This window comes from Phytohabitans maris (assembly GCF_031085175.1).
Classification (GTDB): domain Bacteria; phylum Actinomycetota; class Actinomycetes; order Mycobacteriales; family Micromonosporaceae; genus Phytohabitans; species Phytohabitans maris.
The window spans coordinates 57,672-113,706 of record NZ_JAVHUY010000031.1; the positions used below are offsets into that span (position 1 = coordinate 57,672).

Below are 56,035 nucleotides of genomic sequence, written 5' to 3' on the forward strand. Positions count from 1 at the left end.
CGGCACCGGCAGGGGCACGGGATCGGGCTCGGCTTCCACGAGCCGCCCTGGGTGGCCGACGGCGACGAGACCGTGCTCGCGCCCGGCATGGTGCTCTCCAGCGAGCCCGGCCTGTACGTCCCGGGACACGCCGGATACCGCATCTCGGACACCGTGCTGGTGACCGCGGGCGGGCCGCGGCGGCTGACCGGGTACCCGCGCGACCTGTCCGACATCGTGATCGGAGCCTGAGATGGACGTCGAGATCAACGGAAACCGGCTCAACGTGGAGGTGCTCGGCGACGCCCCGGGCAAGCCCACGATGATCGTCCACCATGGAGCTCCGGGCCTGGGCTCGATGGCGGAGCCGCGCGCCTCGTTCGGGCCGTTCGCGGACGCCTACCGGGTGGTGGTCTTCGACGCCCGCGGCAGCGGCGCCAGCGAGGGCCGGGGTCCGTTCACGCACGAGCAGTGGGCCTGCGACGTGGACGGGCTGCGCGCCTGGCTCGGCGCCGAACGGATCGTCATGGCCGGCGGGTCGTACGGCGGCTTCGTCGCGATGGAGTACGCGATCCGCTACCCGCGGCGGGTGGCCGCGCTCGTGCTGCGGGACACCGCCGCCGACAGCTCCAACCAGGACGCCGCGCTGCGCAACGCGCTCTCCTCGGCGCGGGTGCGGGTCGACCGGGACAAGCTCGACCGCATCATGTCCGGTACCGTCCGGGACGACGCCGACCTGCGCGACTGCTGGGCCGAGATCCTCCCGCTCTACGACCACGACCTCGACTGGGACAAGGTCCGCGAGCGTGTGGCGTCCACACCGTACCGGTACGAGACACACAACTACGCGTTCGCGGTCAACCAGCCGGGCTACGACATCAAGGCCGACCTGCCCCGCATCACCTGCCCCACGCTGGTGACCGTCGGCCGGCACGACTGGATCACGCCGGTGGAGTGCGGCGAGGCGATCGCGTCGCTGATCCCCGGCGCCCAGCTCGTCGTGTTCGAGAAGTCCGGACACTCCCCGCAGCTGGAGGAGGCGGAGCTGTTCCAGTCGACGGTCCGGCGGTTCCTCGCGAACGTGGGGCCTGTTACGGCATGATGCCGGTGGACATGTACGCGCACCTCGACTCGACCGACCGGCGCATCGTCGCCGCGCTCCAGGTCAACGGACGGGCCAGCTGGACCGACATCGCCCAGCTCGCCGGCGTCTCGGTCAACACCGTGGCGCGCCGGGGCCAGCAGCTGTTCGCCGCCGGCCTCATCCGGGTCGCCGCCGTGCCCCTGCCCGGCGCCACCGACGTGCTGATCACCCGGATCCAGTGCGCGGCGGGCACCCAGCTCAGCACCGCGCAGGCCCTCGCCGCGATGCCCGAGGTGCGGTTCGTCGCGCTGGTGACCGGCGCCTACGACCTGGTCGCCGAGCTCGTCGTGCCCAAGGGCGCCGGCCTGCACCCCATCCTGCTCGACGGCGTGCAGGCGATCGCGGGGGTGCGCAGCAGCGTGGCCGACCTGGAGCTGCACCTGTACAAGTCCACTCACGAGTGGAGCCGCCACCTGCTGCCGGACGCCAGCCAGCTCGGCCCGCCGCCGGCGGTGCACGACTGCGCGCCGGACCACATCGACGCGATGGGCGAGCAGATCGTCGACGTCCTGCGGGAGGACGGGCGGGCCAGCTTCCAGGCCGTCTCCTCGCGGCTCGGGGTCAGCGAGAGCACCGTCCGGCGCCGCTTCGAGGCCCTGCACGGCACCGGCTGCGTACAGGTGATCACCCTGGTACCGGCGGCGGCGCTCGGCTTCGAGGCGGAGGTCCTCTTCTGGCTGTCGGTGGCACCGGCCCGCCTGGACGCGGTCGCCCGCGAGCTCGCCGAGCTCCCCGGCGTACGGTTCGTGGCCGCCACCCTGGGCCAGCAGTCGCTGATGTGCGAGGTCATCCTCCCCACCCACCAGGACCTCTTCCAGTTCACCACCCACACCCTGGCCGGCATCGACGGCATCCAGTCCTGGACCGCCAACGTCGAGCTGCTGACCGTCAAGCGCGGCTTCGTCGTCACTCCGTGGGCCGCCCGCCAGCTGGCCCCGCAGCCGTCCTGACCCCGCGCCGCGGGTCGGCCGGCGGGCCGCTGACTCATCGCGACGGCCGGCGTTCCCGCTCGCGGAGCGCGTCGCGCCAGCGGGTCAGGCCGTGGAAGTGCGGGCTCAGCACGGCGTCGTACGCCTCCGAGCGGGCCGCCTCGCGGAGCGTGACGTGGCCGGCCAGGACGTCGGCGGCGAACCGGCGCAGCTGCGGGTCCGGCGCCTCCTGCGCCATCCGGCGCAGGCCGTCCAGCAGCTTCCGGGCGGCCTCCCGGTCGCCGCCGGTCATCGACACGAGCTCCTCGTACGCGGTCATGTGACTCCCGGGTGGTCGTACGGGTGGTCGGGCATCGGCAGGGACTTGAGGCCGCCCAGGTCGGTCATCCCCAGCACCACGCCGGCGATGGCCGAGAGCGCGCTGCCCGCGTTCTGGATGATGCCGGTCGCCTCGTGGATGAGGCGGGTGATGCGGACCACCTGGCTGCCGGCCAGGGTGCCGCCGGCCCAGGCGCCGATCCCGGTCCAGCCGAACAGGGTGCCGAGGCCGGCGCCGATCCCGCCGAGCATCGCCGCGTCGGTGATCCCGGTGATCACGCCGGCGGCCTGGTTGGCGAAGAGCCAGTTGCCCCGGGCCGCCTCCTTGTACTGCCCGGACAGCTCCCGCAGCGCCGCCTGCGCCGCCGCGCACGCGGCCGCGACCTCGGTGAAGTAGGCCAGGGCGCTGCTGGCCGCGTTGCCGCTCCAGTGCCGGGCCACCTCGTCCCGGGCGTACCGGAGGTTGTCGCCCACGGCGCCGATGCAGTCGCCCAGCTTCCCCGCCGCGATGCCGAACCGGGCCAGGGCCCGCCAGTCCCCGGTGAACTGCTTGGTGATCCAGCCGATCACGTCGAAGCCGAAGGTCTCCTTGAGCAGCCAGTTCAGCCAGGACGCCGGGCTGACCAGCTCGAAGACCTGGAGCGGGTCGACGTACCCGTCGCCGATGCTGGCCTCCGGCTCGCCCGGGTCGGTCAGGTGTACCCGCGGTTCGCTCCACGCCGACGCCGGCGAGTACGGGTCCGGCGCCTCCGGCCGCAGCGGTGTGTACAGCTGCGGCGCCCCGTCGAAGGTGCCGTCCATCGCGATCGCCGACTCGACGTCGGTGTGGACGTAGTAGTGCTCGGCGAAGCGCAGCTCGAAGGCGGACTTGTCGAGCAGGTACTCCAGGTGCCGCAGCGCGTCGTCGACCTCGGCGGCCGCGTTCTCGTGGGCGGAGCGGAGCAGGCCGATCAGCCCGTCCTCCAGCCAGCTGAAGTCCGCGTAGTCGCGGATGTACCGCCGGCCCGCCGCCACGTCCAGCCCGAGGCCGTGGACACGCGACGCGAACGTGGCGAGCGCGGCGGCGTCGACCTGCATCGGATCTCCTCGCCTGCGGGGACACGGCCTCCGCGACGGTATCGGCGGCGCCGCGGGCGTGGTGTCAGGCGAACACCCCACACTCCGTTCACGTCCGCGACGGCATCCGGGGTTAGGGTGCAGCCAACCGGGTCCGGTGGGCGGAGGGCGGTGGAGCGGGCGTGAGCGGCGCGGGCGGCGAGTCCGTGGCGTTGCTGTCCCGGTACGGGCGCCACCTGGCCGCCGGGGTCCGGATCGCGGTCTTCGGCCCGGTCGCGGTCGTCGGGCTGGTCCGGGCGACCGGCGAGCACGCGGCACCGACCGCGGTCGTGGTCGCCGGGGTCGGCGCCTGGAGCGCGGTGTACGTGTGGTGGCTGCTGCGCCGCACCGGCCTCTGGGCGACCGCCGTCGACGTCGCCGTGCTGGTGCTGGTCTGCCTGAGCATCTTCTGGACCGACGCCGCCGCGCAGAGCAACGTGGGGTGGATCCGGCTGCTGGTGAGCTTCGCCTGTCTGGCGTACCAGTGGTATACGCCGCTGGCCTACGGCGTGACGGCCACCGGGGTGGCCGCCGGGACGCTGCTGGCCGTCGTGGTGGTCACCGAGCCGGCCAGCGACGTGGTCAACGCGGCGGTCTGGGTGCTCGCCATCGCGGCGCTGTCCCGCACCGCGTGGACGCTCGTCATGCGCGGCGCCCGGAGCGCGGACCGGCTGGCCGTGGAGGCGGAGCGGGCGCGTACGGCGCGGCGGGTCGCCGAGGCGGTCCGGGCCGACGAGCGCGACCTGGTCAACGCGCTGCACGACACGGCCGCCACCACGCTGCTGATGGTCGGCAGCGGCCAGGTCCGGCCCGGGGACGGCTGGCTGCCGACGCGGGCCCGGCGCGACCTGGACATGCTGCGCGCGTACGGCCAGCAGGCACCGGCCGAGGCCGACCTGGTACGGCTGCTGCGGGCGGAGGTGGAGGCGGTCAGCCAGCTCCCGGTGCGGTTCGCCGGGCCGCCGGACCTGCCGGTGCCGTACCGGGTGGCGCGGGCGGTCGCGGACGCCGCGCGGGAGGCGCTGAACAACGTCGTCCGGCACGCCGGCGCCGGCCAGATCCAGGTGCGGCTGAGCGGTGACCCGGGCGACCTGCGGGTGGAGGTCGTCGACGACGGCCGGGGCTTCGCGCCGGACCGGGTACCGGCGACGCGGCGGGGGCTGCGCGACTGCGTCCACGGCCGGCTGGCGGCGGTCGGCGGCGCCGCGCGGGTGGCCTCCCGGCCGGGCGCGGGCACCACCGTTTCCCTGGAGTGGCGCGATGGCTGACGACCCCCGGATCGCCATCGAGCGGGCCACCCGGGCCCAGCTGACGTCCCGGCTGCGGGTGGGGATCCTGGCCACGGCGTCCGCGGGGCTGACGCTGCTGTGCCTGCCCAACATCGTCCGCGGCTGGGAGCACTACCAACCCGCCTGGGTACAGCTGGTGTCGTTCACGATGCTCGCCGGCGTGCTCGGCGTCGAGGCCGCCCTGGTCGTGCGCGGCCGGCTCTGGCCGGCCGCGTGGCGGTGGCCGGCGGTGGGCGTCGTGGTCCTCGCCGCGGTCCTCTCCTACTCGGCGCTCCCCCACGGCCACGCCGCGTCCGCCGGCGACTGGGTCTTCGGCGAGGCGACCTGGGTCGGGCTGGTGGTGCTGCTGAGCCGCCCGCTCCGGGTCCACCTGGCCTTCCTCGGCCTGCACTGGGGCGTCGCGCTGGCCAACATGCTGCTCACCACCGACGTCGACCGGACGACGGTGCTGCGGTTCGCGACCGGGTCGATCGGCGTCATCGGGTACCCACTGTGCATGGCGGTGACCGCCGCCGCCTTCCGCGGGATCGCCCGGTCGGCGGCGGCCGCGAAGTGGGAGACCGAGCAGGTCGCCGCCGCCGAGGCGGCCGCGGCCGAGTCGCACCGGCGCCGGCAGCAACGCTTCGCGGACCTGGACCTGAGCACGATGCCGCTGCTGGAGGGGCTGGCCAGCGGGCGGCTGGACCCGGCCGACCCGGCCGTACGGCGGGAGTGCGCCGTCGAGGCGGCCCGGATGCGGCGGCTCTTCGCCGAGGTCGACGTCGTGCCCAACCGGCTGCTGCACGAGCTGCGGCACTGCGCGGAGGTCGCCGACCGCAAGGGCGTACTCGTGGAGCTGGACGCCCGCGGCCAGTGGCCGGACCTGCCGCTGCCGGTCCGGCGCGACCTCACCGAGGCCCCGCTGACCGTGCTGGCCACGGCCGCCTCGTGGGCCCGGGTGACCGTGGTCGGCGGCCCCGACCTGGTCAGCGTCAACGTGCTGGCCGACTGCGGCCCGCTGGACCTGCCGCGACCGGCCGCGCCCGGCGTGCGGCTGGAGGCGTTCGGTACCGGGGAGCGGCTGTGGGTGGAGGTGCGGTGGCAGGCGACCACATCACCGCGGTGATCGTCGACGACCACGCGGCGATCGCGGCGGGCGTGCGGTACTGGTGCGAGCGGGCGGAGCCGCCGATCGAGCTGATCGACGCGCGGGCCAGGATGGCGAACGTCTGGACCGGGCCGGGCGCGCTCGCCGACGTGGTGATCTTCGACCTGGAGCTGGTGCCCGGCAACCCGGCCTTCGGCGAGCTGCGGCGGCTGGTCGACGAGGGGCGGCGGGTGGTCGTCTACTCCCAGCACGCGGAGAGCGGCACGGTGCTGAAGTGCGTCAACCTCGGCGCGCTGGCGTACCTGACGAAGACCGAGGGGCCCGAGCATCTGGTACCGGCGATCCAGGCGGCCGCGGCCGGCCGGGCGTACACCGGGCCGTCGCTCGGCGGTGTGCTGGTCGCCGACGACGATCCCAACCGCCCCCGGCTCTCCCAGCGCGAGGTGGAGGTGCTCCGCGCCTGGTTCGCGTCCTCCTCGAAGGAGCTGGTCGCCGCCAAGCTCAAGATCAGCGTGAAGACGGTCGACACGCACATCGAACGGGTCCGGGTGAAGTACGCCAACGTCGGCCGGGCCGCCCGTACCAAGAGCGAGCTGGTCACCCGCGCCCTCCACGACGGGCTGATCACCCTCGCCGACCTCGGCGACTCGGCGTCCTGAGCCGGGTCACCGGCGGCCGCTGTCGACCGCCTCCCCGGTCTCGTCCGGGGCGGCGGGCAGCGGCCGGAGCCGGACCCGGGTGATGGCGCGGCCGCTGATCTCGACCACCTCGGCCGTGTACCCGCTCAGCGCGACGACCTCGCCGGGGGCGGTGGGGATGTGGCCGAGCCGGCTGAGCACCAGGCCGGCGACGGTCGTGTAGTCGCCGCTGTCCTCGCCCTCGGGCCGGTCGACGCCGATGTCGGGCAGGTCGTGGATCGGGTAGCCGCCGGCCAGCAGCAGCGAGCCGTCCTGCTCGCGGACGACCGCCTGCACGTCCCGGTCGGTCTCGTCGTAGATCTCGCCGACGATCTCCTCGACCAGGTCCTCCATGGTCACGATCCCGTCGGTCGCGCCGCGCTCGTTGACCACCAGCGCGAACTGCTGCCGCTGCTGGCGCATCTGCCGGATCGCGTCGGTCACCCGCAGGCTGTCCGGCATGAACAGCGCGGGGTGGGCCTGCTCGGCCACCGTCCCGGACGGGCCCAGCAGGTCGCGCAGGTGTACCACGCCGACCACGTCGTCCAGGCCGGCGAACCCGACCACCGGCGCCCGGGAGTGCCCCGAGGCGGTCAGCTCCCGCACGGCCCGCTGCACCGGCGTGCCGGCCGGCAGCGTGAACACGTCCCGGCGCGGTACCAGCACCTCGCGCAGGATCCGCTCCGCCACCTCGAACGCGCCACTGATGATCAACCGCTGGTCCGGGGAGATGCCGCGCTGCGCGGCGACCATGTCCCGCAGCTCCTCGGTGGTGACCTCCTCGCGGCCCGCCTCCGGGTCGGCCCCGGCCAGCCGCACGACGAGGTTGGTGGCCCGGCCCAGCAGCCACACCACCGGCCGGGAGAGCGCGGACAGGGCGTCCAGCGGGCGGGCGGCCAGCAGCGCCCACCCCTCGGCGCGCTGCATCGCGATCCGCTTCGGCGCCAGCTCACCCAGGACCAGGGTGATGAAGCTCAGCACGACCGTGACCAGCACGATCGCCACCGGCCGGGCGGCCGAGCCGAGGAAGCCCAGCGGGCCGAGCAGCGGCTGCGCCAGCGACACCGCCGCGGCGGCCGAGGCGAGGAACCCGGCGAGCGTGATGCCGATCTGGATGGTGGCCAGGAACCGGTTGGGGTCGCGGGCCAGGCGGGCCAGCACCCGGCCGCCGCGGGAGGTGCGCTCCAGCCGCCGGATCTGCGACTCGCGCAGCGACACCAGCGCCATCTCGCTGCCGGCGAAGGCCGCGTTGACCAGTACCAGGACAAGGACGAGCGCCACCTGTAGCCAGTAGCCGTCCACGACGCCCGCATCCTCTCGCCCGGCGGACCGGGGGGAACCTTCACGGTAGCCAGTTACCCGCCCGGTCACCAGCGCGGCGCGTCCCCACGGCGGGTGTGCGGGTTCACTACTGTGCGACCAGCGGCAGACTGCCGCCACGCCATCGCGGAGGTGACCCCAGGGTGTCCGAGCAGGTCCCGACGATCGCACCCGATCCCGACCAGACCCGGGCCGCGGAGCCGGTCCCCGCGCCCCGGCCGGCCGAGCCCGACCCGCCACCCGCGGCGGACGCCGAAAGCGAAAACGAGAGTCGCTTCGGCAAGCCCGGTGCGCCGCTGTCCCGTTCCCCGTTCGTGATCGGTTTCACCGCCGGCCTGGGCCTGTTGCTGGCCTACGTCCTGTTTCTGCTCGTCCAGGACGCCGCCTCCATCCTCATCCTGATCTTCATCGCGCTGTTCCTCGCCGTCGGCCTCAACCCCGCGGTGGTACGGCTGCAACGCTGGGGGCTGCCGCGCGGCCTGGCGGTGGCCGGCGTCGGCCTAGGCGTGCTGATCCTGCTCGCCGCGGGGCTGCTCGCCCTGGTACCGCCCATCGTCACGCAAACCGGCGCATTGGTCGAAAACCTCCCGGACTACATCGACGAGATGCGGCGCAGCGAGACCTTGCGCGACCTCAACGACCAGTACCAGATCATCGACCGGCTCCAGTCCGCCGCCACCGCGTCGAACATGACCAAGGCCGCGGGCGGGGTGCTCGGCGGCGCCCAGGTCGTCTTCGGCGCGCTCTTCAACGTCCTCACCGTCGTCGTGCTGACCATCTACTTCCTGGCCGCCTTCGACCGGCTCCGGCTCGGCGCGTACAAGCTCGTCCCCGCCTCCCGCCGCGTCCGGGTGCAGGCGATCGGCGACGAGATCCTGGCCAAGGTCGGCGCGTTCATGGCCGGAGCCCTCGCCATCGCGCTCATCGCCGGCGTGTCGACCTGGGTGTTCCTCATGATCGTCGGCGTCACGTACCCGTTCGCGCTCGCCGTCGTGGTCGCGGTCTGCGACCTGATCCCCCAGGTCGGCGCCACCCTGGGCGCCGTCGTGGTCAGCGCGGTCGGCTTCGCCACCAGCGGGGTGAGCGTCGGCATCGCCTGCGTCGTCTTCTTCGTCGTGTACCAGCAGGTGGAGAACTTCGTCATCTACCCCAAGGTGATGCGCCGCGCGGTCAAGGTCAGCGACCTCGCCGCGATCCTCGCCGCCCTGCTCGGCATCGCCCTGCTCGGCGTCGTCGGCGCCCTCATCGCGATCCCCGCGGTCGCGGCCGTCCAGCTCGTCGTCCGCGAGGTGGTGCTGCCCCGCCAGGAACGCGGCTGACCGGCGGACCCCGCCCGTCGCGGCGGCGGCCGCTCGACCGGCTGCGGTACCGTGACCGTCTGGTGTGCCGGGAAGCCTGGTCGGCGATGTCGCCGCACATCGAGCCGGGGAGCCCGCCTTGCCTGTTCAGATCCTGCTCGCCGTCGCCGGCCTGGCGTTGCTCACCGTCGCCGCCGACCACCTCGTGCTGGGCTCGTCCCGGCTGGCGCGACGGCTGCGGATCAGCCCGGTCGTGGTCGGGGTGGTCGTCATCGGCTTCGGCACCTCGGCGCCGGAGCTTCTCGTGTCCGGTGTGGCGGCGGCGCGCGGCGACACCGGGATCGCGGTGGGCAACATCGTCGGCTCCAACATCCTCAACCTCACCCTGATCCTCGGCGTGGCGGCGCTGATCGCCCCGGTGGCGGTCACCTCCGAGGTACTCCGCCGCGAGGTGCCGCTCGCCGTCGGCGCGGTGGCCGCCTTCGCGTTGCTGGCCTGGGCCGGGCTCGGCTGGGTCACCGGCACCGTGCTCGCCGCCGCGACGCTCGGCGCGCTGGCGCTGCTGGTGCGCTGGGCCCGCCAGACCCCCGGCAACCAGGAGCTCGCCGCGGACGTGGCCGAGTTCACCGAGGCACCGGCCGCCCTGGACGTACCGACGCCGCCCCGGCGCCTGCCCGAGTGGTTCGAACCCGTCCGCGCGGTGGTCGGCCTGGCCGGCGTACTGGCGGGGGCCCAGCTGCTGGTCGCCAACGCCTCCGCGATCGCCGCCGACCTCGGCGTCTCGCAGGTGCTCATCGGCTTCACGGTCGTCGCGGTCGGCACCTCCCTGCCGGAGCTCGTCACCGCCGTACAGGCCCAGCGGCACGACGAGTCGGAGCTGCTGGTCGGAAACCTCTTCGGCAGCAACCTGTTCAACAGCCTCGCCGCCGGCTCGGTCGTCGGGTTCGCCTCCGGCGCGGCCGAGTCGGCCACGGTCGGCGTCTCCCTGCTCGTGGCGATGCTCCTCATTGGAGGGTTCGCCTGGGCCCTGCTGCGCCGCGGCCTGACCCTGACCCGCGTCGAAGGCGCCGTGCTGCTGGGCGCCTACGCCCTGACGCTGCCGATGCTGCTCTCCGGCTGAGCCCGGCGTCTCACGACCGATGCCGACGAGGTGATCGCCGAGGCCCACCGCGCGGAGTGGAGCCGGGTGGTCGCGAGCGGGTGGCCGCCGTCGTCGACGACGCGTTGGCCTGGTGGGTCGGACCGGCGTCCTGGCGGTTTGTCATGGGACTGTCACACGACTGCGGAGCTACCGCCATACCGCGAAAAGAGGCTGGACGCGCTCCAGATCGTGACGTCCAGCCCGCGGAGGTTCCACGTGAGTACCCCAGCCCTGGCCGAAACGCCGCCACGGCTGGCGCGATGACGATGGCGCCCTCGAGCCCTCACCCCGCCCCTTCCCATCCCCCACCGGGCGGGGTGAGGCAGGCGCCGCGACCGTCCACCGCCGCCCGGGGCCGCGCCCGGCTGGGCTGGGCCGGACGCGCCAGCGCGTCGACGGCCCCGTCCGCGCATCCCGCCGCGCCCGCGCGGACGGCAGCACCCGAACCGACAGAAAGGCAAGGAGTTCCGCACGAATGCTCACCCTCACCGACAACGCGATCGGCCTCATCCGCCGGCTCACCGACCGGCCCGGGGTACCCAACCAGGCCGGCCTGCGCATAGCGTCCGGATCAGCCGCGGGCGCGCTCACCGTCGGGGTCGTCAGCGGCCCACTCGACGGCGACCACGTGCTCGACTCCTTCGGCGCGCGGCTGTTTCTCGACGCGGAGGCCGTCCGCGCCTTGGACGACAAGGCGCTCGACGCGGCCGTCCGGGACGGCACGGTCACCTTCACCGTGACCGACCAGCCCGAGTGACGACTCGTACGGCACCATCCGCCGGTCACGCGCCCGCGCGTGACCGGCGGCACCAATGACCGGCTGACAGGACGATCGCCGGCGGCTTGTCGCGGACCGGTGTCGTCACGGCGCGCTCCTGATCGGCTCCGTCGTCACCCCGGGGCTCGGCACCTCCTCGGGCACCACGTGCAGCACCTGCTCCACCCGAGCGATCCGCAGGATCCGCCGCAGCCGCGCAGAGGGCGCCCGCAGCGTGAGGTCCGCGCCGGCCCGCAGCAGCTGGCGGTGCACGTCGAGGAGAAGAGCGACGCCGGCCGCGTCGATCCCGACGCAGCGGGCCATGTCCACCACCAGCCGGTCCGGGCTCAGCCGCACCGCCGTGTCCAGCGCCGCCCGCACCGGGGCCAGGCAGGTGAGGTCCAGGGGGCCGGCCACGTAGATCTCCACGACCGGCACCGACACCGGTCCGGCACCCGGTCGCGCAACCGCACTCACCCCGCGCCCCCTCCACCTCGGCCGTACCGGACCAGCCTGGTCGGGCCGTGTGGAGCTGCCTTCGCGGAACCATGACAGTCCCGTGACAACCAGCTACGACGCCGTCCCGTCCGGCGCGGCCGACCCGGCCGTTGGCCTCCGCGGGGAGCCGGTAGCCGTCCAGTGGTCCGTGCGCCCGGGAACCCTTCACCACCGCGCCGCCGGCGGGCGGACGGATGTGTGTGCGGGAAGCTCTCGAGCTGCCCCGTCTGCGCTCCCCTCGGGTGGGCTTGCGTCGCGGAGCCGGCAGCGGAGGCCGGGGAACTCGGCGAGCGCCAGCTCGCCGACGGCCGCAGCGGTGCCCGCGGGAAAGCACCCCACGAAACGCTCCGCTGCGCTCCACGTTTCCCCGGGGACCCCGCGCATGCGGCCCACAGCTGAGGCGGACCGGGGCAAATCGCGTCTGAAGAAACGCTGCGACGCGCCCGACGCTGGTTTCGAAGCGGATCTAGAACGTTTATGGCTCCATATCCGCCCTAAACGTTCTAGATCGTTGGCCGATATTTCTGCGCTGGTCGGCGTGGGTGGTGTATCGATCCCGGCACATCAGCCACGCCGGCGGGGGCTCAGGACGACCGCCGGTGGTGTCCGATGCCGAGTTGGTCTGTTTGGCGGTGGCCCAGGTTTTGCCGCGTTTGCATGACGAGCGGCACTGGCTGCGGGCCGCGGCCGGGCGGGTGGGGCATCTGTTCCCGCGTCTGCTGTCGGGACCTGTATCTGCTCCGGCCGGCCTACCGCAACGAACGCCGGACCTGGCCGTTTCCTGGCTGGCTACGCCAACACGTCGAGGCGATCTTCTGGACGTTGAGAGGTCAACTCGGCCTGCAGGCCCGACCCGGCCGGGTCCCGGCCAGCCTCTGGACCCGCATCGTGCAACGCCTCCTGGACCTCAACGCGCTCATCTGGCACAACTGGACCATCGGCACACCGATCAAACGCTCATTGATCGCCTACGATCCCTGACCCACGCCGACCAGCACCGAAATACCGGCCAACGATCTAGAGCCGAGGCGGGCCGGGGCAAATCCGTCTTGACGAAACGCTGAACCCCTTGCGAGGCCCCAGCCCGACACGCGAACCGGCCGGCACGGGTGCGCCGTGTCCCACGTCTGTGATCGAAGCTCCTTTCAAGTCGTTCTAACGACTTGAAAGGAGCTTCGATCACCAGCCCAAGCTCAATGTGCGGCGGGCGCTACGACGAGGCGCTGGACGGCGTGCCGGAAGTGGCTTGAGCGTGCGGAAAGCGGCTCGTGCCGGGCGCCGGCCGCACCTAACGTCGCCATCATGCCGCCTGCCCGCCGGCCGCGAGGAGAGACAGATGACGGTGACAGCTTCGGACCAGGCGGGCGCCGGCCTGGTGTCGGCGGCGGCGGAGTTGATCCCCCTGCTGCGCGCCAACGCCCGGCGGTGCGAGCAGGAGCGCCGGCTCGTGGAGGAGAACCTCGCCGCGCTGGCCGGCGCCGGAGTGTTCCGGATGACCGCGCCCCGGCGGTACGGCGGCCTGGAGCTCATGCTCACCATCGGCAAGCCGAGGCTGGAGCGGTACCTGCGCAACCTGCTGAACGAGCCGCTGAGCCGCCCGCTGCACTTCGAGGCCGGCGTCGACCTGGACGGCGGCGGTCAGGGCATCGTCGCCGCGGTGCTGACGCTGCGCCGCGCGCTGGAGCGCTGCGGCAAGGGCGGGCCGCCGCCGGTGCTCGCCGCCGAGATCGAGCACGGCATCCTCACCGCGCTGCTGCTCGGCCACCGGCACACCTACACCGACGCCGTCTTCTCGGCGCAGGCGCGCCCCTCGCCGCGGGTGGTCCGCCGGGTCGTCGAGCTGATCGACTCGGCCCCGGACACGGCGTACACGGTGGCCGACCTGGCCACGGTCGCCGGGGTGAGTGAGCGGTCGCTGCACGCCGCGTTCCGCCGGCAGGTGGGCATGGCGCCGATGTCCTACGTACGGCGCCGGCGGCTCGAACTGGCGCACGAGGAGCTGCTCCGGCTCGACCCGTCCGCGGGCGTCAAGGTCACCGACGTGGCGCTGCGCTACGGGTTCCTGCACACCGGCCGGTTCGCCGCCGCCTACCGCAAGCGTTTCGGCGAGGCACCCTCGGCCACCCTGCGCCGCTGACGGCTCCGCCGCCGTGCGCCACCGGCCGCACGGTCACGCCCGGGCGTAGCGCGGCACGTACTCCTGGCCGCTGAGCGACTGGATGGTGGCCATCAGGGTGTCGGTGAGCCGGCGGATGTCCGCCGGCCTGTCGATGTCGGCGAAGACGGCCGCGCCGAACTCCACGCTGATCGGCTGCCGTCGGGGGAAGCGGGCGCCGGGCGGGCGGAGCCGGTCCGTGCCGCGGATGCCGACCGGGATGATCGGGACGCCGGCCTTGTGGGCGAGGCGGACCACGCCGGTGCGGCCACGGTACAGGCGGCCGTCGGGCGAGCGGGTGCCCTCGGGGAAGACGGCGACCAGGCCGCCGGAGCGAAGGACCGGCGCGGCGGCGTCGAACGCCGTGAGGGCGGCCCGGCCACCGCCACGCTCGACCGGGATGGCGCCCAGGGCCGTGACGACGTGCCGGGTGAGGTGACCGCGTGTGCCCCGGGAGCGGAAGTACTCGGCTTTGGCCCAGAAGGCGATGTGGCGGGGCGTCAGGATCCCGAGGAACAACTGGTCGGCGACCGACAGGTGGTTGGCGGCCAGGATCGCGCCGCCGCTGGCCGGCAGTTGGTCGAGGCCGGTGACGCTGGGCCGCCAGGCATGCCGGAGGTACCGGCCGACGGTGTGCTGGGCGAGCGCGTACAGCGGCGGGGTGCGCGTCATGCGGGCGGTCCGAGGTGGGCGGCGAGGGCGGCGTCGAGCAGCGGGGCCGGATCGGAGATGCCGGTCGCGAGGGTCAGGCTGCGCCAGGTCCAGAGCTGGGCGATGCCGTGCAGGTTGGCCCAGAGCGCCGCGGCGACGACCGGCGCCGGCGGCTCGGGCTCGGGCCGGGCCCGCGCGACCAGGTCGGCGAGGAGCCGGAAGAGCGGCAGGCTGGCCTCGCGCAGCCCCAGGTGGCCGCTCTCCAGCAGGTCGTGGCGGAACATCAGCTCGAACCGGCCGCGGCGGCTGACGGCGAAGTCCAGGTAGACCCGGGCGAGCACCGCGAGCCGGGCACGCGGATCGCCGGGCGCCTCGGCCAGGGCCGCGCCCGCCCGCTCGCTGAGATCCGCGAAACCCTCGCGGGCGATGGCGGACAGCAGCTCCAGGTGCGTGGGGAAGTAGCGGCGCGGCGCCCCGTGCGAGACGCCGGCGCACCGGGCGATCTCACGCAGCGAGACCGCGGACGGGCCGTCCCGGTCGAGCAGCTCGCCGCCGACCCGGACGAGGCGAGCGCGCAAGCCTTCGTCGGCTTCCATAGACACTGTCTACCACCCGGCCGTAGACAACGTCTACGGCCGGCGCGCCGGCGTTGCCCTCTACCGCTGTCCGGCCGCGGGCGGTGGCGGGACCGGCCGGTAGATCGTCGCGACGTCGCTGGTGTCCGCGGTGAGCGTGCCGCGGGCGACGAGCAGGTCGAGGTGCGCCTTGGACTCGAGCGTGGCGAGCCCCGCGTTGAACCCGTCCAGCTCGTCGAAGTGCCGCTCGCGCCGGGTCCAGGTCACGGCCCGGGCGACGTCCAGAGCGGTCGCTCCGGAGGGTGAGACCGCCGCCAGGCAGAGCGCCAAGCGGTGGTCGTGGTGCGCGAGCAGCTCGTCCACCCGCTCGTGCGAGCGGCGGTCGGCGGCGCCGTGGGCGGGCGCGAGCCGCAGGTCCGGCAGGTCGCGGACGCGCAGCAGCGAGCTCAGGAAGTCGCCGAGCGGCAGCATCCCCTGGACCGGCTCGAATCCGATGGACGGCGTGATGGTGGGCAGCACGTGGTCGCCGGCGAAGAGCACCCCGGCCGCACGGTCGACGAAGACGAAGTGCCCGCGGGTGTGTCCCGGTGTCGCCACCGCCTCGAGCGTGCGCGTGCCGACCTGGATCCGCTGGTCGTCGTCGAGCCACTGGTCCGGCAGCGTCCAATGGGTAAGGTCGCGCTCGGCCCCTTCGCTCGCGGCGCGCCACCGGTCGGCCAGCTCGTCGGCACCGGCCCGGCGCAGCTGCGACTCCGTGGAACGCTCGGCGCGGTCCGGGTCTCGGATGAGCTCGAGCGCGGGCCGCTCACCGCGGCCGAGGCTCACCGCCGCCGTACCGAACTCCGAGCGGATGGCGGCGGCCTGCGTGTAGTGGTCCCGGTGGACGTGAGTGACGAGGAACGACGTGATGTCGCGCGGATGGTGGCCGATCTTGCGCAGTGAGTCTTCGAGCTGCTTGCGCGACGCCTCGACGGCCCAACCGCCGTCGACGAGCGTCAGGCCGTCCTCGGTCTCGATCACATAGACGTTGACCGCCTTGAGCCCATCCATGGGAAGCGGCAGCGGAATCCGGTGTACCCCTTCAGCCAGGGCATATGCCCCTGGCTCGGTCCAATCCCGATGATCGCCCATCTTTAGGATCATGCCGTGCGCCGCACGGTCCCGTCCAAGTGAATCGCACCACTGGGTGATGGCCCGCCCGGCGTCCCTTCAGCGAAGGCGACGTTCCCTCGCCCTCGGCGAAGCCAGCGTTCCCCCGGCGGAGGCGGGGTCCCTTTGAGCGGAGCCGGCGTTTCCCCGGCGGAGGCGGCGTGCCCTCAGCGGAGCCGGCGTGCCCTCAGCGGAGGCGGAGGTAGGCGCGCTCGGCGGGCAGCAGCGGCAGCACCGCGAGCGCCGCGCCGGTGCCGCCGTAGACCACATGCAGCAAGGACCATCCCGGCAGGTAGATCAGCTCCAGCGCGATCCACGCCACCTGGCCGAGCCCCAGCGCGATCGTGGCGGACCACGACCAGTGCCGCCCGGTCCATCGAACCGCCCGGTCCAGCCACGGCCAGCCCCGCCCGGTCGCCATGCCGTACGCGGTGACGAGCGAGCCCACGCCGAAGCCGATCCCGAGGACCAGACCGGGTATCAGCCAACTGTCGATCAACGGCAGGCGGTCGAGCCAGTCGGCGGGGAAGGAACCCGCGATCCACCCGCCCAGCGTCAGGTCGACGCCGCTCGGCAGCGCGCTGATCCCGAGGAACACCAGCAAGACGACCGTCGCCAGCACGGACCTTGGTCTGTGCCCCGCCACCCCGATAACCGTCGCCCTGCCGCTCACGCTCTCAGCATCCGTGCCAGCGGGCCGCGCGGCCAGGGCACTCATGCCCGCCGGCCAGGGACCATCAGGCCGAATGTCGCCCTGGAGAGCCTTCGGAGTCGGGGTGATGGACAGTGATCGAAGCTCCCCTCAAGTCGCTAGAACGACTTCAGGGGAGCTTCGATCACAGACGTGGGGAAGGTGGCGCCCCAAAACGGGTCGGCGCGCGGCGATCGTGGTATTCCAGTGCCCCTCCCAGGGCACCTGGATACCACGATCTCGACCACCCCGTCCGGTGATATCGCGGCCCAGAGGCCGGGCGGCCTCGAAGGCGAAAGCAGCCTGCCGCCGACCGGGTGAATGGGTAATGTCCGGGACGTCGCCCATCGAGGCCGACCTCCACCCGCCGGAGTTGGACTGGTGCCGCTGCCGGCGGGTGCCGGTGCGGAGCTGGACGCCGCGGCCCTAGCGGCCGTGGTCGGATCACCACCGTGCGGTGGGACTCCGACCGACCACCGGCACTGCTCGGTTTCAACGACACCGGTCATCTGTAGCGGTAAGGGACCGATGAGATCGCGGCCGGGGTCCGGTCTGACCGAACGACGACGCGAGCGCGAAAGGGCCGGCGACCATGAAACTGACGACCGTCACGAACGTCTCTCTCGACGGAGTGACGCAGGGGCATCGACGGATCGAAGCCGAGACACAGGCCGAAGCCGATGCGGGCGGCGCGGGATTCGAGCGCTTCGGATGGGCGCCGCCGCTACTCGACGACGAGGCATCCACGTTTATCGGCCAGGCCTTCCAGCGCGCCGACGCGTTCCTTTTCGGCCGGCGCACCTACGAGATCTTCGCCGGCTCCTGGGGAGCGGGCATGGATCCGGCGAACCCCGTGGCGCAGGCATTGAACACGCGACCCAAGTACGTCGCCTCGACCTCGCTCACCGATCCGCGATGGGCGAACACGACCGTCCTTTCGGGAGACGTCGCCGCCGCGATCGGCGAACTGCGCGCCGAGCCGGGCGGTGAGCTCCAGGTGTGGGGCAGCGGCACGTTGATCCGCTGGCTGCTGCACCACCGGATGGTCGACCGGATCGTCCTGCTCACGTATCCCGTGGTCGTCGGCCAGGGCACACGCCTCTTCCCCACCACCGGCCCGGACATCGGACTGGAGCTGGTCGACCTGCGCTCCACGCCGAAGGGGATAACGATCCAGACGTACCGCACCACGGGTCGCCCGCGGTACCGGACGGCCACGACCTGAAGCACCCGGCCGTGTCTGCTGACCCCCAGAGGGAGACTGGGTGGGCGTGTACGGCGCACGCCCACCCAGGTAGCCGGTGGTGCTAGGAGGCGGGTGGGTAGGAGCCGGTGACCACCGTGGTCTGGCCCGGCGTGAGGGTGACCGTCTGCGAGGGCGGAGTGGTGCGACCCGGCACCGCGCCGAAGCTCACCTGCACCTCGCCCGCCGGCAGGTACGTCCAGACGCCCCAGCCGTCGTACGCGACGCCGTTCACGAAGATCTGCGCCGGGCCCGGCGCGTCGGTGCTCACCTGGAGCACCGCGGCCGGGGTGAACGCCACCTCGACGGTCGTGGTGAGCGCACCGGTGACCGTGACCGTCCGGCAGGCCGGCGTGATGTACCCCGGCACGTCGGTGAAGCAGACCTCGTGCTGGCCGGGTGCGATCCGCATCCAGTCCAGGCCCCAGGTGGCGCGCGGCTTGCCGTCGACCACCACGGTCGTGGCGACCGGGTTGGCGGTCTGCGCGACCCGGAGCATGCCGGTCGGTCCACTGTAGGCGGACGCGTCCGGGTTGGCGGTGTAGCTGCCGGTGACGGCGTACGTGACGCCGGGGTCGAAGGTCCGGGTCTGGCAGGCCGGCGGGTTGAACCCGGCCACCGCGCTCCAGCAGATGACCCGCTGCCCGGGGGCGACCCGGGCGTTGACCGTGCCGGTGGTGCCGTCGTTGACCGGTACGCCGTCGACCGTGACCGTCACCGGCGCGTTGCCGATCGTGCCGCTGTTCCAGCGCGCGCTGATGCCGGACGTCGGGGTGAGCGCCATGTCGAGCGTCGCGCCGGCGGTCTGGCTGATCGTGACGTTCTGGCAGGCCGGGGCGGTGTACCCGCTCGGTGCCTGGACGCAGACCCGGTGCTGGCCGTCGGGGAGCGCCAGCCCGTCGAGGCCGCCGGTGTCCCGGGCCACGCCGTCGACGGTGACGGTCGCCCCGGCGCCGGCCGGCTGCGTGTACACCACCAGGTGCCCGGGTCGCGGGCCGCCGGTGAGGGTGAACATCTTGCCGAACGAGCGGCCGCGGCCGTCCGCGTCGCCGGCGTCGGTGAGCAGCTCGATCTGGGCACCGGCGACCATCGGGCTGGGCACCGACGGGACGGTCTCCCAGGTGCCGTCGACGTTCTCGTCCGGCAGCAACTGGTCGAGCACCGGCTTGCTGTTGGGCCGGCCGTTCCAGGTGTAGAGGGCCCACGACGTGTTGCCGTTGCCGGGGCCGGCGGAGATGACGTAGTCGTCGTCCGCGTTCTTGCGGATGTCGCGGATCGACCGGCCGCCCAGGTCCAGGAAGATCGGGGCGCCGAACTCGGCCTGCGCGTCCTCGCCGGTCATGTACGTGTCGATGTTGGTCACCGGCACGATCACCGCGTGCGGCTTGCCGTTCTTCACGTACGTGGGTGCGCGGAACGCGAGGTACAGGGTGGACGTCGAGCTCGGCCCGGCCTCCACGCCCTCGATGTTGAACCCGTCGGGCGGGTTGGGGATCACGCCGACCCGGGAGCCGGCGACGAAGCCGAGCGCGTCGGCGCCGAGGCCGTGGCCGTTGCCGGCGTCCCAGGCGAGCAGCTGCGCCTTCAGCGTCTCGGTGCCGCCGACGCGGGTGAGCTGGATGTTCGCGCCGGTGCCGGTCACCCGTACCACGTCGAAGCGGGCCCGCTCGGGCTCCGAGCCGCCGCCCTTGTCGTTGCCGTGCGAGGCGAACAGGTAGATGAGGTCACCGACCTTGGCGAGACCCTCGTAGTCGTACTCGCCGCCGCCGATGCCGGGAATGTCGATCGTGCGGTACGCCGAGCCGGGCCCGGTGACGTCCGCCGGCTTCTGCCGCTTCCAGAGCCGCGGCGCGTTCTCCTCGTCGGTGACGCCGAGCAGGTACCCGTCGCCGACGTCCACCGCGGAGGAGACGTCGTCCACGCCGTAGTAGAAGAAGATCGACGTGTCGGCCACGGCCGGCTCGGCCGTGTACGTGGCCGTGGTCGTGGTCGTGTTCCCCTGCGGGTCGCTGACCCGGATCGTCAGCTGCGAGCCGCCCGCGACCAGCGGGGCGAAGAAGAGCCGCCGGTACGCGCCGGTGCCGTCGACCGTGATGCCCGCGTCCGGCAGCACCGCCTGGTTCGACGAGGTCACCGTGAGGGTCAGCTGGGTGGCCGGCGTGTCCCGGTCGTTCAGCGAGATGCCCAGCGTGGGGTTGCGCGGGTTGAGCGCGGTGCCGACCACCTGCGTCGAGGAGGCCAGGATCGACGGCCGCGCGCTCGGCTGCCCGCTCGCCGCGGGCCAGCCGCCGACCGGCGGGAACGACACGCCGCGCAGCACCGTGCCCGGCGTCGCGGTGGCCATCGTGACCGGGGCCGCGATGGCCGGGGCCGCGGTGCGATCGGCGGTGTCGACGAGCTTCACCAGGCGGGAACCGTCGGCCGGGGTGGCGTAGAGCTCGACGCCGCCGAGCACGGTCTGGGCGGCGAGGTGCGCGTAGGCGGTGCCGGCCGGGAACGAGCCGACGCTCGTCCAGGCGCCGTCCACCAGCGCGTACTTGGCCAGCGTGCCCTGCGGGTTGGAGAAGTAGAGGAGGTCCGGGCCGGCGACCTCGTCGTCCGCGTCGAGCAGCGCGAAGTCGTTCTGGTACGTGATGTTCGGCACCACCGCCGTGCGGGTGTCGGCGGCGGTCGGCAGCCCGGAGTCGTACCGGTAGACCGCCGTGCTGCCGCCGAACTGGTTGCCGCCGGCGTAGAGCACACCGTCCACGATGGCCATCGAGGTCGGGGCGAAGCCCTCCACCTGGGTCGAGGTGGAGGCGCCGTGCGGAGCGTAGCGGAGGCTGGTGGCCGTGCCGGAGGTCCAGTACGCCGAGCCGTCCGCGGTCACCACCTCGTAGGGGACGCCGCTCGCGGCCGCGTACGCGTCGGGGAGCACGGTGTTGGCGACCTGCGCCTGGCCGTCGATCCGGACGACCACGGTGGGCGCCGCGGCCTTGGGCCCGACCGGGTTGCCGTTGCCGGCGAGCGTGACGTACCGGCCGTCGGCCGAGCGCCGCAGGCCGCCCGCCGTGTTGTTGTTGGAGGGCAGCGTGAACGCCGGACCCGACTCGCCGGCGGTACCCGGCAGCTGGATCTGGCCGCGGTAGGCGTTGTTGCCGGTGGCGTACCGCTGGATCGCGACGGACGCGGACTGGTTCGCGGTGCTGGCGCCGTTCACCTCGACGACGGCGACCTCGGTCGACGGCGCGGGGCGGGCGGGCTTGGGGTTCCAGCCGTCCGGCGCGAAGTCGACGCCGCGGAACGTCCTGGTCCCCTCGGCGGTCTTGAGCACCTGCTCCTCGTACACGGGGAGCGCCCCGGAGGCGGCGTTGTCGACCACCCGGACCAGCTGGTTGCCGGCGCCGGAGCCGCGGACCACGAAGAGCTCGGCCTTCCCGTCGACGACCCGGGCGGTGAACGAGTCGATGTCGCCGAGCTGGCGGGTCTGGCCCTGGCCGGTCCAGCGGGTGCCGTCGAAGCTCAGCTTCATGATGCCGCCGTCGGTGACGTAGGCGGTGTCCAGGCCGGGCACGTCGGGGTTGACGTCGAGGAGCGTGAAGTCGCCCATCCCCGAGCCGAAGTACCCCGGGATCTCGCTGCCGAAGACCGCGGTGTACGGCGCCGGGGCGGCCGGGATGCCGTCGCCGACCTTCGCGATGCCGTACGGGCTGACCCAGGTCGTCGCGACGTACAGGTCGCCGTCGAGGATCCTGGCCGTGGTGCCGGTCCGCATCAGCGAGCTGGTCCACGCCTCGGGGTCGTTGCCGCCGAGCCGCACCCGGACGATGGCGGAGTTGTCCTGGCTGTCCTTGCCCTGGCCGCTGGCGAAGAACGTCTGGCCGTCCGGGCTGACCACCGAGTTCGGGAACTCGCGGTTGAACGAGTCGCCGAGCGTCGTGGTGGTGTCGATGCCGCCGCGCGCGTCGACCCGGGCCACCGAGTGGTTGCCGGGGTCGGAGCCGGTGCCCGGCTCGCGGTTCCAGCCGGCGACCGTGAGGTAGCGGCCGTCCGCGCTGCGGTTCAGGTGCCCCGCGTTCGGTTCGCCGGCGTCGAGGGTGAGCGGGTGGTGGTTCGCCTGGGCCGTGGCCGGCAGCGGCACCGGGTTCTTGGTGCTCGGCGTGCCGTCCGTGGTGGCGGTGACCAGCGAGACCGCCCCGAACGTGGTGGCCGTGTCGGTCTCCACGAGCACGAGGTCGGCCAGCGGGCCGGCGGCCGCGGCGGACCCCGGTGCCACGAGGACCACTGTGGACAACGCGAGCGTGGTCGCCAGCGCGGCGACCACGGGTCTGAATCTCATCGATGGATGCGGATGCACAAGCGACTCTCTTTCCGGAAGGGGAGGACGGAGGCGGGCCGCGTCGTCGCGAAGAGATACCGCCCGGTTCGCACGTTTTCAGCCAGCGGTTAACCCGCCTGACATGATCAGCGAACGACCGACGAACAGTCGGATCTTGGTTCTTCCGCCCGCCTTAACGACGGATGGCGGGACCGGTCACCCGCACCGGGACCAGCGCGAACACCCCATCGCTGTGCGCGAATCCGGCGGCGCCCACCCGCTCGTGCACCCAGTACGAGAGCCGCAGCTCCCCCGGTCCGGCCGCGGCTTCGCTCGCCGGGCGCCCCGGGTGGCCGGCGCCATCCGGCCTCGTCGCTGCGCTCCTCGGAGCGGAGCCCGCCGGCCCCGGGGCGAGCCGGCAGGTGGCGCGCAGCGTCGCCCGCCCGTGCGGCGGCAGCGTGGCGTCGACGGGGGTGCAGGAGATCCGGGAGGCGCGCCACGGCTCGGCGGCGTCCGCGGGCGCCAGTACCGGCAGCAGGCGCGCGGTGACCCGCTCGGCGGAGAGGTTCGCCACGGTGACCGCGAGGGTGCGGCGCGTCCCGCCGGCCCAGGTGGCCGGGGGCCACCCGGTGGCGACCATGAGGTGCCCGGCGGGCAGGGCGGTACGGGCCAGGCGCTGGTCGAGGTCCACGCGCACCGCGGCGGCGCCGGTGAGCTGGTCGAGCAGCGCGGTGCCGGCGCGCACCTCGACGGTGGGGCGGTACGCGCCCGGCCAGACCGCGACGTTCTCCGCGACGGCCACCTCCGCGGTACCGCCCGGCGGCACGGTGACCGTCCGGGGTGGCGCCCAGCGGGTGGTGGACGTGGGCCGCGCGCCGGTGGAGTCGGTGAGCCCGACACCGACCGTCACGGTCCGTGGCGCGGCGGTGGTGTTGCGCAGGCGCACGGTACCGGTGAGGGCCGCCGGGCTGCGGTGCCCGGTGGTGATCGCCGCGCTCGCGACGGCCACGTCCCGGGGCGCCCGTGCCCGCAGCTCGGCCGGGTCGGTGCCGCGCAGGTCGAGCGGGCCGGACCAGCGGTCGGCCTCGGCCACCGCGCCGCGCACCCGCTCGTGCAGCCACACCGCGAGCCGGTACTGGCCGGGCGGCACGTCCAGCGGCTGGCGGATGGCGACCGGGTTGTCCCCCTCGGCGGGTGGCCGGGCGCTGCCGGAGACCGTCTCCGAGACGTACGCGGCGCGCCGCTCGCCGGCCGGGACGAGCTCGAACCAGACGTAGTACCGCTGCGCCCGCGCGCCCGCCGGGGTGACCGAGGTCTGCACGGTCAGCGTCGAGCCGCTGACCGCGGCGGTCACCGCGCCGAGGCGCAGTCCGGCGGCGGGAGCCCGGCCGGAGACGGCGGCGCCGATCGCGAGCGACGCGACGAGCGACACCGCGAACAGCCAGAGCGCCTTGACCCCCGGGGCTGGCGACCGCCGCCGCGAGGAGGGCGGCGCAAGCCGGCCCGCCGGGGCACCAGCGAGCGAAGCGAGCGCAACCAACACAGCCGCGGGGGCTGGTCGCGGTGCCACGTCAGCCGGCGCGGCGACGGGCCCGCGTCGCGGCGAGGGCCGCCCCGACCACGAGGAGCGCGGCCGCGGTCAGCAGGATCCCGACCGTACCGCCGCCGGCCCCTCCCCCGTCGCCGGCCTGGTCCGGTGCCGCGGCCGCGGCGGGCTTGCCGGCGTTGCCGTCGAGCACGGTCAGCGGCGCGGTCAGCACGCGCGTGGCCCGGTCGGGGTCGAGCCCCAGCGCGCGCACCTCGACCTGGCCCCGTACGCCGTCGGGCACCGTGAACTCGGCGGCGACCAGGCCCTTGCCGTCACCGCGGACGGTCGCCGCGGTCGCGTCGCCGACCAGGATCCGCACCTCGCCGCCGGCGGCGTAGCCGCCCGCGTTCGCGGTGACCCGCCCGCCCGGGCCGACCGTGGAGGTGGAGAGGGTGAGCGTCCCCCGGCCGGCCGTGTACGGCGCGGCGGCCGCCGGAGTACCGGCGAACGCGATCGCCGCGAGCAGCGTCACCGCGAGCGCGGCGAGGCGGAAGCCAGGGCCTGTCATGGCAGCCGACCATAGGGGTTCCAGATGATCTTCGGTTGAACCGCGCGTGACGCCGTCACGTCCCGCAGCCAGCGCCGGAGCCGCCGCCCTCGGCCGGCGGCCCGGCCGCGGCGCGGACGTCGACGACGACCGCCGCGCGGTTGCGGAACACCACCGCGCACGGATGCCCCTCGACGAACGCCGCCATCGCCGCCGGCTCGTACCGGTTGCTGTCCGTGGAGACGAGCAGCAGGTCGAGCCCGGCCGCCTCGGCGGCGGCCACGCTCTGGTCTTGCGGGAACGGCGGCGCGAACACCTCGTTGGCGACGCGGGCGCGCTCCAGCTCGTCTCCGTAGCTGAGCCAGCGCAGCGGGGAGGCGTACCAGGTGGGCCGCCGGACGTAGCCCTCCACCCACCAGCCCAGCGGCGCGTCGTCCACTGTGGACACGCCGAGGCGGGTGCCGGGTGGGGTGTCGCGCAGCCAGGTGAGGGCGGCGTACAGGTCCGGCGAGACGATGCCGTAGTAGTCCCGCTGCGCCGGAAACAGGCGCAGCCCGCTCCACGCCTGCAGGGCGACCGCGGCGGCGAGCAGCCCCGCCACGGCCACCCGCGCCGGCCGCCCGGGGCTGAGCTGGTGGCGCTCGCCGGTGGACCACAGCCCGAGCGCGAGCACGGTGGCGAACGGCAGGAAGTACAGGCCGCGCGCCTCCCTGGTGAGCGCGGTGGCCACCGCGACCGACCCGAGCGCGGCGACCGCGAGCCGCCAGGCCGGCTCCCGCCAGCGGGCGCGCAGCAGGAACGGGGTGGCCAGGCCCGCGACGATCGCGGTACGCCAGACGACCGGCTGGTCCCGGTAGGTGAACTCGAGCGACGCGAAGAGGTTGGCCCAGGTGACGGCCGCGGCGTCCGTGCCGCTCGGGCGGTTGCCGCCGACCGCGTCCAGCAGCGGCAGGTAGAGCGGCACCGCGAGCGCGGCGGGGGCGGCGACCGCCAGCAGGTACCGCAGCCGGCTGCGCGACCAGCGCAGGCGCTCGCCCCGCGGCACGCCGGCCAGGTGCAGCCCGGCGACGGCGGCGGCCGCGAAGGCGGCGTACCCGACCACGAAGTGACTGGTGGCGAGCAGGCCGGCGGTGGCCGCGGCCGCGCCGAGCGCCGGTGCCCAGCGGCCGGTACGCAGCGCGGCGTCGAGGAGGACGAGCAGGACCGGCACCAGCCCGGCGGCGAGGAGCTGGGGGAAGCCACCCCAGGCGGCCGCCTCGCCGGTCGCGGCGGAGACGGAGAGCAGCGCGGCCAGCCCGGCGGCGGCCCAGCGCAGGCCGAAGCCGCGCAGGGCGGCGTACGTGCCGGCGGCGAGCGCGAGCGAACTGAGCGCGCCGAGCACGCCGACCGCGACGACCGGGCCGGCCGCGCGGGTGAGCAGCGCCATGGCGAGCGGGGTGACCGGCGGGTACGCCAGTCCGGAGTCGCGGGTCGTGCGGTCGCCGAGGAGCGCGTTGCCGAACGCCAGCCAGTTGCCGGAGTCGACGGTCGCCGGGGCCGCGCGGTCGGTGAGCACGGCGTACCGCAGGACGGCGACGGCCAGCAGAAACCCGGCGAACGCCAGGTCCACGGCCGCGGGCCGGTACCGCCGCGCCCGCCGGTGCCGGCCCGGCACTACCCGTGCGACCCGGCGGCGGCGTGCGCGGCCGACAGCACCGTCACCACGTCGCGCCCGCGCTCGGCGGCGATCCCCGCCAGGTCCTGGCCCGGGTCGCGGACGGCGGCGACGAACCGGCGGACCACCTCGTCGTTGCCGTAGTCCAGCCGCCCGCGCACCCGCAGCGACCCGGCGGCGACGGTGCCGGCCGCGTGCCCGGCCGCCGCGGCGACCTGGGTGCGCAGCACGTCGAGGGTGCGGTGGCCGCCGTCGTCGGGCACCACCACGCAGACGTCCCGGAAGAAGTCGACCACCGCGGTGGCGCGGCTGCCGGCGAGTACCAGCAGCCACTCGGAGATCGCGCCGACGAACGTCATCTGCAGCGACCCGAACGCCGCGCCGCCGCCGCGCAGCACCAGTGACACGAGGTCCGGCGTGTTGTCGCCGGGCGCGAACGCCGGCCCGACGTGCAGGCCGCGCACCTCGGCACCGGGCACGAACGACTGGAGCAGATAGATGAGGTGCGGCGCCTCGTCGGTGAACAGGCCGAGCGGCAGCGTCGGGTACCAGGACGGGAGCCGCCGGCGGTGGTTGCTCGACTGGACCCCGAACGCGGCCCGCAGGTCGCCCAGCCGGCCGGCGGCGAGCAGCGTCCGGGCGCGGGTGGCGGCCCGGCCGTACTGAAGATTGTGGATCACGGCGAGCCGGCGGCCGGCGGCCCCGGCGGCGGCGATCATCCGGTCGGCGTCCCCGGTGGTGAGCGCGAACGGCTTCTCCACCAGCACGTGCAGCCCGCGTTCGAGCGCCGCGCCGGCGAGGTCGGCGTGCGTGTCCGGCGGCGTGCCGATGACGACGGCGTCGACCTCCTCGCGCAGCCACGGTTCGTCCAATGTGGAGCCGAACCGGGTCAGCCCGTGCCGGCGTACCAGCTCCGCCCGGGACACCCGCGGCGGCTCCGCGGTGACCATGCCGACCACCCGCACGCCGGGGTGGCGGGACAGCGACGGCAGGTGCCGGTTGACGGTCACCCAGCCCGCGCCGACCACGGCGACCCGGGTCACGACAGCACCTCCGCGGGCTTCGGGTCCAGCAGCTCCAGGTAGCGGTCGACCGCGACGGACCAGTCGTAGTGGGTCACCGCGACCGCCCGCGCCGCGGCGCCGAGCCGCTCCCGCCCGGCGTCGCCCTCGTCGAGCACGGCGTGTACGGCCGCCGCCAGCGCGTCCGGGTCACGGCCGGCGAGCCGTACCACCGCGGCGTGCGGACCACCCTCGGGTACCGCGCCGGCGCAGGCCACCACCGGCAGCCCGCTGGCCATCGCCTCCTGGACGACGAGCGGGAAGCCCTCCCCGTACGACGGCATCACCAGCAGGTCGGCGGCGCGGTAGACGCCGGCGAGCGCGGCCTGGTCGAGCTTGCCGAGCACCCGCACGGTGGGCGGCAGGTCGCGCAGCCGCTCGGTGTCCTTGCCGCACACGACGACGTCGAACCGGCCCGACCGGGACACGGCGGCGAGCAGGAGGTCCAGCCCTTTCTTGCGGGCGAGCCGGCCGACGAAGAGCGCGGTCGGCCGGGTGAACCCGTGGCGGGCCCGGGCGGCGGCGCGGTCGCCCGGACGGAAGCGCGCGGTGTCCACACCGTTGTCGATCCGCACGACCGGCCGGGCGCCTCCGATCACCGCGCCGACCTCGCCCGCGACCCGCTCGTTGAGGACCGCGAACGCCGTGGCCCGGCGACCGGCCCGCCGGGCGGCCCACCGGAAGGCGGCGGCCTGCGCGGCGTCCAGCACCCGGCCGCCGGTGCCGACGAGCCCCACGTGCTCGGTCACCACCACGGGTACGCCGGCGCGGGCGGCCAGCGACACGGCCAGCGCGGTGTTCGGGTAGAGCAGGCCGTGCACGTGTACCGCGTCCGCCCACCGGACGAGCTCGCCGGTGATCCGGTGCAGCGCTCGCGGGGCGAACAGCGGGATCGGGATGCTGAGCCGCTCCAGCGGGTTGGCCGCCGGCACCGGTACGGCGCGGTAGGGCACGCCGGAACGCTCGGGGTGCCGGGCCGCGTCGTGTCCGGTCACCGCGACCTGGTGGCCGCGGGCCGTGTAACCGCGCGCCAGGCGGTCCACCACGAACTGGATCCCGCCCTCGTACGGCGGCAGGTAGTTGGCGACAAGCAGCAGATTCATCGGGATTCGAAGGGACGGTAGCGCGCTTATCCCGCTTCGGCGCCCGCCGTTGATCAACTTTCGTGCGTTGTTCGCGCGCTCGGCACGCGACGTTCAGCGGCGACCGTGAACGTCCCCTCGTGACTTCGCAGGTGGACGAGACCGTAGGAAAATCGCAGGTCAAGCAGGCCGAGTGGCTGTATCAATGGGAGCGGTTCCGGGACACGGACGAGTTCCTGTTCTGGGACTGGGTGCAACCGCGCACGCTGGCCGACTTCGAGGGCAAGCGGGTGCTCGACGCCGGCTGCGGCCCCGGCCACCACGTGCGGATCGTCGCCCCGGTCGCGGCCGAGGTCGTCGGCCTCGACCTCAACGCCCACAAGCTCGCCCGTACCAACCTCACCCACCTGCCGAACGTCAGCGTCCACGAGGGCGACCTGGCCCGCTGGACACCGGACGAGCCCTTCGACGTGGTGTACAGCATCGGCACCATCGACCACACCGACGACCCGGACGCCAGCATGGCCCACCTCGCCACGCTGCTGCGCCCCGGCGGGCTGCTGATCGCCTGGGTGTGGTCGCGGGAGGGCAACACGTTCATGGCGGCCGTGGTCGAGCCGCTGCGCCGCCGCCTGCTGCGGCGCCGGAGCCGGCGTACCGTCGAGCGGCTGGCCCGGCTCCTGACCGCCCTGCTCTACCCGGTGGTGCACACCGTGTACCGGCTGCCGCTGCGGTTCCTGCCGTACCACGACTACTTCGCCAACTTCCGCCGGCTCTGCTTCGACCGCAACGCGCTCAACGTCTTCGACAAGCTGAACGCCCCGTACACCGAGCTCATCACGTACGAGCGGGCGCGCGGCTGGTTTCCCGAGGCGGACTTCGAGGACGTGCGGATCGTCCCGTACAAGGGGATCAGCTGGTGCGTCAGCGGCCGGAAGCGGTAGCCGCGCCTCCCTCCCCGACCGGCTCTTCGACCGCACGGAATGCGGCGTCCATCCAGAAGAACCGGGCTACCCAGAGCAGGCCGGTCGCGGCGAGGTTCGTCAGGTTGGTCAGGGGGCGCGGCAGCGAACCCTCCGCGGCCAACCGCCAGACCGCCTCCACGGCCGCCACGCCGCCGGTGGTCGCGCCCAACCCGACCGCCACGAACAGCCAGAACGGCAGCACCTCGCGGCGCCACGAACTCCGCCCGGTGCGCCGCCAGACCCAGGCGCGGTTGGCGTAGTACGCCGGTATCGCGCACACCACGACCGAGACCGCGTTGACGACCGCGCGCCGGCCGTCCGGAAAGGGAAGCTGGAGCAGCCAGAGGACGATCTGGCCGAACACGACGTTGGCCACCGCGACGGCCAGGTAGCGCGGGCCACGCTCACGCACGGCGCCCACCACACCGTCCAGCACCCGCACAGCCGGCAGACTAACCAAACAGCGTTCGCCGATGCGCCGCGGGCGCGCCGCTGATCCTGTGGAGTCCCGGCCGCCGATGGCACCCACTAACCTCGAGCGCGGCCGCACGACGGAGCGGAGGGCGCCGTGGTCGAGGTTCCTGATGGGGTTTTGGCGGAGTTGGCCGGACCGGTCGCCGCCGCGCTGCCGGTCATCGCCGCCCGTGTTCCCGCGGGGCCGGCGGCCGAGCTCGGCCGGTTGCGGGCGGTCGCCGACGGCGACACGCTGCCGGCCCACGGACCGGCCCTCATGGCCCGGCCGGCGGCCCGGGTCCGCCCGCGTGGCCGGCCCGGCGCGGCCGACTCACCGGTGCGGGACGCGCTCGGCTCGCTGCCACCCCTGCTGACCGAACGGCTGCTCGGCGCGCTGGAGCTGACCGTCCCGGAGCTGGGCCTGGCCGGCGTGCCGGAGCTGACCGGATACCTGGACGAGCCGTTCGCCGGCCACCTCGCCGTCGCGACCGCGGGCAGGCAGAGTGAGGCCGTCACCGGCGCCGCGCTGCTCGACCAGATCCGGCCCGGCGCGGTACCACTGGTGGCGGCGCTGACCCGGCGGCTGGCCAGCCACCCGCGGGTGGCCGCCGCGCTGGCGGCCGAGCCCGCGACCGCCGACGAGCCGGGCCGTGACCGTGGTGACCGGGATGGGCGTCGCGGACGTGCTGCGCGCCTTCCGCGCCGACCCGGCCCGCCCGGAGCCGATGCGGGCCCTCGGCGAGGACCTGATGCGGCGGCGGTCCATCGACCCGTGGGTCGCCGTCCACGACGCCGGCGGCGCGGTGGTCGCGGTCGAGTACAACGGCTGGCAAGGCTCGACCCACCCCGTGCTGACCCGCGCCTCCGCCGGCGGGCGGGCCGCCAGCATGTTCTGGAACGTCAACGCGTTGACCCGCCTTTCGTTCGCCGAGCGCGGCCAGATCCTGCTGTCGGTGGAGCCGTTCGGCGACGTCGACGCGCCACCGGCGGTCGCCGCGGCGCTCACCGGCCTCGACTTCGCCGACCTGCTGCGCAACAAGCGGCTGCTGGGTCTGGTCGCGGTGGAGCGGTTCACCGGCCGCGGCATCACCGCCGACGACCTGGCCCGTATCGAGGACGCGGACGTCGCTTTCCGGATCGTCCCGGACCCGCCACCGGTACGCCGCTAGGCGGCGCCCCCAGCCCCTCACCGTGCCCAAGCCCCGCGGCGAAGCCGGCATGCCGTTCGGCGCCCTCCGCCTACTCGATCACGCGCCGGCGCCGGCTTGGCGGTTTGCCTCCGCGCCTAGCCTGCCGCAGGTGCACCCGCACGTCGTAGCTGTAGGCGAAGTGTCGAAGGATGTCGTCGTGCCGGAACTGGTAGGAGATGCCGGCGACGCGCAGGAAGCCGAGCGAACACATCCGCTGCAGGCTGCCGGCCGGTGTCAGCGGCAGCCGGAGCCGGGACGCGACGATCATCGCGAGATAGCGCCGCCACAGAGCACACGCCACTGTCTCCCCCACGACGAGGCAGTACACGACCGCGAGGCCCGTGCCCCACCACGGCCCCCAGGTGAGGCTGAAACCCCACGCGAGCGCCGGCAACACGACGAGGGCCGACAGCCGGGACACCGTCCGCTCCCGCCGCAGCACACCAACCGGCCCGACCACCTCCGGCCGGGTGTCCGTCGCCAGGGTCTGTCCAAACCCGACAGTCAGGCCGATCGCGAGCCAGGCGGTGGCGAAGCTGATGATCCCCGCCCACGGGCCGACGACCACCCAGGCAGCGGCCCCGACGGCCAGCGCGGCGCCCATCTGGCGCAGGAAGAACCTCGGGTCGGTGAGGCGGGACCAGTCCGGTGTGGCCGCGCGGACCCACGGCTTGGTGCTGGTCCGGACGAGCAACGCCGACCAGATCATGACGCTGGCGACCAAGGCCACCCGCGCGACCCAGCCGCGGCCCCACAGGAACGAGAAGCCCCACAGGATCCCGGGTATCGACAGCAGCACGCACATGACGCAGTCGACAACCAGCGGACTCCGCGCGCCGGCCGCGGGCCAGAGCCGGTGCAGCACGATGTCCCGGGCGGACAGGAGCCGACCCGCGATCACCGTCTGCTCCGTCCGGTTCCGTTCGAGGTACCTGGCGTAGTTGGACAGCCACCAGAGCTCCACCACGTTGCGCAGGCGGCCGAACGCGCCGGCGTCGACAGCGCCGACCGACGCCACGTATTTCGCGACCAACGACGCCGGGTCAGCTGACTCGGCGACGGTGGCCAGGTCGCGGTGCTTGGCGAGCTCTGCCACGAGGCTCAGCCGCCAGGGGCTCGTGAGCAGGCTTTCTCGACCCGACGTCCGCAGCGACGCCGCGAGCTCGGCAGCCGGGCGAAACCCATCCGTTCCACCCAGCGAACGGGACAGGTACGTTTTCGCGTCCTCGTACTGAACGGGAAGAATGGAGTACGGGTCCAATGTGTGATGCTCCCGCAGCTCCTGTCTGATCGCGTCCCAACTGGACCGGCGGCAGGTGAGCAGGAACGGCGCCCGATCACCCTGCAGCCGCCACTCGACGAGCCGCTCGAGAAACCGCTCCGCCGGCTCGACGTCGCTCTCCTGCGCGCACAGCTCGTCCATGCCGTCGAACAACGCCAGGACCTTGCCCGACGCGATCAGCTCCCGAGCCGAACCCGGCGACACGTTGAACTCGGCCGCGATGAACCGCGACAGCCAGATCACGACATCCTGGTCACCGGTCCACCGGCTGAGCGGAACCACCAACGGGACGAGCGTCGGCTCCCTCCTGATCACTTCCAGCGCGATCTGCAGCGCGCTGTAGGACTTGCCCCGTCCGGCGCGGCCCACCACGACCACCCGTGCACGGTCACGCAAGAGCGAGTCCGCCAGTGCCGCCACCGCCACCTCGGCTCGACGCGCGGCCGACCAGTACAGCAGCACGATGTCTTCCGACGTACGCCGCATGTGGCCGAGGCGGCGGACGAGATCCTCCCGGATCTCCGACTGCAGCCGCGTCGCCAGATCCTGTGGACGCTCCCAACGCCCTAGCCCGCGCAGGAACTGGATCAGCACGACAAGCAGGCTGACCGAACCCATGATGACGCCGAGGTAGTCGGCCTTGCCGCCCAACGACGGATCATCGACGTACGCAGGCACGAAGCCAGCGGTCGCCACCACGATGACGACCCCGGCCAGGACGGCGGTCACGCCACCCGCCCACCGCGCGATCCGGTAACGGCTGCCAGGCCTCATCGTCGTAAACCCGCTCCCGCCTGATCCGTCCGGCAGATCCGGCCGCCGCATCAGCCTCTCGGACGCTCCGGAAGAACACGAGCAGGAACCCGACAGAGAAATGGTGACAAGCGTGGCCAGCACCCGACACGGCTCTACGCGAACCCGACTCCGGCCCGGTGATCGTGGTGTTCCAGTGCCCCTCCGGGGGCACCTCGATACCACGATCTGATTTCCACGGACCGGGGCGGGAGTGCCAACCGCGGAGGGCCGCGGGAGCGACGGTCCGGACCACCGCGGACATCGCGGTAGCCCAAATCTTGGAACAGATCCGCTAGCTCAGTCGGCGGCGTGTACCGGAGCCTCCTGCGCCACGGGCGACGGGCGGGACCGCCGGGGGAACGCCGGCGTGAGGAGCACGAGCAGCAGGAGCACGGCGCCGAAGCCCGCCCCGGCGACCATCGCCGTCTCCAGGGCGGACCCGGCCCCGGCGTCGGCCCGGCCCGCGTACACGGTGGTGAGGGTGGCGACACCGACCGCACCGCCGAGCTGCTGGAGCGACTGGAACAGGCCGGCGGCGGCGCCGGAGTCCTCGGGACCGGCGTCGGCCATGACGCGGGCGCTCGCGGGCGTGAAGTAGAGCGCCGGGGCGAAGCCGATGACGAAGCAGGGCAGCAGGACGCCGAGCCACAGGGGCGCGCCGGCGGCGAGTACCGCGAACGCCAGCGCGCCGGCGACGCCGACCAGGACGCCGAGGGCGACGGTGCCCTGCTCGCCGATCCGCTCGATCAGCGCGGGCACCACCTTGGCGCCGATGATCACCGAGACGCCCCACGGCAGGTAGACGAGGCCGGTCTCCAGTGCGTCGTAGCCGCGCACGTCCTGCAGGTAGAGCACCGAGAAGGTGAAGAACCCGATCATCATCGCGGGCAGCAGGAGCATCCCGGCGTACGGGATCGCGCCCTTGCTTCCGCGTAGCAGCCGGAGCTGGACGACCGGGTGGGCCGAGCGCGACTCGACGGCCGGGATGGCGAGCAGCGCGATGACCGCGACGGCGAGCGCGACCAGCACCTGCGGGTCGCCCCAGGACGACTGGGCGGCGCGGCTGAGGCCGTAGACGAGGGCGACCATCGCGAGCGCCGACGTCACCGCGCCGGGGATGTCCAGCGTGCCGCGGCTGCGGCCGGACTCGCGCACGAAGGCGAGGGTCGCCACGACGACCAGCGCGCCGATGGGGACGTTGACGAGCATCACCCAGCGCCAGCCGAGGGTGACGGTGAGGACGCCGCCGGCGATGAGGCCGATCGAGCTGCCCGCACTGGAGGCGATGATGAACCACGCCATCGCCCGGAGCCGCTCGCGCCCCTGTTCGGTGTTGGCGACCAGCAGCACCATGACGGCCGGCCCGGCCAGCGCGGCACCGACGCCCTGCACGGCCCGGGCCCCGATCAGCAGCTCCCCCGTCGGCGCGACGCCGCCCACGGCCGAGGCGACCACGAAGACCGCGACGCCGGTCAGCAGCACGCGGCGCGGCCCGAACAGCGTGCCGAGGCGCCCGCTCACCAGCAGCAGGCCGGCGAAGGAGAGCGCGTACGCCGAGACGACCCAGGAGAGCCCGACCGTGCCCAGGCCCAGGTCGGCCCGGATGGACGGCAGCGCCACCGTCACGATCACGCCGTCGACCATCAGCATGAGCTGGCAGGTCACGACCGCGGCGACGGCCCAGCCCGCCGTCCGTCGCCCGATCCTCGTCCCGTGCGGCTGTGCCATGTCGTCCCAACCTCGCTATCCTGAACCGGGGACTCTCCCCATATAAATGTGGGGACACTCCCCGGTTCTGTCAAGGGAGATCACGTGAGCACCGACATCAGCGCATGGGAAGACCGGCGGCCGCGGCGGGCGGACGCGCGCCGCAACTACGACGCGATCGTCCAGGCGGCCCGGCAGGCCTTCGCGCGCCACGGCGTCGGCACCTCGATCGACGACATCGCCCGCAGCGCGGGTGTCGGCAACGCCACGCTGTACCGCCACTTCCCCACGCGCGACGACCTGGTGGTCGCCGCGCTGGCCGAAAACATGGCGGCCACCCACCACCGCGGGCTCGAACTCGTCCAGGTCGATCCACCGGTCGCCGCGCTGCACGAGTGGCTGCACCTCACGGTCGAGCAGATCAGCACGTACGGCGGACTGCCCGGCAGCCTGCTCGACAGCGCCGCCCACGCGGGCTCACTGCTCGGCGCGACCTGCACGGACATGCAGCAGACCACCCAGACCCTGCTGACCAGGGCACAGCGGGCGGGACAGGTCCGCGACGACCTCACCATGGAGGAGGTCTTCGACCTCGCCGCGGGTGTCGCCTGGGTCGCCAGCCGGCAGGGCCAGCACCGCCGCGGTGCCCGGCTGCTCGACCTCGCGCTCACCGGGCTCGCCCCAGGCGCCTGACCGATACCGCCGCCACCCAGGACCACCGGCACCACCATGGCGCCACTGTGAGCCAGATTGAGTTGCCATGGCGCCATAGTGGTGCCATGATGGCGCCATGGACTTGAGGCCGTACATCGAACAGCTGCGCAACGAGTTCGCCGTGGCCGCCGAGGGCACTGACCCCGACGGTCGGGCGGTGGCCGAGCGGCTCGTCACGCAGCTGGAGGCGGCGACCCGGCTGACGTTGCTCGACGCCCTGTCCGACGCGGCCGACGAGATCACCCGCGAGCTCGCCCCCGGCTCGGTCGACCTACGGCTGCGCGGGCGCGAGCCGTCCTTCGTGGTGACGCTCCCGGGCCCACCGGCCGACGAGGCCGAGCGGCCCTCCGTTCCGGCCGCGCCACCGGCGCCGGTGGCCGCTCCGGACGGTGAAGAGGGTGGCACGTCGCGGATCAACCTGCGGCTGCCCGACCACCTCAAGGCCAGCATCGAGCAGGCCGCCGGCGAGGCCGGACTGTCGGTCAACGCCTGGCTCGTCCGCGCCGCCGCCGCCGCGGTCGAGGCCGGCGCTCCCCGGCGCCAGCCGACGCCGCGGGCCGAGCCAAGATCCGGCCAGCACTTCACCGGCTGGGCCCGCTGACCCGCCTAGCCACAGCCGCACCGCACCCCCTCTGACCAGCGACGACATCCACCGGGCACATTTCGGGAGACCACCATGCCTGTTTTCGAAACCCCAGAGCCGATCACCGTCCAGATCGACCTGCCGCTCGGCGACGCGTGGATCGCCGCCACCGACCGGACCGACACCGTGGTACAGGTCCGTCCCCGCGACGCGTCGAGCAAGGCCGACGTCGGCGCCGCGGAGCAGACCACCGTCGAGTACTCGGCCGGTCAGCTGACCGTCCGGGCACCGAAGTCCTGGCGCCGGTTCGCCCCGGTCAACAGCCCGTCGGTCGACGTACTGATCGAGTTGCCCACCGGGTCGCACGTGCGGGCGGAGGCGTCGTGGGCGGCGTTCCGCAGCGAAGGGCGGCTAGGCGAGTGCCGGTTCAAGACCGGGGGCCCGGCGATCCGGCTCGACCAGACGGGGCCGCTGGAGGTCGAGTGCAACCACGGCGAGGTGGTGGTGGAGCGGGTCAGCGGCGCGGCCCGGGTCACGGCCTCGTCCGGCAACGTCCGCCTCGGCGAGGTCGACGGCGCCGTCGAGGTCAAGAACTCCTCCGGCAGCTGCTGGATCGGCCAGAGCGCCGGGGACGTGCGGGCCACGACCGCACACGGCGAGATCGCGGTCGACCGGGCGCTGGCCTCGGTCACCGCGCGCAGCACCAACGGCAGCGTCCGCGTCGGCGAGGTCGTGCGCGGATCGGTCGACGTACAGACGTCGCACGGCGGTGTCGAGATCGGTGTCCGGCGCGGCACGGCGGCGTGGCTGGAGCTCAGCTCCCGCAGGGGCCGCGTGCACAACGCGCTGGAGGCGGCCGAGGGGCCGGCCGAAGGCGACGACACCGTCGAGGTACGGGCCAGCTCGAACTGGGGCGACATCCTGGTCCGCCGCGCCTGACCGCGACGACGAAACCACGAGACGAGGAACCCATGACCAGTCCATCCCGAGCCGCGATCCACGTCAGCGGCCTGCGTAAGTCCTACGGCGACAAGGTGGTCCTCGACGGCATCGACCTGGGGATCGCCGAAGGCGCGATCTTCGCGCTGCTCGGCCCGAACGGCGCGGGCAAGACCACGACGGTACAGATCCTGTCGACCCTGGTCGACGCCGACGGCGGCGAGGCCCGCGTCCTCGGCCACGACGTGGCCAGGGAACCGGACGCGGTGCGCGAGCTGATCGGGGTCACCGGCCAGTTCTCCGCCGTCGACAACCTGCTCACCGGCCAGGAAAACCTGAACCTCATGGCCGACCTGCACCACCTGGACCGGCCGGCCCGGCGCCGGCGCACCGCCGAGCTGCTCCAGCGGTTCGACCTCACGCGGGAGGCGGGCAAGCCGGCGTCGATGTACTCCGGCGGCATGCGCCGGCGGCTCGACCTCGCCATGACCCTGGTCGGAAACCCGCGCGTCATCTTCCTGGACGAGCCGACCACCGGCCTCGACCCGCGCAGCCGCCGCGCCATGTGGGACGTGATCCGCGATCTCGCCGCCGACGGCGTCACCATCCTCCTCACCACGCAGTACCTGGAAGAGGCCGACCAGCTCGCCGACCGGATCGCCGTGCTCGACCGCGGCCGCCTGGTCGCGCAGGGTACGCCCGACGAGCTCAAGCGCCTCGTGCCCGGCGGCCACGTCCAGCTGCGGTTCGCCGACGCCGACGAGTTCCGGTTCGCGTACCAGGTCCTCGGCGCGCCGGCACACGACGAGGCGTCCCTGACCATCCAGGTGCCCAACGACGGCAGCGTGCGGTCTCTGCGGGCGCTGCTCGACCAGCTCGACCACGCCTGCGTCGAGGCCGTCGACCTGTCGGTGCACCAGCCCGACCTCGACGACGTCTTCCTCGCCCTCACCGGCCAGCCCGACCGCGAAAGGAGCACAACACGATGAGCACCGTCGCCCTCGCCGTCCGCGACTCCGGCACCATGCTGCGGCGCAGCCTGCTCCGCATGCGCAGGTACCCGTCGATGACGTTCATGCTGATCGGGATGCCGGTCGTCTTCCTGCTGCTGTTCGTCTACGTCTTCGGCGGCACGCTCGGCAACGGGCTCGGCGCGGCGTCCGGCGGCCACGAGGCGTACGCCAACTACGTGGTACCCGGCATCCTGCTCATGGCGATCGCCGGCACCGCACAGGGCACGGCGATAACCGTGGCCATGGACATGACCGAAGGCATCATCGCCCGGTTCCGCACCATGGCGATCTTCCGCCCATCGGTGCTGACCGGACACGTCCTCGGCGCCGTCGTCCAGACCATGCTCGGCCTGGCGGTGGTGGTGGGCATCGCCCTGCTCGTCGGCTTCCGCCCCAACGCCAACCCGGTCGAATGGCTCGCCGCGGCCGGCGTACTCGCCATGACCGGGGTCGCGCTCACCTGGCTCTCCGTCGCCCTCGGCCTGGCCGCCGACAGCGTCGAGTCGGCCAGCAACCTGCCGATGCCGCTGGTGCTCCTGCCCTTCCTCGGCAGCGGCTTCGTCCCCACCGAGTCGATGCCCACCGCGGTGCGCTGGTTCGCCGAGTACCAGCCGTTCACGCCCATCATGGAGACCCTGCGCGGCCTGCTGCTCGGCACCGGGATCGGTGCCGACGCCGGCGCCGCGGCCGCCTGGTGCGCCGGCATCACCGTGGTCGGCTTCCTGTGGGCCAGGAGGCGCTACAACCGCAACACCGCCCGCTGAACGGCCGGAGAGGGGGGGCCCCGGCCGGGGGCGCCCCCCCCCCCCGGCCCCCCCCCCCCCCCCGCCGGGGGGGCCCGGCGGGGGGGGGGCCTCCCGGGGGCCCCGGCGGCCCACCACCCCCCCCCCCCCCCGCTCACCGCCCGGCGAGGGCGCCCCCGGTCCGGGGCCGCCCTCTCTCGCGAACCGACGCGCACGCAGCGGCGGCGCGACGATCGGTTCAGGAGACCAGGCAGAGGGCATCGACGGCGACGAAGCCGTCCGCACTCCAGATGAGCGGGTTGATGTCGAGCGAGGCGAGCCAGCCCGCCCCGCCGGCCGCCAGCCGTCCCGCGGCGACCAGGATGCCGGCGAGGGCGTCGAGGTCCCACGGCGGCTGGCCGCGGAAGCCGTGCATCACCTTCACCGGGGCGAACTCGTCGATCAGCTCGCGGGCGTCGTCTCGGGTGAACGGCGCCATCCGGCCACCCACCCGGCCCAGCGCCTCGACCAGGACGCCGCCGAGGCCGAAGACGACCAGCGGGCCGAGCTCGCCCGCGCCCTGGATCCCGATGAACGCCTCGCCGGCGCCGGCCACCATGGGTTGCACGGCGGTGAGCGGGGAGAGCCCGTGGCCGTCGGCGATCTCGCGCAGTTCCTTGACCGCGGCGGGCAGGTCGGCGGGCTCGACGTGCAGGCGCACCGCGCCGTGCTCCGTGCGGTGCCCGACGTCGGCGAGCTTGACCACGTACGGGCCGGCGAACGGCACCTCGGCGGTCGCGGCGTCCTCGGGCACGAGGTAGTACGGCGCGACCGGGATGCCGGCGCCGCGCAGCAGCTCCATCGCGGCGGCGAACGGCAGCATCCGCCCCTCCGGCACCTCGACGAGCGGCACGCGCGGGCGGGCCACCTCGGGCACGGCGGCGGGGGCGGCCGCGGCCCGGGCGCGGTGGCGGACGAACGCCCCCATGGTCGCCAGGCCGCGCATCGAGCCGCGGATGCCGTGTCCCAGCGCGATCGCGCCGCGGTGCGCGTCGGTCCACTCGGCCGGGGTGCCGGAGCAGTTCACCAGCACGTACGGCTTGGTGTCGTCCGCCGCGGCGGCGGCGAGCACGCCGACCAGCGAACCGCCGCTGCCCGCGTCCTCGTCCGCGAGGGGGTGCACGTAGAGCACCGAGTCGACGTCGGGCGAACGCGTGTACCGGTCGACGATCTGGTCCCAGATGGCCCCGCCGAAGCCGGTGGCGTCCAGCGGGTTGGGCACGGTGACGCCGGGGATGCTCGAGCGCACCCAGTCGCCGAGGCCCTCCAGCGCCGGGATCCCCAGCCCCTCCTGGGCCGCGACGTCGTACGCGAGCGAGGCGAAGCCGCCGGTCATGCTCAGCACCGCCAGACCGTCCACGGTGGACCACCGCTCGGCCGGGATCTGGTCGAAGAACTGCAACCGGTCGACCAGCTCCTCCGGGTCGTACGCGAGGGCCACGCCGGCCTGGCGCAGCGCCACGTCGTACACCCACGCGTCGCCGGCGAGGGCGGCCGTGTGGGAGGCGGCCAGGCGCCGGGTACGGTCGCTGCGCCCGAGCTTGAGCACGACGACCGGCTTGCCGGCGGCGTGCGCGCGGCGTACCGCGGCGAAGAACTCGCGCGGCCGCCGCACCTGCTCGACGACGAGCCCGATCGCGGTCGTGTCGGGATCGTCCACGAAGTACTCGACGTAGTCGGCGAGGTCGGTGACCGCCTCGTTGCCGGCCGAGACGATGACGTTGAGCCCGAGCCCACGGTTGTCCCACGCGGCCATGGCCACGCCGCTGAGCATCGCACCGCTCTGCGAGACGACCGAGATCCCGCCGGGGCGCCGCTTGTGCCGGCTGGCGATGGTGAGGCTGATCCCGCGCCGCACGTTGACGTACCCGAGCCCGTTGGGCCCGATGACCGACATGCCGCCGCGCCGAGCGGCGGCCCGCAACCGGTCCTGCAACGCCCGCCCCTCCGGGCCGACCTCGGCGAAGCCGCCGGCGACCAGGACCAGCCCGCCGACGTCCAGGTCGGCCGCCTCCTCGGCCAGCTCGGTGGTGCGCGCCGCCGCCATACCGCTCATCACGGCGTCGACCGGCCGGCCGATGTCGCGCAGGCGGGGAACCGTCGGGTGTCCGAAGGCGGTGGCGTGCTTGGGGTGTACGAAGAAGACCTCGGCGTCACTGTCCAGTGTGGGCGCGACGAAGTCGGCGAACGGCGACGAGTCGCTGATCCCGACGAACGCGACCGACGAGGGCTTGAGTAGGCGCTCCAGGGACATCGGTTCACGCCTCGAACGGGTCGTTGGGAATGTCGTCGATGGTGAAGAAGTAGGGGGCGCCGAAGGTGTCCTCCGGGTCGGCGGCGACCACGGTCGGGCGCGGCCGGCTGGTGCGGACCTCCTTCTTGGCGAGCCAGTTCTCCACCGAGTCCAGGTCGCGCACCTTGAACGTGATCCCGTAGATCATGTTGCCCCACTTCGCCACGTGCCGGCCGAGCGGCGAGTCGCCGTCCAGCGGCTGGGCGAGCTGGAGCAGGCAGTCGCCGAGGTGGAGGATCTGGTACGAGAAGCGGCCGCCGTCGTCGATGCCCTCGTGCACCGGCACCGCCTGCATCGCGTCCACGTAGATCTTCGTGGCGGCGGTGAGGTCGCGCACGCCGAGCGTGACGTACGCCAGCCGCCTGATGGTCAGCGGGTGACCGAGCTCCCAGATCTTCACCTGGGACGACCAGGTGCCCAGCTGCCGCGGGTCGTCCGGCATGTCGACCGCGCAGAGCTCCACCATGAGACCGGCGGTGTCTCGCGGGCTCGGGTAGAAGTAGATGGTCGCCGGATCGACCTTCGCCAGCTTGCCGCCGCCCGGTGCGCCGATGTAGACACCCTGCTCGATGAGGTGGTTGCCGAGGCCGGGCAGGTCGTCCACTTTGTACCCGACCGAGTGCAGGTGCCGGCCGAACTTGGTGTAGAACTTCCCCACCGGCTTGGTCGGGTCGGCCGGCATCTTGGGTGCCATGGTCTCGATGCAGAGGTCGCTGATCTGCACCAGCCCGGCCCACCGGTCCTCCACCGGCAGGAAGTTGGGCTCGTCGACGCCCATGTAGACGAGGCCGCCGAAGACCTCCTCGTAGAAGCGGTTCAGCTCCGGCACGTCGTCGGTCATGTGCACTGAGTGGATCATCAGACCGATGCCGAAGTCACCGGTCTTGCGCACCGTCTTCTCCACCGCCGCCTCCCGGCTGCTCGCTGGCCGTCGCCGGCGGAACGACCGCCGGCGAGCTAACTCTTCGAAGTTTCACGAACTATCAACACGCTAGTCACCCCGTCACGCCGCCGTCAACAGGCTTGACTCGCCGTTCGCGATTGTTTGATAGTTTGCAAAATGACGAGCGAAGGGCTGGTACGACATGGCTGACACCAACATCTCGGCGCAGATGCGGGCGGCGGTGGGCCGGGAGATCGGGCGCCGCGTGTCCTACCCGGTCAGCGAGTCCGACATCCGCCGGTGGGCGCTCGCGGTGTACTACCCCGAGACGCCGCCCCGCCTCTACTGGGACGCCGGCTACGCGGACACCACCCGGCACGGCGGGATCGTGGCGCCCGAGGAGTTCAACCCGTTCGCCTGGCTGGCGCGCTCGGTCGAGCCGGCGCGCGGCGTCGACCCGGCGCAGAACCCGGACCACCTCGAGATGACCCTCGGCGTGCCCGGGCCGGGCCTCAAGTTTCAGCTCAACGGCGGCATGGCGGTCGAGTACGGCGTACCCATGCGCCCCGGTGACGTCATCACGGCCGTCAACCGGTTGGCGTCGTACACGGAGAAGGAGGGGCGGCTGGGGCTCATGCTCTTCACCGTCACCGAGGACACCTGGACCAACCAGCGCGGCGAGACCGTCAAGCGCAGCACGATGACCGGCATCCGGTACTAGGCAGGAGGGCACATGACGCAGACGACGACCGTCGAGGTCGGGCAGGAGATCCCGACCTTCCGGCGAACCACCGGGTTGCACAACTGGAACCGGTACGCCGCCGTGAACGACGAGTTCGTAGACATCCACATGGACGACGACGCCGGGCGGGCGGCCGGCTACCCCACCGCGTTCGGCATGGGCAACCTCCAGTGGTCGTACCTGCACGACCTGCTGCGCCAGTGGATCGGCGAGGACGGACGGATCCTGCGCCTGTCCTGCCAGTTCCGGGCGGCCAACACCAAGGGGATGACGGTCACCGCGCGGGGGCGGGTCACCGCGGTACGCGGGCGCGAGGTGGACCTCGACGTCTGGACCGAGGCGGACGACGGCGGCCCGCTGGCGCCCGGCAAGGCGACGGTGGTGCTGCCGTAGGGAGAGTCCCGGGCCGGCGCGGCGTCGCCGGCCCGGAGCCCCTACAGCGGCTCGTAGAACGCCAGGAACGGGGGCGTGCGCGTGGTGTCCATGGCGGACCCGGGCTCCAGCGCGCCCGACGCCGTCGCCGCGCCGAGCGCCCCGAGCACCTCCTCCGGCCGGGCACCCTCGATCTCGTACACCGCCGCGTACCGGTGCGGCGCCGCCTCGGGTGCCGCCTGGAAGTCCGCCGCCCGATAGCGCCGCACCGACCTCACGCCCGGCACCGCCGCCCGTACCTGCGGGATGTGCTTGTTCTCGTACCAGCTGTTGAACTCGCCGTCGTGCGCGTCGTCGAGCGGGCTGGCGAAGCCAATCATGACGATTCCCATGCTCCCTCTCCTTTCTACGGGCCCGCCAGCGCGCGGGCCGTGGCTGTGGCGGTACGCCGGTCCCGGTCACCGATCCGGGCGGTCGCGAGCGCGTCCAGCACCGCGGCGCGTACGGTCGCCACCGTGCCGGGACCGGACTCCGGTACGACGCCGTCGACGAGGCCCAAAGTGGACAGATCCGCCGCGGTGATCCGCAGGTCGGCGGCGAGCTGCCGGGCGTGCGACGAGTCGCGGTAGAGGATGGCCGAGGCCGCCTCCGGCCCGATCACCGAAAACGCGGCCCCGTCGAGCATCAGCAGGCGGTCGGCGTGCCCGAGCGCCATCGCTCCCCCGCTGCCGCCCTCGCCGACGCAGAGCGCGACCGTGGGGGTACGGCAGGCGGCCATCGCGACGAGCGTGCCGGCGATCTCCTGCGCCACGCCGTCCGACTCGGCTGTCGGGCCGGGCTCGGCGCCGGGCGTGTCGATGAGCGTGAGCACCGGGCAGCCGATGCGGTCGGCGAGGCGCACGGCGCGCTGGGCGAGGCGGTAGCCGGCCGGCCGAGGGCGGGCCGCGCCGTCACCGCCGGCGTGCCGGTCCATCGCGACCACGACCACCCGCTCGCCGCCGACCCGGGCCAGGCCGGCGCGCACGGCGGGGTCGGCGCCGTGCAGCTCCACCCAGGAGTCGCAGAGCCAGGCGGCCCACTCCACACCGGACGGTCGCGAGCGGTGCCGGGCGCGGGCCAGGATCCACCACGGCTCGGCCGGCACGTTGGACGGATCCGGGGTGACCGGCCGGCCGGGCGGGGGCAGCAGCGGCGGGGCCGGACCGCCGAGCGCCCCGCGCACCCAGGCGAACTGCTCCTCGGCGGGCACCACCGCGTCGACCAGGCCGGCCCGGTACGCGGACTCGGCGGTGTGCGAGGTCGCCGGCGGCCAGTGCCCGGTCACCTCGGCCACCACCCGCGGGCCGCCGAAGCCGACGACCGCGCCCGGCTCGGCCGCGCGCAGGTCCACAAGGGAGGCCCAGGACGCGTACACGCCGCCGGTGGTCGGTGACCGGTAGACGGCGACGGACATCAGCCCGGACGCCGCGTGGGCCCGCGCGGCCGAAGCCGTGCGGGCCATCTGCACCAGCGAGACCATGCCCTCCTGGAGCCGGGCACCGCCGCTGGCGACGAGCTCCACCACCGGCAGGCGCAGCTCGACCGCGCGGCGCAGGGCGCGCACCAGGCGCTCGCCGGCGACCGCGCCCATCGTGCCGCCCTGGTGGTCGAAGCGGCACTCGACCAGGACCGCCCGCCGGTCGCCGAACGCGGCGAGGCCGGTGCGCACCGACTCGTCCGCGGCGGCCGGCGGGCCGTACCCGGGGAACCGCAGCGGGTCGGCGGATCTGAGCTCCGCGTCCCACTCGTGGATGAGACGCGGCCCCACCGTGTGAGTCTCAGCGGTCATACGTGTAGAAGCCCCGGCCGGTCTTGCGTCCCAGCCAGCCCATCCGCACGTACTGCTTGAGCAGCGGCGGCGGGACGTAGCGCGGGTCCTTGTACTCCTCGTACATGGAGGCGGCCATGTCGTGCACGATGTCGAGGCCGATGAGGTCGGCGAGCGCGAACGGGCCCATCGGGTGGTTGAAGCCGAGCCGGATGACGTCGTCGATGGCCTCCTTCTCGGCGACCGACCGCTCGTACGCCCGGATCGCGTCCAGCAGGTACGGCACGACCAGCAGGTTGCCGACGAAGCCGGGCACGTCGTTGATGAGCACCGGGCTCTTGCCGAGGTCGGCGGCGAACTGCCGGCCGGCCTCGACCACGGCCGGGTCCGACGCGGGCGTGCGGATGACCTCCACCAGCTTCATCGCGGGTACGGGGTTGAAGAAGTGCAGCCCGATGACCCGCTCCGGCTGGTCGGTCGCGGCGGCGAGAATGACCAGGGGGATGGTGGAGGTGTTCGAGGCGAGCAGCGCGTCCGGGGCGGCGAGCCGGGCCACCTCGGCGAAGAGCGCCTTCTTCTGCCCGACGTCCTCGTAGATGGCCTCGATGACCACGTCGGCCTCACCGACCGCGCCCAGGTCGGTCGTGGAGCTCAGCAGCGCGAGCGCGGCCGCCTGGTCCTCGGCGGTGATCCTCTCCCGGCGTACCAGGCGGTCCAGGCCCTTGGCCACGCGCGCCTCGGCGCCCTTCGCGGCCGCCTCGTCCCGCTCGACGGCGACGACCTGGAGGCCACTTTGGACCGCCACCTGGGCGATGCCCGAACCCATCGTGCCGCAGCCGACGACGGCCAGCTTCTTCGTGTTCACTCGTTCGTCCCTTCGGTCACTGTGCCGCTGCCCAGCCCTTCGCGGGGCGCCCCGACGAGGGCCACCCGGTTGCCGAACACCTCGACCCCCTCACCCATCTCCCAGTGCGCCCGCCCGATCTCCTCGAACGGCAGCACCTCGCCCAGCGCGGGGTCGACCACCCCCTGGCGGACCAGGTCGTTGTAGGCGTACGCCTGCTCGTCGTTGGTGCCGTGCGAGCCCTGCAGCCGCTTCTGGAACACCCACTGGTAGCGCAGGTCCACTGTGGCCGAGTAGCCCGTGGTACCGGCGCAGATCACCACCATGCCGCCGGGGGCGCAGACGAAGACGCTGGTGGGTATCGTCGCCTCGCCCGGGTGCTCGAAGACCAGCCGCGGGCCGCGCCGCTCGCCCACCACCTCGGCGACGGCGTCCCGGAAGCGGCGCGCCTGCTTCGACCATCCCCGCTGGCCGGCGACGTCCGTCCAGTGTGGTGGTACGCCCCAGTGCGAGAAGTCCTTGCGGTTGACGTACCCCTTGGCGCCGTACTTGAGGCAGTAGGCGCCGCGCGCCTCGTCCGAGACCACCGCGACCGGGATGGCGCCGGCCGCCCGCACGAGCTGGATCGCCTGCACGCCGAGGCCGCCCGAGCCGCCCCAGATCAGCACGACGTCGCCGGCCTCGACGGTGTGCCCGGGCCAGCCGTGCAGCATCCGGTAGGCGGTCGTGCCGACCAGTGTGGGGGCGGCCGCCTGCTCCCAGGTCAGCCGCGGCGCCTTCGGCATCACCTGGTGCGCCTGCACGACGCAGAACTGGCCGAACGAGCCGAAGTTCGTGTTGTACCCCCAGATCTTCGCGGACGGCGCGACCATCGGGTCGTTGCCGGCCAGCACCCACGGGTCGGTCGCATCCCACCATCCAGGGTGGACGACGACGTGGTCGCCGACCGCGACGCCGCGCACCGCCTCCCCCACCGCGTACACGATGCCGGAGGCGTCACTCCCACCGACGTGGAAGTCCCATGGTTCGCCCTTGCGCTGCCGCTCGCCGATGACGTCGATCGGGATCCCGCGGGCGGCCCAGACGTTGTTGTAGTTGATGCCGGCGGCCATCACGGCCACGAGCACCTGGTCTGGGGCCGGCTCCGGGACGGGTACCTGCTCGATCTGGAAGGCGGTGCGCGGATCGCCGAAGCGGTCCTGACGCACGACCTGGGCGAGCATGCGCGGAGGCACCTCGCCGACCGGCGGCAACTCACCGATGGGAACGACCATGAGCCCTCCGTCTCGCTGTTATGTTTCTAGAATTTTCGAACGATATCGCGCGGTGGAGGCGCGAGTCAACGCGCCGGCGCCGGGGTCAGCCGAGCGCGTCGACCTCCTCCTCCATGCCCAGGTGCTCGGCCATCTGCCGCATGAAGTCGTCGAGCATGTCCCGCCGCAGCCGGTAGAAGTAGTTGCGTCCCTGCTTGCGGATCTCGATAAGGCCGGCGTGGTAGAGCACCTTCACGTGGTACGAGATGGTCGGCTTGGAGACCGGCAGCATGTGCTCGATCGTCGTGCAGGCCAGCTCGTCGACATCGAGCATGGCCAGCACGATCGTCCAGCGCATGTCGTCGGAGAGCGCCTTGAACACCTCGGGCAGCGGCGCGAGCGGCGGCAGGGGCTTCGACACGGTTTCACTCCTCACCGTCGGCGGGCGACGATCTCCTCGGTGGCTTTGGGCAGCACGGCGTGCAGGTCGCCGACGACCGCGAAGTCGGCGACGGCCATGATGGGCGCCTCCGGGTCCTTGTTGACCGCGACGATCGTCTTGGCGGTCTGCATCCCGGCCAGGTGCTGGATCGCGCCGGAGATGCCGCACGCGAGGTAGACCTGGGGTGAGACGGTCACGCCGGTCTGCCCGACCTGGTACGCGTGCGGGTACCAGCCGGAGTCCACCGCCGCCCGGGACGCGCCCACCGCGGCGCCGAGCGCGTCGGCGAGGGCCTCCACGGCGCTGAAGTCGCCGGCCGTGCCACGCCCGCCGGAGACCACGATCTCCGCCTCGGTCAGCTGCGGGCGGTCGCCCTTCGGCCGTACGCTGCGGTCCAGGACACGCACGGCGGTGGCGACTGGCGAGGGGGTGGCCGCGAGCGGCACCACGACCGGTTCGGTGGCCGGGCCGGGCTCGGCGGCGCCCGGCTTCACGGTCACCACCGGCACGCCGCGGGTGACCCGGGACCGGACCGTGAACGTGCCGGCGAAGACCGACTGGGTGGCGACCGGGCGCCCCTCGGCGTCCGGCTCCAGGCGCACCGCGTCGGTCACGACACCCGACTCCAGCCGCGCGGCGAGGTGGGCGGCGACCTCCTTGCCCTCACGGGTCGAGGGCAGCAGCACGGCCACGCTCCGCGCGGCGAGATCGGCCAGCGACTCGGCGACCGCGAGCGCGCTGACCGAGTCGTCCGGGAGCCCGGAGAGGGCGTACACCTTCTCCGGTCCCGCCGCCGCGGCCGAGCGCGCGACGCCGTCGTTCCACGGGCCGGCGACCACCAGCGCGGGCGGGCCGAACGCGCGGGCGAGCGCCACCGTCTCCGCCGTCGCGCGGCGTATCTCGTCGCCGTCCCGCTGGGCCAGGACCAGCACTTCCGACATGGGTACTCCGTTCAGATGAGCCGGTTGTCGACCAGGTACGCCACCATGCGGGCGCCGCCGTCGCCGTCGTCCTTGACGACCTCGCCGGAGCTCCGCGCCGGACGCCGCAGCGCCGACTCCACGGCGGTACGGGCGCCGGCGAACCCGACCTCGTCCGGCGCGATGCCGAGGTCGGTAAGGGCGATCACCTCGACCGGCTTCTTCTTCGCCGCCATGATCGCCTTGAACGAGGGGTAGCGTGGCTCGTTGATGTGGTCGGTCACCGCCACCACGGCCGGCAGCGCCACCTCGAAACGCTCCCGGAACGCCTCGGTCTCCCGGGCTCCCGTGGCGGTGCCGCCGGCGACGTCCAGCTCGTCGACGTAGCCGACGAAGGGAAGCCCCAGCCGGTGCGCCACCATCGCCGGCACCAGGCCGGTACCCGCGTCGGTGCTGGCCATCCCGGTCAGCACCAGGTCGGCGCCGCCGGCGCGGCCGACCGCGGCGGCGAGCACCAGCGCGGTGCCGGCGGCGTCCGTACCGCGCAGCGCGGCGTCCCGCACGTGCACCGCGGCGGTGGCGCCCATCTGGAGCGCCCGCAGCGCGGCGTCCGCCGCCCCGCCGGGCCCCATCAGCACCACGAGCACCTCGCCGCCTGACTGTTCGCTCAGGCGGACGGCCTGCTCGACGGCGTACTCGTCGAGCTCGCTGAGCCGGCTCTCGATGTCGTCCCGTACCGTCGTGTGGTCGGCCGGGTCGAAGCGGCGGTCCGCGGTGGCGTCCGGCACGTATTTGGCCAGTACGACTGTCCTCATGGCACCGCCACCTCCCGGTCACTCGCTCCACGCCGCCGTGCGATGTCGCCGTACACGCCCGCTCACCCCTCCCCTTACCGGCCGACGAACGTGGCCCGCCCGGGGCCGTTCTCGATGAACGAGGTCATGCCGCGGCCGCGGTCCTCGGTGGCGAAGAGCCCGGCGAAGTGCTGGCTCTCGATCTCCAGGCCGGTGTCGAGGTCGACGTCGAGGCCGCGGTCGACCGCCGCCTTGGCCGCGCGGAGGGCGAGCGCCGGCCCGCCGGCGAAGCCCGCCGCCCACTCGCGAGCCACCGGGTACACGTCGGCGGCCGGTGTGACCCGGTCGACCAGCCCGATCGCGAGCGCCTCGTCCGCGGCGACGAAGCGTCCGGTGTAGACGATGTCCTTGGTGCGCGCCGGACCCACGAGCCGGGCCAGCCGCTGCGTGCCGCCCGCGCCGGGGATGATGCCGAGCTTGATCTCCGGCTGGCCGAGCCGCGCGTCCGCCGCGCAGAACCGGACGTCCGCGCAGAGAGCCAGCTCCAGGCCGCCGCCGAGCGCGTACCCGGTGACGGCGGCGCAGACCGGCTTCGGGATGGCGGCGACCGCGCTCATCGCCGCCTGGAGGCGGCGGGCGTGCACGACCATTTCCGGGTACCCCATCGCGTTCATCTGCTTGATGTCCGCCCCGGCGGCGAAGACCCTTTCCCCGCCCCAGAGCACGACGGCGGCCACCTCGGGATCGTCGGCGGCGGCGGTCGCGGCGGCCCGGATCGCCTCCTGGGTGTCGACGTCGAGGGCGTTCATCGGCGGGCGGTCCAGGCGGAGCGTGCCGACGCCGGCGTCCACCTCGAGCGTGACGTGGTCGCCGAAACGGCGCTGTGACATGCACCCTCCCAGATCGGTTCGTTATTTCTCAAACTATCGACGTGATGTTAGCGTGAGTCAAGCCGAACCGGAGGGGGCCATGTCACTCCTCACACCGACAGGTGGCACGACGATCGCGCCGCGGCACTACGCTGTCGTCGTGATCGCCAGCGGTGCCGGCCCGAGCGGATCGCCGGCCGGATGAAGGTGACCGGCGTCCTGCAGCAGCGGGCCTGGGCCACCCGCGAGCTTCCCCCGGTGGAGCAGGTACGCCCCGGGCTCTGGTCGGTGCCGGTGCCGATCCCGGACAACCCGCTGCGCTACACGCTCGTGTACGCCGTACGGCTGGCACGCGGCCTCGCGCTCGTGGACGCCGGGTGGGCGGCCGAGACCTCCTGGCGTTCGCTGACGGACGGGCTGGCCGGCATCGGATACGCCGTCACCGACGTCCGGTTCGTCCTGGTGACCCACGCGCACATGGACCACCTGGGCCTCGCCGCCCGGATCCGCGAGGTCTCCGGCGCCGCGGTCGGGATGCACCCGGCCGAGGCGGCCACGCTGACCCTGCCGCCGGGCCGGGCGGAGAGCGTGGTGGGCTGGCTCACCAGGCGCGGCGCCTCGCGGGCCGACGCCGCCGAGCAGATCGAGCGGATGGCGGGCTGGCGGGCGGCGTTCGAGGCGCTGGCCCGGCCGGACCTGCTCGTCGAGCACGGCGACCGCCCGCTCCCCGCCCCGGCCGCGATCCGCGCGGTGTGGACGCCCGGCCACACGCCCGGCCACCTCTGCTTCGTGGACGAGGAGCGGGACGTGATGTTTACCGGCGACCACGTGCTCCCCCGGATCAGCCCAAACATCTCAGTGCCGCCGGGCGGCGCCGGCGACCCGCTGGGCGACTTCCTCTCCTCGCTCTCCACTGTGGACCACGCCGAGCCCGGCGAGGTGCTCCCCGCCCACGAGTACCGGTTCACCGGGCTGGCCGCCCGGCGGGAGGCGTTGCTGGCCCACCACCGCACGCGGCTGGCCGAGGCGGAGGCGGCGGTGCGCGCCGACCCGGGCGCGAGCACCTGGGCGGTCGCCGCCACGCTCTCCTGGTCCCGCCCGTGGTCGGCGCTCGGTCCGGTGCTGCGGCAGTTCGCGGTCGGCGAGACGTACGCCCACCTGCTGCACCTGGCGGCACTCGGCCGGGTGGTCAACCAGGACGGCCCGCGGGACGCGTGGAGCGCCGTTCACGGGGTGTCTACTGTGGCCTGACGCACCGGTGGCGCCTCGTGCCAGGCGGGCACGCCGAGCTCCGGGGTGCCCACCGGGATCCCGCCGGTGCGCTCGGCCCAGTGCGCGTGGTTCAGCTCGTGGATGGTGAAGCAGGCGTTCAGCGCGTTGTGAAAGCCCATGTTGTCGACGCTCTGGTTCACCGACTCCTTCACCAGCAGCGCGGCCATCGGGTCGACCCGGGCGACCCGCCGGGCGAACTCGACCGTCCGGGCGTCGAGGTCGCCGGCCGGGAAGACCTTGCTCACCATGCCGAGCCGGTGCGCCTCCGCCGCGTCGATGGAGTCGCCGGTCAGCAGCAACTCCTTCGCCTTGCGCGGGCCGAACTCCCACGGATGGGCGAAGTACTCCACCCCGCACATGCCCAGCCGGGTGCCGACCACGTCGGCGAACTCGGTCCCCTCCGCCGCGACGATGAGGTCGCAGGCCCAGGCCAGCATGAGGCCGGCCGCGTACACCTTGCCGTGCACCTGGGCGATGGTGATCTTGCGCAGGTCACGCCAGCGCAAGGTGTTGCGGAAGAAGTAGTGCCACTCCTGGAGCGTGCGCCCCTCGGCGGCCGGACGGGTGCCACCATTCACGCGGCGGGTCGGGTGCTGGCCGGGCCCGGGCTCCCACTCGGTTCGGGCCGTCGCCGTACCCATGTCGTGCCCGGCGGAGAAGACCGGGCCGGCACCCCGGAGGACGACCACCCGCACCGCGTCGTCCGCCTCGGCGGCGAGGAAGGCGTCGTCGAGCTCGACGAGCAGCCCGCGGTTCTGGGCGTTGCGGGCCTCCGGCCGGTCGAGCGTGATGCGGGCGATCGGGCCCATGGTCTCGTAGCCGAGGTAAGTGTAGTCGCGCATGCGCCCATGTTAGAGGGTTTTCGAACCGTCGAATAGCGGATGAGCTACCGCGACGTCCGCGATGGTCCAGACCGTCGCGCGGGGCCCCGGGGGGGTGGGCTTGCCCCGCGCGACCGGCAGCGGAGGCCGGGGATCCCGGCGAGCGCCAGCTCGCCGCCGGCCGCAGCGTTGCCCGCGGGAGCAAACGGTCCACAACTGAGACGGACCGGGGCAAACATCTGTCTGAAAAACGCTGCGACGCGCCCGGCGCCCGGCCCCGAAAGCAGATCTAGAACGTTTAGGGCGGATATAGAGCCCTAAACGTTCTAGATCTGCACGACAGACTCCAGAGCACCGCACACGCACGCCCCGACAGCGGAGGGCGGGGTAGTCGGCGAGGCTCGCTTAGCGGGCCGGGTTGAGGCCGGCGGTCGCGATGAAGACGGCGAGCGCGGCGGTCACGGCGCCGGCGGCGAAGAAGACCAGGAACGCCTCGCGGGCCGGGAAGACCGTGCCGCCCACGACCACCGTCACGGTCGCCAGCAGCGCCGTCGCCGAGGCGCTCGCCAGCGAGGTACCGATGCCGCGGGCGAGGGTGTTGAGGCTGGTGGCGGCGGCCGCCTCGTGTTCGGCGCTGACGTCGAGGATCATCGCCGGCATCGCCGCGTACGCCACGGCGGCCCCCGCCGAGGCGACCGTCGCGCCGAGCAGGACCTGCCACAGCCGCTCGGTGAGGACCATGCGGAGCAGGAAGCCGGCCGCGATGACGGCGCTGCCGTAGATGAGCGTGAGGCGGGCGCCGCGGCGGGAGATGAGGCGGGCGGAGACCGGTGACAGCACCAGCATCGTGATGCCGCCGGGGAGCATGCAGAGGCCGCCGACGACGGCGGAGACGCCGAAGCCGTACCCGGTCTCGAAGGGTGCCTCCACATAGGTCGCGGTGCTGAGGAAGTTGACGTACAGGGCGAAGCCGACCAGCACGGAGACCACGTTGGTGAGCAGGATCGGGCGGCGGCGGACCGCGCGGATGTCGACGAGCGGCGAGTGGCGCAGCAGCTGGTACCGGACGAAGAGCACCGAGCTCACCGCGAAGAGCGCGCCGAGGCCGAGCGTGCGGGCGCTCGTCCAGCCCCAGGTGCCACCGTTGGCGAGGGGGAGCATCAGCGCGCAGAGCACCACCGCGAGCAGCACCGCGCCCGGTACGTCCACCCGGCCGCCGCCGCCCGGCGGTGCCGGTACCAGCGTCAGGACCGCCACGGCGGCGAGCACGCCGGCGGCGGCGCAGGCCCAGAAGAGCAGGCGGAAGTCGGCGTGCCCGACGACCAGGCCGGAGGCGGGCAGGCCGATCGCGCCGCCGATGCCGAGCGTGGCGCTCACCAGCGCGATGCCGGCGGGGCGGCGCTCGGGCGGCAGGGTGGTGCCGATGATGCTGATGCCGAGCGGGATCACCGCGGTCGCGCAGCCCTGCAGCGCCCGCCCGACGATCATCGTGGTCAGGTCGCCGGTCAGCGCGCAGAGCACCGAGCCGGCGACCAGCAGGGCGAGCGCCACCAGCAGCATCCGCCGCTTGCCGAACTGGTCGCCGAGCCGCCCCAGCAGCGGCGTGGCGATCGCGGAGGCGAGCAGGGTGGCGGTGACCAGCCAGGAGACCTCCGCGGCGGAGGCGTGCAGCAGCCCGGGCAGCAGCGGCAGCAGCGGCACGACCAGCGTGTGGACGAGCGAGACGGCGAACCCGCCGAACGCGAGCGCGGCCACCGGCAGCCACGCCCGCGCCCCGCCCATGCTCAGCGCGCCGTGCCGGCGCCCACCAGCGCCTTGCTCCCCGGCAGCACCGGGCGGGGCAGGCCCAGCACGTGCTGCGCGATGATGTTGCGGAACACCTCGGTCGTACCGCCGTAGATGGCGGTGCCCTGGGCGAAGCGGTGCGCGTAGTCGAGGATCCCGTCCTCCCAGCACCCCTCCGTGCCCTGCGGCAGCAGCGCCTCCGGCCCGACCAGGTCGACCAGGTCGGCTGAGCCGCGGATCAGCGTCTCGGAGACGCGGACCCGACCCATCGGGCCGGGCGTGCCGAGCGCGGCCTCCACGTCGAGCGCGATCCGCCCCAGCCGCACCCGTACGGTCGGGTCGTCGATCGGGTGGGAGCCGTCCGGCCGGCGCGCCGTGCGGGCCCAGCGCACCGCCGCCGCCAGGCCGCGCCGCTGGAGCCGCGCCCAACTGGAGCCGATGTTGAGGTCGGCCAGCCCGTCGGTGTGCCCGGCGCCGAAGTGCTCCTCGTCGAGCGGCCCGCGCAGCACGGCCCACCCGCCGTTGACCGGGCCGAGCCGGTAACGGTCGGGAACGCGCACGTCGCCGTAGTACACCACGTTGGTGCGCTCGCCACCCACGGTGTGGATCGGGCCGATCTCCACGCCCGGAGTCTCCAGCGGCAGCAGAAACATCGTCAAGCCTTTGTGTTTGGGCACACTCGGGTCGGTCCGGGTGATGAGGAAGGTGTACTGGCAGTTCTGCGCGCCGGTGGTGAAGACCTTCTGCCCGTTGACGACCCACTCGTCGCCGTCCCGCACCGCCCGGGTCTTGGCCGCGGCGATGTCGGAGCCGCCGTCCGGTTCGGTGTAGCCGAGGCAGAACCGCACGTCCCCGGCGAGCACCTTGGGGAGCAGTTCGGCGCGGAGGTCGGCGGCGGCGTACCGCTCGACGGCGGAGAGCACGAGCCGGGTGGTGCTGAGCGTGATGAGGGGCGCGTCGGCGGCCTCCAGCGCCAGCTCCAGGATGCGCAGGCGGGCGCGGTCCAGCCTCGGCACGATCCAGCCCTTGGCGCCCATCGCCTTGTGCAGCGCGAGGTTGAACCCGCTGCCGGTGCGCCGCTCCTCCGCGCGCACCTCGTCGGTGACGTGTGCGGCGACGAACTCGCGCACCTCGGCGGCGAACGCTTCGAGCTCGTCGTCGAGCACGACGGCGGAAAAGTCCACAGTGTCTCCTCAGTGTACGGTGGCGGCCAGCCGGTCGCCGATGGCCAGGAGCTCGGCGCGGGGGTCGCCGGCGAGGACGCTCCACCCCTTGGCGCGCCGGAAGTGGAGCGTGACGTCGGACTCCAGCGTGAAGCCGAATCCGCCCTGCACGTGCAGCCCGACCGCGGCCGCGGTGGTGGCCGCCCGGGCCGCCTCGGCGAACGCCATCGGCACCAGCTCCGGCCGGGCGTCCGGCTCGTGCTCCAGAAACCAGGCCGCCTTGCGGGTCAGGTTGCGGGCGCCGGCGACGGCGATCTCCACATCGGCGAGCGGGTGGGCGACGCCCTGCAACGAGCCGATGGGGACGCCCATCGTGTACCGCGTCTTGGTGAACTCGGCGCCCAGCCGCTTCACCGCGTCGGCGAGGCCGGCCAGCGCGCCGGCGGTGAGCACCTTCCACTCGGCCAGCGCCCGCCGGTACGCGCCGCGGGCCGCGTCGCCGGTGGCGAGCACCTGGCGGCTCGGGCCGGACAGGTCCCACCAGGCCAGCGGTGCGGTCCCCTGGTTGGGCGCCAGCCGCGGCGGCTCGGCGGCGGTGACGAGTACGAGGTCGTCGCCGGCGAGGCCGACCACCGCCCGGGCGACCGCGCCGCCCGGTACGAGCTGCGGGGCGCCGGGCCGCACCGGGTGCAGGGCGAGCGTGGTCAGCTCGGTGCCCTCGGCGTTTCCGGCGAGCCAGCGCCCGGTGCCCGGTCCGGGGCAGGTGGCGAGCAGCCGGGCGGTCACCGCCGCTTCGACCAGCGGCACCGGGGCGAGCGCTCGGCCGTACTCCTCGGCGACCAGGAGCAGGTCGACGAGGGTGGCGCCGTCGCCGCCGGCCGGCTCGGGCAGCGCCATGGAGACCGCGCCGAGCTTGGCCAGCTGGTGCCAGAGCGCCTCGTCGTGGCCGAGCGGCTCGGCGGCCCGCACCCTGGTCGTCGGGCACTCCTGGCCGAAGAACTCGGCGAAGGCCTGCCGCACGGCCTCCTGGTCGTCGCTCAGGCTGTAGTCGTTGCGCCGCAGCTCGAATGATTGTTCCATAGTTTCCCAACTTTCTACTCGGGAGCCGGGTCAGTCAAGCCGCTCCACGAAGGCCTTCAGCTGGCGCAGGTTGCGGCATTCGAAGACGCCGTCGCAGTGGGCGGCGT

At 73.5% G+C, this 56,035-nt stretch carries 55 protein-coding genes (2 of these 55 only partly in view); 22 read left to right on the forward strand and 33 right to left on the reverse strand.

Going from position 1 to position 56,035, the window contains the following annotated elements:
- The 3 genes in view from RB614_RS28690 to RB614_RS28700 are tightly spaced (at most 1 nt apart) and all read left to right on the forward strand, a layout consistent with a single transcriptional unit that may run on beyond the window.
- Positions 1–231: the end of a M24 family metallopeptidase gene (locus RB614_RS28690; protein WP_308715785.1), read on the forward strand. It extends 927 nt beyond the left edge of the window; only the last 231 of its 1,158 coding nucleotides appear in the window; the start codon falls outside the window, past its left edge; its stop codon occupies positions 229–231.
- 1 nt (position 232) lies between these two features.
- Positions 233–1,081 (forward strand): alpha/beta fold hydrolase, encoded by an 849-nt coding sequence (locus tag RB614_RS28695; RefSeq protein ID WP_308715786.1) that lies wholly within the window; start codon positions 233–235, stop codon positions 1,079–1,081.
- On the forward strand, positions 1,078–2,073 hold the full coding sequence (locus RB614_RS28700) for an Lrp/AsnC family transcriptional regulator (RefSeq protein ID WP_308715787.1): 996 nt from the start codon (positions 1,078–1,080) through the stop codon (positions 2,071–2,073). Before RB614_RS28695 ends, RB614_RS28700 begins: the two co-directional genes overlap by 4 nt.
- Before the next feature lie 34 nt (positions 2,074–2,107).
- On the opposite strand, the gene RB614_RS28705 is transcribed toward RB614_RS28700, so the two are convergent.
- Together RB614_RS28705 and RB614_RS28710 are read right to left on the reverse strand one after the other, a co-directional pair.
- A complete protein-coding gene (locus RB614_RS28705) occupies positions 2,108–2,371 on the reverse strand; it encodes a hypothetical protein (protein ID WP_308715788.1) in 264 nt (87 codons plus the stop codon).
- Entirely contained in the window at positions 2,368–3,447 is a 1,080-nt protein-coding gene (locus RB614_RS28710; protein WP_308715789.1) for a hypothetical protein, read from the reverse strand. Before RB614_RS28710 ends, RB614_RS28705 begins: the two co-directional genes overlap by 4 nt.
- 161 nt (positions 3,448–3,608) lie before the next feature.
- Between RB614_RS28710 and RB614_RS28715 the strand changes: the two genes are divergently transcribed.
- The 3 genes from RB614_RS28715 to RB614_RS28725 are packed head-to-tail and all read left to right on the forward strand — an operon-like array spanning position 3,609 to position 6,500.
- The gene (locus RB614_RS28715; protein ID WP_308715790.1) at positions 3,609–4,733 is read left to right on the forward strand and encodes a sensor histidine kinase; all 1,125 of its coding nucleotides are present in this window, start codon (positions 3,609–3,611) and stop codon (positions 4,731–4,733) included.
- A complete protein-coding gene (locus tag RB614_RS28720; RefSeq protein ID WP_308715791.1) occupies positions 4,726–5,859 on the forward strand; it encodes a hypothetical protein in 1,134 nt (377 codons plus the stop codon). Before RB614_RS28715 ends, RB614_RS28720 begins: the two co-directional genes overlap by 8 nt.
- Entirely contained in the window at positions 5,832–6,500 is a 669-nt protein-coding gene (locus RB614_RS28725; protein WP_308715792.1) for a response regulator, read from the forward strand. Before RB614_RS28720 ends, RB614_RS28725 begins: the two co-directional genes overlap by 28 nt.
- Before the next feature lie 6 nt (positions 6,501–6,506).
- Here RB614_RS28725 and RB614_RS28730 read toward each other — a convergent pair whose 3' ends face one another.
- A complete protein-coding gene (locus tag RB614_RS28730; RefSeq protein ID WP_308715793.1) occupies positions 6,507–7,820 on the reverse strand; it encodes a hemolysin family protein in 1,314 nt (437 codons plus the stop codon).
- A 161-nt stretch (positions 7,821–7,981) separates the two neighbouring features.
- On the opposite strand from RB614_RS28730, the gene RB614_RS28735 reads away from it, so the two are divergent.
- The 3 genes from RB614_RS28735 (at position 7,982) to RB614_RS28745 (ending at position 11,034) form a co-directional block, all read left to right on the forward strand.
- Positions 7,982–9,157, forward strand: a complete 1,176-nt coding sequence (locus tag RB614_RS28735; protein WP_308715794.1) for an AI-2E family transporter — start codon at positions 7,982–7,984, stop codon at positions 9,155–9,157.
- Positions 9,158–9,275: 118 nt separating this feature from the next.
- Positions 9,276–10,256, forward strand: coding sequence for a calcium/sodium antiporter (locus RB614_RS28740; RefSeq protein ID WP_308715795.1), 981 nt, complete (start codon positions 9,276–9,278; stop codon positions 10,254–10,256).
- A gap of 496 nt (positions 10,257–10,752) precedes the next feature.
- Entirely contained in the window at positions 10,753–11,034 is a 282-nt protein-coding gene (locus tag RB614_RS28745) for an adhesin (protein ID WP_308715796.1), read from the forward strand.
- A 105-nt stretch (positions 11,035–11,139) separates the two neighbouring features.
- Here RB614_RS28745 and RB614_RS28750 read toward each other — a convergent pair whose 3' ends face one another.
- Complete coding sequence (locus tag RB614_RS28750) at positions 11,140–11,511, reverse strand: STAS domain-containing protein (protein ID WP_308715797.1); 372 nt, start codon at positions 11,509–11,511, stop codon at positions 11,140–11,142.
- 678 nt (positions 11,512–12,189) lie between these two features.
- Here RB614_RS28750 and RB614_RS28755 point away from each other — a divergent pair.
- Together RB614_RS28755 and RB614_RS28760 are read left to right on the forward strand one after the other, a co-directional pair.
- Positions 12,190–12,513, forward strand: a complete 324-nt coding sequence (locus RB614_RS28755) for a hypothetical protein (protein WP_308715798.1) — start codon at positions 12,190–12,192, stop codon at positions 12,511–12,513.
- Between the two features lie 355 nt (positions 12,514–12,868).
- On the forward strand, positions 12,869–13,669 hold the full coding sequence (locus RB614_RS28760; RefSeq protein ID WP_308715799.1) for a helix-turn-helix transcriptional regulator: 801 nt from the start codon (positions 12,869–12,871) through the stop codon (positions 13,667–13,669).
- 33 nt (positions 13,670–13,702) lie between these two features.
- On the opposite strand, the gene RB614_RS28765 is transcribed toward RB614_RS28760, so the two are convergent.
- From RB614_RS28765 to RB614_RS28780, 4 genes are all read right to left on the reverse strand, one after another.
- Positions 13,703–14,359, reverse strand: a complete 657-nt coding sequence (locus RB614_RS28765; protein WP_308715800.1) for a lysophospholipid acyltransferase family protein — start codon at positions 14,357–14,359, stop codon at positions 13,703–13,705.
- Entirely contained in the window at positions 14,356–14,934 is a 579-nt protein-coding gene (locus RB614_RS28770; protein ID WP_308715801.1) for a TetR/AcrR family transcriptional regulator, read from the reverse strand. The genes RB614_RS28765 and RB614_RS28770 overlap by 4 nt, the downstream gene beginning before the upstream one ends.
- A 60-nt stretch (positions 14,935–14,994) precedes the next feature.
- Positions 14,995–15,963: an MBL fold metallo-hydrolase gene (locus tag RB614_RS28775; RefSeq protein ID WP_308715802.1), complete on the reverse strand. Its 969-nt coding sequence runs from the start codon at positions 15,961–15,963 to the stop codon at positions 14,995–14,997.
- Between the two features lie 286 nt (positions 15,964–16,249).
- Complete coding sequence (locus RB614_RS28780) at positions 16,250–16,684, reverse strand: hypothetical protein (protein WP_308715803.1); 435 nt, start codon at positions 16,682–16,684, stop codon at positions 16,250–16,252.
- A 661-nt stretch (positions 16,685–17,345) separates the two neighbouring features.
- Between RB614_RS28780 and RB614_RS28785 the strand changes: the two genes are divergently transcribed.
- A complete protein-coding gene (locus RB614_RS28785) occupies positions 17,346–17,978 on the forward strand; it encodes a dihydrofolate reductase family protein (protein WP_308715804.1) in 633 nt (210 codons plus the stop codon).
- A gap of 82 nt (positions 17,979–18,060) precedes the next feature.
- On the opposite strand, the gene RB614_RS28790 is transcribed toward RB614_RS28785, so the two are convergent.
- The 6 genes from RB614_RS28790 to RB614_RS28815 form a co-directional block, all read right to left on the reverse strand.
- On the reverse strand, positions 18,061–22,314 hold the full coding sequence (locus tag RB614_RS28790; protein WP_308715805.1) for a hypothetical protein: 4,254 nt from the start codon (positions 22,312–22,314) through the stop codon (positions 18,061–18,063).
- Between the two features lie 172 nt (positions 22,315–22,486).
- Positions 22,487–23,725 carry a hypothetical protein gene (locus tag RB614_RS28795; protein WP_308715806.1) on the reverse strand — a complete coding sequence of 413 codons (1,239 nt, stop codon included), beginning with the start codon at positions 23,723–23,725 and terminating at the stop codon, positions 22,487–22,489.
- Positions 23,726–23,864: 139 nt separating this feature from the next.
- The gene (locus RB614_RS28800; RefSeq protein ID WP_308715807.1) at positions 23,865–24,389 is read right to left on the reverse strand and encodes a hypothetical protein; all 525 of its coding nucleotides are present in this window, start codon (positions 24,387–24,389) and stop codon (positions 23,865–23,867) included.
- Positions 24,390–24,444: 55 nt separating this feature from the next.
- Positions 24,445–25,977, reverse strand: a complete 1,533-nt coding sequence (locus RB614_RS28805; RefSeq protein ID WP_308715808.1) for a hypothetical protein — start codon at positions 25,975–25,977, stop codon at positions 24,445–24,447.
- 44 nt (positions 25,978–26,021) lie between these two features.
- The gene (locus RB614_RS28810) at positions 26,022–27,065 is read right to left on the reverse strand and encodes a Gfo/Idh/MocA family protein (protein ID WP_308715809.1); all 1,044 of its coding nucleotides are present in this window, start codon (positions 27,063–27,065) and stop codon (positions 26,022–26,024) included.
- Positions 27,062–28,186 (reverse strand): glycosyltransferase family 4 protein, encoded by a 1,125-nt coding sequence (locus RB614_RS28815; RefSeq protein WP_308715810.1) that lies wholly within the window; start codon positions 28,184–28,186, stop codon positions 27,062–27,064. Before RB614_RS28815 ends, RB614_RS28810 begins: the two co-directional genes overlap by 4 nt.
- 119 nt (positions 28,187–28,305) lie before the next feature.
- On the opposite strand from RB614_RS28815, the gene RB614_RS28820 reads away from it, so the two are divergent.
- A complete protein-coding gene (locus RB614_RS28820) occupies positions 28,306–29,109 on the forward strand; it encodes a class I SAM-dependent methyltransferase (RefSeq protein ID WP_308715811.1) in 804 nt (267 codons plus the stop codon).
- Here the strand turns inward: RB614_RS28820 and RB614_RS28825 are convergent.
- Together RB614_RS28825 and RB614_RS28830 are read right to left on the reverse strand one after the other, a co-directional pair.
- Positions 29,090–29,572, reverse strand: a complete 483-nt coding sequence (locus tag RB614_RS28825) for a GtrA family protein (protein WP_308715812.1) — start codon at positions 29,570–29,572, stop codon at positions 29,090–29,092. The genes RB614_RS28820 and RB614_RS28825 overlap by 20 nt on opposite strands.
- A gap of 342 nt (positions 29,573–29,914) precedes the next feature.
- Positions 29,915–30,178: a hypothetical protein gene (locus RB614_RS28830; protein ID WP_308715813.1), complete on the reverse strand. Its 264-nt coding sequence runs from the start codon at positions 30,176–30,178 to the stop codon at positions 29,915–29,917.
- A 55-nt stretch (positions 30,179–30,233) separates the two neighbouring features.
- On the opposite strand from RB614_RS28830, the gene RB614_RS28835 reads away from it, so the two are divergent.
- Positions 30,234–30,752, forward strand: coding sequence for a DUF6461 domain-containing protein (locus RB614_RS28835; protein WP_308715814.1), 519 nt, complete (start codon positions 30,234–30,236; stop codon positions 30,750–30,752).
- A gap of 70 nt (positions 30,753–30,822) precedes the next feature.
- On the opposite strand, the gene RB614_RS28840 is transcribed toward RB614_RS28835, so the two are convergent.
- Entirely contained in the window at positions 30,823–32,829 is a 2,007-nt protein-coding gene (locus RB614_RS28840) for an NACHT domain-containing protein (protein ID WP_308715815.1), read from the reverse strand.
- Positions 32,830–33,147: 318 nt separating this feature from the next.
- The gene (locus RB614_RS28845) at positions 33,148–34,578 is read right to left on the reverse strand and encodes an MFS transporter (protein ID WP_308715816.1); all 1,431 of its coding nucleotides are present in this window, start codon (positions 34,576–34,578) and stop codon (positions 33,148–33,150) included.
- An 84-nt stretch (positions 34,579–34,662) separates the two neighbouring features.
- Between RB614_RS28845 and RB614_RS28850 the strand changes: the two genes are divergently transcribed.
- The 5 genes from RB614_RS28850 (at position 34,663) to RB614_RS28870 (ending at position 38,570) form a co-directional block, all read left to right on the forward strand.
- On the forward strand, positions 34,663–35,250 hold the full coding sequence (locus RB614_RS28850; protein ID WP_308715817.1) for a TetR/AcrR family transcriptional regulator: 588 nt from the start codon (positions 34,663–34,665) through the stop codon (positions 35,248–35,250).
- A gap of 97 nt (positions 35,251–35,347) precedes the next feature.
- The gene (locus tag RB614_RS28855) at positions 35,348–35,872 is read left to right on the forward strand and encodes a hypothetical protein (RefSeq protein ID WP_308715818.1); all 525 of its coding nucleotides are present in this window, start codon (positions 35,348–35,350) and stop codon (positions 35,870–35,872) included.
- Between the two features lie 75 nt (positions 35,873–35,947).
- Positions 35,948–36,793 (forward strand): DUF4097 family beta strand repeat-containing protein, encoded by an 846-nt coding sequence (locus RB614_RS28860; RefSeq protein ID WP_308715819.1) that lies wholly within the window; start codon positions 35,948–35,950, stop codon positions 36,791–36,793.
- Positions 36,794–36,825: 32 nt separating this feature from the next.
- The gene (locus RB614_RS28865) at positions 36,826–37,782 is read left to right on the forward strand and encodes an ATP-binding cassette domain-containing protein (protein ID WP_308715820.1); all 957 of its coding nucleotides are present in this window, start codon (positions 36,826–36,828) and stop codon (positions 37,780–37,782) included.
- Complete coding sequence (locus RB614_RS28870; protein WP_308715821.1) at positions 37,779–38,570, forward strand: ABC transporter permease; 792 nt, start codon at positions 37,779–37,781, stop codon at positions 38,568–38,570. The genes RB614_RS28865 and RB614_RS28870 overlap by 4 nt, the downstream gene beginning before the upstream one ends.
- 217 nt (positions 38,571–38,787) lie before the next feature.
- On the opposite strand, the gene RB614_RS28875 is transcribed toward RB614_RS28870, so the two are convergent.
- Together RB614_RS28875 and RB614_RS28880 are read right to left on the reverse strand one after the other, a co-directional pair.
- A complete protein-coding gene (locus tag RB614_RS28875; RefSeq protein WP_308715822.1) occupies positions 38,788–40,842 on the reverse strand; it encodes an acetate--CoA ligase family protein in 2,055 nt (684 codons plus the stop codon).
- Between the two features lie 4 nt (positions 40,843–40,846).
- A complete protein-coding gene (locus tag RB614_RS28880) occupies positions 40,847–41,785 on the reverse strand; it encodes a VOC family protein (protein ID WP_308715823.1) in 939 nt (312 codons plus the stop codon).
- 181 nt (positions 41,786–41,966) lie between these two features.
- Between RB614_RS28880 and RB614_RS28885 the strand changes: the two genes are divergently transcribed.
- Both RB614_RS28885 and RB614_RS28890 read left to right on the forward strand, forming a co-directional pair.
- A complete protein-coding gene (locus RB614_RS28885; protein ID WP_308715824.1) occupies positions 41,967–42,485 on the forward strand; it encodes an FAS1-like dehydratase domain-containing protein in 519 nt (172 codons plus the stop codon).
- A gap of 12 nt (positions 42,486–42,497) precedes the next feature.
- Positions 42,498–42,899, forward strand: a complete 402-nt coding sequence (locus tag RB614_RS28890) for a hotdog family protein (protein ID WP_308715825.1) — start codon at positions 42,498–42,500, stop codon at positions 42,897–42,899.
- A 41-nt stretch (positions 42,900–42,940) separates the two neighbouring features.
- On the opposite strand, the gene RB614_RS28895 is transcribed toward RB614_RS28890, so the two are convergent.
- The 8 genes from RB614_RS28895 to RB614_RS28930 form a co-directional block, all read right to left on the reverse strand.
- A complete protein-coding gene (locus RB614_RS28895) occupies positions 42,941–43,270 on the reverse strand; it encodes a DUF4286 family protein (RefSeq protein ID WP_308715826.1) in 330 nt (109 codons plus the stop codon).
- A gap of 14 nt (positions 43,271–43,284) precedes the next feature.
- Entirely contained in the window at positions 43,285–44,685 is a 1,401-nt protein-coding gene (locus tag RB614_RS28900; RefSeq protein WP_308715827.1) for a carboxyl transferase domain-containing protein, read from the reverse strand.
- Between the two features lie 10 nt (positions 44,686–44,695).
- On the reverse strand, positions 44,696–45,550 hold the full coding sequence (locus RB614_RS28905) for a 3-hydroxyacyl-CoA dehydrogenase family protein (RefSeq protein WP_308715828.1): 855 nt from the start codon (positions 45,548–45,550) through the stop codon (positions 44,696–44,698).
- A complete protein-coding gene (ccrA, locus tag RB614_RS28910; protein WP_308715829.1) occupies positions 45,547–46,803 on the reverse strand; it encodes a crotonyl-CoA carboxylase/reductase in 1,257 nt (418 codons plus the stop codon). Before ccrA ends, RB614_RS28905 begins: the two co-directional genes overlap by 4 nt.
- An 85-nt stretch (positions 46,804–46,888) precedes the next feature.
- On the reverse strand, positions 46,889–47,203 hold the full coding sequence (locus RB614_RS28915; protein WP_308715830.1) for an ArsR/SmtB family transcription factor: 315 nt from the start codon (positions 47,201–47,203) through the stop codon (positions 46,889–46,891).
- A gap of 11 nt (positions 47,204–47,214) precedes the next feature.
- On the reverse strand, positions 47,215–48,165 hold the full coding sequence (locus RB614_RS28920; RefSeq protein ID WP_308715831.1) for an electron transfer flavoprotein subunit alpha/FixB family protein: 951 nt from the start codon (positions 48,163–48,165) through the stop codon (positions 47,215–47,217).
- Positions 48,166–48,176: 11 nt separating this feature from the next.
- The gene (locus RB614_RS28925) at positions 48,177–48,959 is read right to left on the reverse strand and encodes an electron transfer flavoprotein subunit beta/FixA family protein (RefSeq protein ID WP_308715832.1); all 783 of its coding nucleotides are present in this window, start codon (positions 48,957–48,959) and stop codon (positions 48,177–48,179) included.
- Positions 48,960–49,033: 74 nt separating this feature from the next.
- On the reverse strand, positions 49,034–49,828 hold the full coding sequence (locus RB614_RS28930) for an enoyl-CoA hydratase/isomerase family protein (RefSeq protein WP_308715833.1): 795 nt from the start codon (positions 49,826–49,828) through the stop codon (positions 49,034–49,036).
- A 180-nt stretch (positions 49,829–50,008) separates the two neighbouring features.
- Here RB614_RS28930 and RB614_RS28935 point away from each other — a divergent pair, with 180 nt between their 5' ends.
- Positions 50,009–51,058 carry an MBL fold metallo-hydrolase gene (locus tag RB614_RS28935; protein WP_308715834.1) on the forward strand — a complete coding sequence of 350 codons (1,050 nt, stop codon included), beginning with the start codon at positions 50,009–50,011 and terminating at the stop codon, positions 51,056–51,058.
- Here the strand turns inward: RB614_RS28935 and RB614_RS28940 are convergent.
- From RB614_RS28940 to RB614_RS28960, 5 genes are all read right to left on the reverse strand, one after another.
- Positions 51,034–51,921 carry an enoyl-CoA hydratase gene (locus RB614_RS28940; protein ID WP_308715835.1) on the reverse strand — a complete coding sequence of 296 codons (888 nt, stop codon included), beginning with the start codon at positions 51,919–51,921 and terminating at the stop codon, positions 51,034–51,036. The two genes, RB614_RS28935 and RB614_RS28940, sit on opposite strands and share 25 nt — an antisense overlap.
- A gap of 384 nt (positions 51,922–52,305) precedes the next feature.
- Positions 52,306–53,682: an MFS transporter gene (locus RB614_RS28945; RefSeq protein ID WP_308715836.1), complete on the reverse strand. Its 1,377-nt coding sequence runs from the start codon at positions 53,680–53,682 to the stop codon at positions 52,306–52,308.
- 2 nt (positions 53,683–53,684) lie between these two features.
- Positions 53,685–54,869 carry an acyl-CoA dehydrogenase family protein gene (locus RB614_RS28950; RefSeq protein ID WP_308715837.1) on the reverse strand — a complete coding sequence of 395 codons (1,185 nt, stop codon included), beginning with the start codon at positions 54,867–54,869 and terminating at the stop codon, positions 53,685–53,687.
- Positions 54,870–54,878: 9 nt separating this feature from the next.
- A complete protein-coding gene (locus RB614_RS28955; RefSeq protein ID WP_308715838.1) occupies positions 54,879–55,928 on the reverse strand; it encodes an acyl-CoA dehydrogenase family protein in 1,050 nt (349 codons plus the stop codon).
- 30 nt (positions 55,929–55,958) lie between these two features.
- Positions 55,959–56,035: the end of a vWA domain-containing protein gene (locus RB614_RS28960; RefSeq protein WP_308715839.1), read on the reverse strand. It continues 1,252 nt past the right edge of the window; only the last 77 of its 1,329 coding nucleotides appear in the window; its start codon lies beyond the right edge, outside the window — the gene reads right to left on this strand; its stop codon occupies positions 55,959–55,961.

What these genes read in the sequence shown, in the direction of transcription:
- RB614_RS28695 (WP_308715786.1), top strand. Translation starts at nt 233, where the DNA reads ATGGACGTCGAGATCAACGGAAACCGGCTCAACGTGGAGGTGCTCGGC.
- RB614_RS28700 (WP_308715787.1), top strand. Translation starts at nt 1,078, where the DNA reads ATGATGCCGGTGGACATGTACGCGCACCTCGACTCGACCGACCGGCGC.
- RB614_RS28705 (WP_308715788.1), bottom strand. Translation starts at nt 2,371, where the DNA reads ATGACCGCGTACGAGGAGCTCGTGTCGATGACCGGCGGCGACCGGGAG.
- RB614_RS28710 (WP_308715789.1), bottom strand. Translation starts at nt 3,447, where the DNA reads ATGCAGGTCGACGCCGCCGCGCTCGCCACGTTCGCGTCGCGTGTCCAC.
- RB614_RS28720 (WP_308715791.1), top strand. Translation starts at nt 4,726, where the DNA reads ATGGCTGACGACCCCCGGATCGCCATCGAGCGGGCCACCCGGGCCCAG.
- RB614_RS28745 (WP_308715796.1), top strand. Translation starts at nt 10,753, where the DNA reads ATGCTCACCCTCACCGACAACGCGATCGGCCTCATCCGCCGGCTCACC.
- RB614_RS28755 (WP_308715798.1), top strand. Translation starts at nt 12,190, where the DNA reads ATGACGAGCGGCACTGGCTGCGGGCCGCGGCCGGGCGGGTGGGGCATC.
- RB614_RS28760 (WP_308715799.1), top strand. Translation starts at nt 12,869, where the DNA reads ATGACGGTGACAGCTTCGGACCAGGCGGGCGCCGGCCTGGTGTCGGCG.
- RB614_RS28765 (WP_308715800.1), bottom strand. Translation starts at nt 14,359, where the DNA reads ATGACGCGCACCCCGCCGCTGTACGCGCTCGCCCAGCACACCGTCGGC.
- RB614_RS28770 (WP_308715801.1), bottom strand. Translation starts at nt 14,934, where the DNA reads ATGGAAGCCGACGAAGGCTTGCGCGCTCGCCTCGTCCGGGTCGGCGGC.
- RB614_RS28775 (WP_308715802.1), bottom strand. Translation starts at nt 15,963, where the DNA reads ATGGATGGGCTCAAGGCGGTCAACGTCTATGTGATCGAGACCGAGGAC.
- RB614_RS28785 (WP_308715804.1), top strand. Translation starts at nt 17,346, where the DNA reads ATGAAACTGACGACCGTCACGAACGTCTCTCTCGACGGAGTGACGCAG.
- RB614_RS28790 (WP_308715805.1), bottom strand. Translation starts at nt 22,314, where the DNA reads ATGAGATTCAGACCCGTGGTCGCCGCGCTGGCGACCACGCTCGCGTTG.
- RB614_RS28800 (WP_308715807.1), bottom strand. Translation starts at nt 24,389, where the DNA reads ATGACAGGCCCTGGCTTCCGCCTCGCCGCGCTCGCGGTGACGCTGCTC.
- RB614_RS28815 (WP_308715810.1), bottom strand. Translation starts at nt 28,186, where the DNA reads ATGAATCTGCTGCTTGTCGCCAACTACCTGCCGCCGTACGAGGGCGGG.
- RB614_RS28840 (WP_308715815.1), bottom strand. Translation starts at nt 32,829, where the DNA reads ATGAGGCCTGGCAGCCGTTACCGGATCGCGCGGTGGGCGGGTGGCGTG.
- RB614_RS28845 (WP_308715816.1), bottom strand. Translation starts at nt 34,578, where the DNA reads ATGGCACAGCCGCACGGGACGAGGATCGGGCGACGGACGGCGGGCTGG.
- RB614_RS28855 (WP_308715818.1), top strand. Translation starts at nt 35,348, where the DNA reads ATGGACTTGAGGCCGTACATCGAACAGCTGCGCAACGAGTTCGCCGTG.
- RB614_RS28860 (WP_308715819.1), top strand. Translation starts at nt 35,948, where the DNA reads ATGCCTGTTTTCGAAACCCCAGAGCCGATCACCGTCCAGATCGACCTG.
- RB614_RS28865 (WP_308715820.1), top strand. Translation starts at nt 36,826, where the DNA reads ATGACCAGTCCATCCCGAGCCGCGATCCACGTCAGCGGCCTGCGTAAG.
- RB614_RS28870 (WP_308715821.1), top strand. Translation starts at nt 37,779, where the DNA reads ATGAGCACCGTCGCCCTCGCCGTCCGCGACTCCGGCACCATGCTGCGG.
- RB614_RS28875 (WP_308715822.1), bottom strand. Translation starts at nt 40,842, where the DNA reads ATGTCCCTGGAGCGCCTACTCAAGCCCTCGTCGGTCGCGTTCGTCGGG.
- RB614_RS28885 (WP_308715824.1), top strand. Translation starts at nt 41,967, where the DNA reads ATGGCTGACACCAACATCTCGGCGCAGATGCGGGCGGCGGTGGGCCGG.
- RB614_RS28890 (WP_308715825.1), top strand. Translation starts at nt 42,498, where the DNA reads ATGACGCAGACGACGACCGTCGAGGTCGGGCAGGAGATCCCGACCTTC.
- RB614_RS28895 (WP_308715826.1), bottom strand. Translation starts at nt 43,270, where the DNA reads ATGGGAATCGTCATGATTGGCTTCGCCAGCCCGCTCGACGACGCGCAC.
- ccrA (WP_308715829.1), bottom strand. Translation starts at nt 46,803, where the DNA reads ATGGTCGTTCCCATCGGTGAGTTGCCGCCGGTCGGCGAGGTGCCTCCG.
- RB614_RS28920 (WP_308715831.1), bottom strand. Translation starts at nt 48,165, where the DNA reads ATGTCGGAAGTGCTGGTCCTGGCCCAGCGGGACGGCGACGAGATACGC.
- RB614_RS28925 (WP_308715832.1), bottom strand. Translation starts at nt 48,959, where the DNA reads ATGAGGACAGTCGTACTGGCCAAATACGTGCCGGACGCCACCGCGGAC.
- RB614_RS28930 (WP_308715833.1), bottom strand. Translation starts at nt 49,828, where the DNA reads ATGTCACAGCGCCGTTTCGGCGACCACGTCACGCTCGAGGTGGACGCC.
- RB614_RS28935 (WP_308715834.1), top strand. Translation starts at nt 50,009, where the DNA reads ATGAAGGTGACCGGCGTCCTGCAGCAGCGGGCCTGGGCCACCCGCGAG.
- RB614_RS28940 (WP_308715835.1), bottom strand. Translation starts at nt 51,921, where the DNA reads ATGCGCGACTACACTTACCTCGGCTACGAGACCATGGGCCCGATCGCC.
- RB614_RS28945 (WP_308715836.1), bottom strand. Translation starts at nt 53,682, where the DNA reads ATGGGCGGGGCGCGGGCGTGGCTGCCGGTGGCCGCGCTCGCGTTCGGC.
- RB614_RS28955 (WP_308715838.1), bottom strand. Translation starts at nt 55,928, where the DNA reads ATGGAACAATCATTCGAGCTGCGGCGCAACGACTACAGCCTGAGCGAC.